Genomic DNA, 57,671 nt, shown 5'->3' on the forward strand with positions numbered 1-57,671 from the left:
GGGCGCGGGGCGGCCGGCCCCGGACGGGCGGCCTGCGCCGGTGAAGGCGCGCCGGGCCTGGCGGGCGCGGCCTTGCGCGGGGCGGGCTTGCCGCCGCCGTTGCCCTGCTGGAGGGCGTCAGTCAGTTTGCGTACTACGGGCGCCTCGATCGTCGAGGACGCCGAACGGACGAATTCACCGAGTTCTTGGAGCTTGGCCATGACGACCTTGCTCTCCACCCCGAACTCCTTGGCGAGTTCGTATACCCGGACCTTAGCCACTTCGCTCCTTTTAGGTCCGGGTTGCGTCCGGACCGTCGCTACTTCATGGGCGTACTCATCGCGTGCTCATCGAGTGCTCATCGCAATCTCGACCTACTTCCAACTCGCGGGGTACCAGGGCCGCACGGGGATCCGTGCGACACGTCTTACGGTGTTGCCTGCTCAGCAACTGTCTGCCGCTCGACGTACAGGCGCAATGCCTTTGTGTCGAGCTGACCCGGGGCACGCAGCGCCCGCGGGAATGCCCGGCGGCGGACCGCCAGGTCCAGACAGACCAGGGCGGGGTGTACATACGCACCCCGGCCGGGCAGCGTACCGCGAGGATCGGGGACACATTCGCCCTCGGCCGCCACAGCACGCAGCAGATCGGTCTTGGCCGCTCGCTCCCGGCACCCCACACACGTGCGTTCAGGGCATGCTCGGGCATGCGTCCGGCCAGACACTGTTAAGTCTACCTCCCTGCACCGACCTCACCCCTTTGGGGCAAGTATCGAACAGTTGCCGCGCATAAAACTGTCGTGAAACCGTCGTGATCTAAGCCACGTGCGGCTTGGATCTATTCCCGGGTCACTCCCCGGACCGTCCCTCACGCCGCTCGTCACGGCGATCGTCACGCCGGTACTCGCGCCGGTCGTCGGGTCGGTCACCGCCCTCTTCACCGGTCTGCTCGGTGTCCGGGCGGATGTCGATGCGCCAGCCGGTCAGCCGGGCGGCGAGGCGGGCGTTCTGGCCCTCCTTGCCGATCGCCAGCGACAGCTGGTAGTCGGGCACGGTCACCCGCGCGGACCGGGCCGCGAGGTCGACGACCTCGACCTTGGAGACCCGGGCCGGGGAGAGCGCGTTGCCCACCATGTCCGCGGGGTCGTCCGACCAGTCGACGATGTCGATCTTCTCGCCGTTCAGCTCGGCCATCACATTGCGCACCCGGCCGCCCATCGGGCCGATGCAGGCGCCCTTGGCGTTCAGGCCCGACCGGGTGGACCGGACGGCGATCTTCGTGCGGTGGCCGGCCTCGCGGGCGATGGCGGCGATCTCGACGGACCCGTCGGCGATCTCCGGCACCTCGAGGGCGAAGAGCTTCTTCACGAGGTTCGGGTGCGTGCGGGAGAGGGTCACGGACGGACCGCGGACACCCTTCGCCACCCGAACGACGTACGACCGCAGCCGCATGCCGTGCTGGTACGACTCGCCGGGGACCTGCTCCTGCACCGGCAGGATGGCCTCCAGCTTGCCGATGTCGACGAGTACGTTCTTCGGGTCGCGGCCCTGCTGGACGACACCGGTGACGATGTCGCCCTCACGGCCCGCGTACTCGCCGAGCGTCGCGTCGTCCTCCGCGTCCCGCAGGCGCTGCAGGATGACCTGCTTGGCGGTGGTGGCGGCGATCCGGCCGAAGTCCGACGGTGTGTCGTCGAACTCGCGTGCCTCCTGCCCCTCCTCCAGGTCGTCCGGGTCCTCCTTCGCCCACACGGTCACATGGCCGGTCTCCCGGTCGAGCTTCACGCGCGCGTGACGGCGGCTTCCCTCGGTGCGGTGGTAGGCGATGAGGAGGGCCGACTCGATCGCTTCGACCAGCAGGTCGAAGGAGATCTCCTTCTCCCGCACCAGGCCCCGCAGGGCACTCATGTCGATGTCCACGGCTACGCCTCCTCCTCTTCCATGTCCTTCTCGTCCTTCTTGTCCTTGCGGTTGAACTCGACCTGGACGCGCGCCTTGGCGATGTCCTCGAAGGCGAGCCTCCTGGCGGTGGGCTTGCGCCCCTTCACGCCGGGCACCTCCACGTCCACGCCCTCTTCGTCGACCGTGATGATCCGGGCGACCAGTTCCTCGCCGTCGACCGGCTGGAACTTCACGAGTCGCCCGGTGGCACGTACGTAGTGGCGGTGTTCCCTCAGCTCGCGCTCGGCGCCGGGGGTTCCCACCTCGAGGGTGTACTCGCCCTGGCCCATGGCGTCGGTCTCGTCGAGCTTCGCCGAGAGCGCGCGGCTCACATCGGCGATGGCGTCGAGGTCGGCTCCTTCGTCGGAGTCGACGACGACACGCAGCACACGCTTACGGCCCACCGAGTCCACTTCGATCTCTTCGAGGTCGAGTCCCTGCGAGCTGACGAGCGGTTCCAGGAGCTCTCGCAGCCTCTCGCTCTGGGTGGTGCTCATCCGGGTGACTCCTCGGCCGCGTGTGCTGTTGTGGGTATCTCGCGTGTCAGGTCAAAGGGTATCCGGTCCCAGGGGGTGTTGCCGTCCACCGTGTCCCGCCCGGCGGCGGGACGGCGCCGCTGGTGGGTGCCGGGACGGTACCCGGGTACCGTGATCAAGGGTCTGCCGCCCATTTCGTTCGTACGAGCCCTGACGAGGACGTCTGCCGTGCCGTTCACCCTGCCGTCGCGCACCCCCTCGGGACCGCGCCGAAGGAGCTTGCTCGCCGGGGCCGCCGGAGCGGGCGCCGTGCTGCTCGCCGGCTGCTCCGGATCCGACTCCGACTCCGGGACCACCGGCGCGAGTGCGTCCGCCGCCGCGCGGGCACGCGCGCGTGCGGCCCGCGACAGCGAACAGCTCGCGCGGCGGTACGAGGCCGTGCTCGCCGCGCATCCCGCGCTGAGCGCCCGGCTGTCGCCGCTGCTCGCTGAGGTCGAACGGCACGCCGAGGCGTTCGGGGGCGGCAAGCGGGCCTCCGGGTCGGCGTCCGCATCCGCGTCGGCATCGGCGGCGCCCGCCGGGGATCCCTCCGCGGGCGCGTCCGCCTCCCCGGGGGTACCCGCCACGGAGAAGGAAGCCCGCGGCGAACTCGCCGCGGCCGAGCGCGCGTTGGCGGACCGGCGGCTGAAAGCCCTGGCGGACGTGCCGGGAGAGCTGGCCCGGCTGCTCGCCTCGGTGGCGGCGGCCGGTGCGGGACACGCGTTCCTGCTGACGGAGGACAAGAAGTGAGCGGTTCCGGAGCACAGGCCAAGGCCACCGCGAAGACCTCGGCGGAGCTGACGGCCGCGCAGGCCGCACTCGCCGCCGAACACGCCGCCGTGTACGGCTACGGGGTCGTGGGCGCCCGCATCGACGAGGGACGGCGGACCGAGGCACGGGCCGCCTACGACGCGCACCGCGCCCGCCGTGACGAACTGGCCCGCACGGTGCGCGACCTGGGCGGCAAGCCTGGACCTGCGGCGGCAGCCTACGCGCTGCCCTTCGCGGTCGCGGACGCGGAGTCGGCCCTGCGGCTCGCCGCCGAACTGGAGGACCGGGTGGCCGGGGTGTACTCGGACCTCGTCCGGGCCGCCGAGGGCGACCGGCGGCAAGCCGCGGCCCGGTCCCTGCGCGACGCAGCGGTGCGGGCGGTGCGCTGGCGCGGCGAGAGCGTACCCTTCCCTGGTCTCGCCGAGCGGTCGGCCACCGCCACCACGTCGGCGACACCGACCTCGTAACGCGTCGAGGGACAGCCGTAGAAGGACACCCGTACAGGGAAGGGAACTACTCGCGCATGGCTTTCGAACCGCCGCGGCGTCTGGTCAAGGCGCTCGGCGAGGCGGCACCGGGTGGTGACGACTGGCTGGCGAAGCTGCCCGAGGCGGCCGAGCGGGCGGTCGCGCTACGCGGGTCGACCGTGGAGCGTGTGCAGGTTCCCGGCGGGCGCGGCAGTCTGGTGATCCTGGTCCGGCTGGCGGACGGCACCCCCGCCGTGCTGAAGCTGGCGCCGGCCCGGGCCCGCCCGGAGAGCGAACGCGCCGCGCTGGCGCACTGGGACGGCCTGGGCGCGGTACGCCTCCTGGAGCCGGGCGGCACCGACGGCGTACTGCTGCTTGAGCGGCTGCAGCCCGATGTGTCGGTGCGGTCGCTGCCGGAGGCCAAGTCGATGCTGGAGGCGGCCGGGACGCTGCGCCGGCTGTGGGTCGAGCCGCCCGCGGACCATGTCTTCGAGACGGTGGCCGAGCGGACGGGACGGCAGGCCGAGGCGATGCGGGCGGGCGCCGACGCGGAGGCGGTACCGCTGGTCGACGCGGCTCTCGCGGTCCGTGCGGAACTGCTGGCGTCGCCGCCGCGGGCACGTCTGCTGCACGGCACCTTCCGCCAGAGCAAGGTGCTGGCCGGTGAACGCAGTCCCTGGCTCGCCGTCGGTCCCGATCCCGTGGTCGGCGAGTGCGCCTTCGATCTGGCGCGGCTGGTCCGTGACCGGGTCGAGGACCTGATCGCCTCGCCGTCGGGCGCCGCCACCACCCGCCGGCGCATCAAGCGGCTCGCGGAGTCCTTGGACGTGGACCAGGAACGGCTGCGCGGCTGGACCCTGTTCCGGGCCGTGGAGTCGGGCGTACGGGCCCGGCGGGTGGGCCGGGCGCAGGACGCCGAGCTGCTGCTGGAGTTCGCGGCGTGGTTGTAGCGGTCGCGGGGGCCGTCCGCTCGGGAACGGCCCCCGCGACCCGGGTTACTTCGCCGTGAGGCGGGCGATCGCCTCGTCCACGGTCAGTTCCTCGCGCTCGCCGGTGCGGCGGTCCTTCAGCTCCAGGACGCCCTCGGCGGAACGCCGGCCGGCCACCAGGATCTTCGGTACGCCGATGAGTTCGGCGTCGGTGAACTTCACGCCGGGCGAGACGCCCGCGCGGTCGTCCACCAGCACCCGTACGCCCGCCGCGCCCAGCTTCTCCGAGACGTCGAGCGCCAGCTCGGTCTGCAGGGCCTTGCCCGCCGCGACGACATGGACGTCGGCCGGGGCGATCTCCGCGGGCCAGACGAGGCCCTGCTCGTCGGCGTGCTGCTCGGCGAGCGCGGCCACCGCGCGCGAGACGCCGATGCCGTACGAGCCCATGGTGACGCGGACCGGCTTGCCCTGCTTGCCGAGCACGTCGAGCTGGAGGGCGTCGGCGTACTTGCGGCCGAGCTGGAAGATGTGGCCGATCTCGATGGCGCGGTCCAGCTTGAGGCCGGTGCCGCAGACGGGGCAGGGGTCGCCCTCGCGCACGACCACCACGTCCACGTACTCGTCGACCTCGAAGTCACGGCCCGCGACGACGTTCTTCGCGTGCACGCCGTCCTGGTTGGCGCCGGTGATCCAGGCGGTGCCGGGGGCGACGCGCGGGTCGGCGAGGTAACGGACCTTCTCCAGGCCCTGCGGGCCCACGTAGCCGCGTACGAGGTCGTCGCGGCCCGTGAAGTCCTCGGCCGTGACCAGTTCGACGGGGGCGGGGGCGAAGTGCGCCTCGACCTTGTCCAGGTCGACCTCGCGGTCGCCGGGCACGCCGACGGCCACGATCTCGCCGGCCACCTTGACCAGCAGGTTCTTCAGCGTGGCGGAGGCCGGGACGTCCAGGTACGCGGCGAGCGTCTCGATGGTCGGGGTCTCGGGGGTGGGGATCTCCTCCAGGGCGGGGACCCCGGCCGCGTCGACGGGCTGCAGCGCGTAGGTGACGGCCTCGGTGTTGGCGGCGTAGTCGCAGTTCGGACAGTCGGCGAAGGTGTCCTCGCCTGCCGCGGCCGGGGCGAGGAACTCCTCGGACTTGGAACCGCCCATGGCGCCAGCGGTGGCCGCGCAGATGCGGTAGTCCAGACCGAGACGCGCGAAGATCTTCTGGTACGCCTCGCGGTGCAGGGCGTAGGACTCGGCGAGGCCCTCGTCCTCCGTGTCGAAGGAGTACGAGTCCTTCATCAGGAACTCGCGGCCGCGCAGGATGCCGGCGCGGGGGCGGGCCTCGTCGCGGTACTTGTTCTGGATCTGGTAGAGGATCACGGGCAGGTCCTTGTAGGACGTGCACTGGTCCTTGACCAGGAGGGTGAAGATCTCCTCGTGGGTGGGACCGAGGAGGTAGTCGCCGCCCTTGCGGTCGTTGAGGCGGAACAGCTCGGGGCCGTACTCCTCCCAGCGGCCGGTCGCCTCGTAGGGCTCCTTGGGCAGCAGGGCGGGGAGGGTGACCTCCTGGGCGCCGATGGCGTCCATCTCCTCGCGGACGACCCGCTCGACGTTGGCCAGGACCTTCTTGCCGAGCGGCAGCCAGGACCACAGGCCGGCGGCGGTCCGGCGGACGTAACCGGCGCGCACCAGGAGCTTATGGCTGAGCACCTCGGCGTCCGCCGGGTCGTCACGCAGTGTCTTGACCATCAAACGGGACATGCGCTGGACCTGGGCCATGGTTCTCGACTCCTGCTGCGTATAGGTGATGGCTAGGAGGTTAGCCGGGTGTCCGCCGTCGCCGAAATCCGTTATCGGCGCAGGGGCGGGCAGGGGGCACCCTCAGCGGCGGCGCAGGGGCAGCGGGGCGCCCATCACCACGTACGGCTTCGGGGCGCTGGGGAACAGGACCCGGACGACCAGGTCCTCGTAGCCGAGCGAGCGGTACAGGCCGCGGGCCGGGCTCTCCTTGTCGATGGCGGAGAGGATCGAGCGCGGTTCGGCGGCGCTGTCCGTGATGGTGGTGATCAGGGCGCGGCCGACCCCGCGGTTCTGGAAGTCCGGGTGGACGTGCAGTTCGGTGATCACGAAGGAGTCGTCCAGCCAGCCGTCCTGTCCCCGGCCGCGCAGATAGGGCTCGACGACGGTGGACCACCAGTGCGCGCGGTCGTTGGGCATGCCGTAGACGAAGCCGGCGAGGCGTCCGTCGGCGGTGGTCGCGCCGAGTGCGCGGGCGCCGGGAAAGGTGAGGTGCCGGAGCACGATCTGGCGTCGTACGGCGATCTCGTCCGCGCCGAGTCCGAAGGCCACGGCCTGGACGTTCAGCGCCTCGTCGATGCGGGTGGCCAGGTCCAGGGGGCCGATGACGATGTCGTCGGGTGTGAGGGGGCCCTGACCGGGCTGACCGGGGAAGCGCAGCATGTGCGGAGACTACCTGGGGGTCTCCACCGCGTGGGCCGCGCGGGCCGGTGGTGTTGTCGGGTGCGGGCCGGATGTGGCTGGTCGTGCGGCTCGCCGCGCCCCGTCCGGGTCAGAACAGGACGCTCATGAACGCGCCTATTTCCTGGAAACCGGTTCTGCGGTAGGTGGCTCGGGCCGCGGTGTTGTAGTCGTTGACGTAGAGGCTGACCAGGGGGGCCACGTCCGCGAGGGCGTAGCGCAGGACCGCCGCCATGCCGGGGGCCGCGTAGCCCTGGCCGCGGTACTCGGGGGCGACCCAGACGCCCTGGATCTGGCAGGCCTGGGTGGTCGCGGCGCCGATCTCCGCCTTGAAGACGACCCTGCCGTCCTGGTCGACGCGGGCGAACGAGCGCCCGGAGCCGACGAGTTCGGCGACCCTCGCCTGGTAGAGCAGGCCTCCGTCGCCCGCGAGGGGGGAGACGCCGACCTCCTCCGTGAACATCGCCACGCAGGCCGGCATGATCGTCTCCATCTCGTCCTTGCGGATGCGACGGACGTACGGATCCGGGGCGATGTCGGCGGGGAGCCGGTCGGCGACCATCAGGGGCTGGTGCGGCCTGACCTCGCGGGCGGGGCCCCAGTTCGGTTCGAGGAGGCGCCAGAGCTGGGCCGTGGCCTCGGAGGGGCCGACGATGGAGGAGCAGCGGCGGCCGGCTCTGCGGGCGCGGTCCGCGAAGGCGCGTACGGCGCGGGGGGTGGCGCAGATCGGGACGAGGTTGGCGCCCGCGTAGCAGAGGGACGTGAGCATGCCGTCCTCGTACCAGCCCCACATCTCGCCGCCGAGGCGCCAGGGGTCGAGGCCGGCGACCTGTACGCGGGAGGTCACGAAGGCGTTCGCCACCGGCTCGCGGTCGAGGACGGCGAGCGCGGCGTCCAGGTCGCTCGGTTCGAGGACCCTGGTGGTCGTCTGCGTCAACACGTGCGGGGCCTTCACCATCAGGTCTGCTGATCTCCGCACTGTACCTGGCGAATATGTGGCGTGCCGACCGATGGGGTGGGTGGGGTTCCCTCGCCCCCGCAATCGCGCTGACGCGCTCGTCCTCGAACGCCGGACGGGCTGGGAGATCCAGCCCGTCCGGCGTTCGAGGACCGGGGGTTCGGGGGCGGAGCCCCCGAGAAAAAGGCTTGTCAGCCTGCGATTGCTACTGAGGGTTCGCCGGAGGGGACGCCATCCGCTTCCATCTGTTCCGCGATCTTCATCGCTTCCTCGATCAGCGTCTCCACGATCTTCGACTCCGGGACCGTCTTGATGACCTCGCCCTTGACGAAGATCTGGCCCTTGCCGTTGCCGGAGGCGACGCCGAGGTCGGCCTCGCGGGCCTCACCGGGCCCGTTCACGACGCAGCCCATGACGGCGACACGGAGCGGGACCTCCATGCCCTCCAGGCCCGCCGTGACCTCCTCCGCCAGCTTGTAGACGTCGACCTGCGCGCGCCCGCAGGACGGGCAGGAGACGATCTCCAGGCGGCGCTGCTTGAGGTTCAGCGACTCCAGGATCTGCATCCCGACCTTGATCTCCTCGACCGGCGGGGCCGACAGGGAGACGCGGATGGTGTCGCCGATGCCCTCACTCAGGAGTGCGCCGAAGGCGACCGCGGACTTGATCGTGCCCTGGAAGGCGGGACCCGCCTCGGTCACGCCGAGGTGCAGCGGGTAGTCGCAGGCCGCGGCGAGCTGCCGGTAGGCGTTGACCATGACGACCGGGTCGTTGTGCTTGACCGAGATCTTGATGTCCCGGAAGTCGTGCTCCTCGAAGAGGGACGCCTCCCAGAGCGCGGACTCGACGAGCGCCTCGGGGGTGGCCTTGCCGTACTTCTGGATCAGCCGCTTGTCGAGGGAGCCGGCGTTGACGCCGATGCGGATCGGGGTGCCGTGGTCCTTCGCGGCCCGCGCGATCTCCTTGACCTGGTCGTCGAACTGCTTGATGTTGCCGGGGTTGACCCGGACCGCCGCGCAGCCCGCCTCGATCGCGGCGAACACGTACTTCGGCTGGAAGTGGATGTCGGCGATGACCGGGATCTGCGACTTCTTGGCGATGGTGGCGAGCGCGTCGGCGTCGTCCTGTGTGGGGCACGCCACCCGCACGATCTGGCAGCCGGACGCGGTCAGCTCGGCGATCTGCTGGAGCGTGGCGCCGATGTCCGACGTACGCGTGGTCGTCATCGACTGGACCGAGACGGGTGCGTCTCCACCCACCGCCACGGTTCCGACCTGGATCTTCCGGCTCTTGCGGCGCTCGGCGAGCCTCGTCGGAACGTCCGGCATGCCGAGTGAAATCGCGGTCATCTGCTGTGCAACCCCAAGGTAAGGATTCGGTCGGTCCCGAAAGCTGACGGGCTCCAGTCACCGAGATTACGGCACCTCCGAAGGCGGAAGCACATTCCCCGAGCAGGACCACCCCAAGGAGGACGGCCGGACACCCATGGTGTCCGGCCGCCGCGAACTCCGTGTGGCTACGAGATTCTGACCGGGTTAACCACGTCCGCGATGAGGACCAGGATCGTGAAGCAGATGAAGATCCCGGCCACCACGTACGCGACGGGCATCAGCTTCGCCACGTCGAACGGGCCGGGGTCGGGGCGGCGCAGCACCTTCGCGCCGTTGCGCCGCAGCGACTCCCACAGGGCGCCCGCGATGTGCCCGCCGTCGAGCGGCAGCAGCGGGAGCATGTTGAACAGGAACAGGGAGAGGTTGAAGCCCGCGACGAGGAACAGCATCATCGCGATCTGGTTCTCCGGCGGGATGTCCAGTGTGAAGACCTCGCCGCCGACGCGCGCCGCGCCGACCACGCCCATCGGGGAGTCCGCCTCGCGCGGGCCGTCGCCGAAGGCCGCGTCCCACAGGGCGGGCACCTTGGACGGCAGGTTGATCAGCGACTCGACGCCGTTCTGCATCATGTCGCCCATGCGGTCCACTGACTGCCCGAACGACTGCTGGACGATGCCGGAGGCGGGTGTGAAGCCGAGGAAGCCGGCGTACACGTACTTGCCCTCGACGTAGCCGCCCTGGCCGTCGGACTTGCTGACCTGGTTGCGGATGAGGTGGGCGGAGAGGTCGAGCTGCTTGCCGTCGCGCTCGACGGTCAGGGTGACGTCCTTGCCGGGGTTGGCGCGGATGTCGGCCTGGAGGGTGGACCAGTCGGCGACCTTCTCGCCGTTGAACGCGAGGATCTTGTCACCGCCCTTGAGGCCGGCGGCCTTGGCGGGCGCGGCCGTGTCGCTCTTCTGGCACTCGGAGCGGGACTCGCTCTGCTCGATGACGCAGTCGGAGACCTTGCCGACCGTGGTGGTCTGGGTCTGGACGCCGAAGGTCATCATCACGCCGAGGAAGATCGCGACGGCGAGGATCAGGTTCATGAAGGGGCCGGCGAACATCACGATCACGCGCTTCCACGGCTTGCGCGTGTAGAAGAGCCGGCTTTCGTCGCCCGGTTGCAGTTCCTCGAAGGACTGCGCCCTGGCGTCCTCGATCATGCCGCGCCACGGGGAGGTCGAGCGGGCCTCGATACGGCCGTCGGGGCCGGGCGGGAACATCCCGATCATGCGGATGTAGCCGCCGAGCGGAATCGCCTTGACCCCGTACTCCGTGTCGCCCTTCTTGCGCGAGAAGATCGTCGGGCCGAAGCCGACCATGTACTGCGGCACGCGGATGCCGAACAGCTTGGCCGTGGAGAGATGCCCCAGCTCGTGCCAGGCGATCGAGAAGAGCAGGCCGACCGCGAAGACGACTATGCCGAGGATCATCATCAGGGTCGTCATGCACGAGCCTCCGCCGTTGTCTTGGCTGTCGTCTGAGCTGTCTTCTGAGCCGGTGTCCGGGCTGCCGCCCGGGCGGTGAGTTCGCGGGCCCTGGCGCGTGCCCAGGTCTCCGCTTCGAGGACGTCCGCCACGGTGAGCGAGGTTCCCGTACGGGGGGTGCCGTGCTCGGCGACGACCTCCGTGACGGTCTCCATGATCCCGTTGAACGGCAGCGCGCCGTTCAGGAACGCGTCCACGCATTCTTCGTTGGCCGCATTGAACACCGCGGGGGCCGTGCCCGCGAGCTCCCCGACGTGCCGGGCGAGCCCCACCGACGGAAACGCGTCGTTGTCGAGGGGGAAGAACTCCCAGCTCGACGCCTTCGACCAGTCGAAGGCGGGCGCGGCGTCGGGGACGCGCTGGGGCCAGCCCAGACCGATGGCGATCGGCCCGCGCATGTCGGGGGGCGTCGCCTGGGCCACCGTCGAACCGTCCGTGAACTCAACCATCGAGTGGACATACGACTGCGGATGCACGACCACCTCAATGCGGTCGAAGGGAATGTCGTAGAGGAGGTGCGCCTCGATGACTTCGAGGCCCTTGTTGACGAGGGTCGCGGAGTTGACGGTGATGACCGGGCCCATGGCCCAGGTGGGGTGCGCGAGGGCGTCCTCGGGGGCGACATCGGCCAGCTCGGCTTTCGTACGTCCTCTGAAGGGGCCGCCCGAGGCGGTGACGACGAGCTTGCGTACGTCGGCCCTGGTGCCCGAGGCGAGCGCCTGGAACAGGGCGGCGTGCTCGGAGTCGACGGGGATGATCTGGCCCGGCGCGGCCAGCGCCCTCACCAGGGGGCCGCCGACGATGAGCGACTCCTTGTTGGCGAGCGCGAGGGTGCGGCCCGCCTCCAGGGCGGCGAGGGTGGGGGCGAGGCCGATGGAGCCGGTGATGCCGTTCAGTACGGTGTGGCCGGCGGAGGCGGCGAGGTGGGTGGCCGCGTCCGCTCCGGCCAGGACCTCGGGAAGGGGCTCCCCCGGTCCGTACCGCGCGGAGAGTGCCTCGCGCAGGGCCGGTACGGCGTCCTCGCGGGCCACGGCGACGGCCTTGACGCGGAGCCGGTGCGCCTGCTCCGCCAGCAGCTCCACCCTCCCGCCCGCCGCGGAGAGCCCGGTCACCCGGAACCGGTCGGGATTGCGCAGCACGAGGTCGATGGCCTGGGTGCCGATCGAGCCGGTGGAGCCGAGGATCACGACGTCCCGGCTCCCGTCCACAGGATCGAAGACGAGATGAGGATCGGCGAGGGGGGCTGGACTGTCGCTCATCCCCCCATTGTTGCCGCAACGCCACGGCGGAGGGGACGGGGGCGCCCCCTGCGATGCCCTGTCAGGGGCGCGCGGGGCCCTCCGCGGGCGCCGGGCGCCTCCTGAGGGGCGCGGGGAACTGCGCGACAAGCCCCCACCGGCCCGTAGTCGCCTCCTGACCCGCAAGCCCTCTACCTCTTGCGCTTGCGACGGCTCCGCGACTTGGCGGCGGCCCGGCGGGGCCGCGGTTTCGCGTCGGCCGCCCCCTTCGCCCCAGGCGCGGGCACGGCGTCGGCGGGCTCGAAGTCCCCTTCGACGACCCCCTCCGCCGTATCCAGCGTGGGCGCGCTGAAGTGCAGCCCGTCGGTGCGCCGGCCGACCTCCAGACCCTCCTGACCCGCGGCCTTGCCGGACGCGTCCAGATTGAAGACGTAGCCGACGGACTCCTCCTTGATGGCGTCGTTCATCGCGACGAACATGTCGTAGCCCTCGCGCTCGTACTCGATGATCGGCTCCCGGCCGAGGGTCCAGCGCAGTCCGATGCCGTCCCGGAGGTAGTCCATCTCGTACAGGTGCTCGCGCCATTTGCGGTCCAGGACCGACAGCACCACGAGGCGTTCCAGGTTGCGCAGGGCGTCCGCGCCCAGCTCGGCCTCGCGCTCCTCGTAGCGGGCGTGGACGTCCTCGATGACGGCGTCGGCGATCGAGTCCGCGGTGAGGTCGGAGCGGTCGCCCGCGGCCTCCTCCAGCTCGGCGACGGTGACCCCGACCGGGTAGAGCTGTTCGAAGGCGACCCAGAGCCGGTCGAGGTCCCATTCCTCGGGGAAGCCCTCGGCGGTCTCCACGGAGACGTACGCGCGGACGGTGTCGTCCATGAAGTGGAGGATCTGTTCGCGCAGGTCCTCCCCGGCCAGCACGCGGCGGCGTTCCGCGTAGATGAGGGTGCGCTGGCGGTTGAGCACCTCGTCGAACTTGAGCACGTCCTTGCGGGACTCGAAGTGCTGCTGCTCCAGCTGGGACTGGGCGGAGGCGATGGCGCGCGTGACCATCTTGTTCTCGATGGGGACGTCGTCGGGGACGTTCGCCATGGACATCACGCGCTCGACGACCTGGGCGCGGAACAGCCGCATCAGGTCGTCCCCGAGGGAGAGGTAGAAGCGGGAGGCGCCGGGGTCGCCCTGGCGGCCGGAGCGGCCGCGCAGCTGGTTGTCGATGCGGCGCGACTCGTGGCGCTCGGTGCCCAGCACGTACAGCCCGCCGAGGTTCTTCACCTCGTCGTGCTCGGCGGCGACCGACTCCTTGATCCGCTCCAGGGTCCGGCGGTGTTCGTCCCGGTACTCGTCCGGGTTCTCCTCGGGGCTGAGGCCGCGCCGGTCCAGTTCCGCGAGCGCCATGGCCTCCGGGTTGCCGCCGAGCATGATGTCGGTGCCCCGGCCGGCCATGTTGGTGGCCACGGTGACCGCGCCCCTGCGGCCCGCCTGCGCGACGATCTGGGCCTCGCGTTGATGGTTCTTGGCGTTGAGCACCTCGTGCCGTATGCCGCGCTTCTTCAGCTGCGCGGCGAGCAGCTCGGACTTCTCGACGGAGGTGGTGCCGACGAGGACCGGCTGGCCCTTCTCGTGCTTGTCGGCGATGTCGTCGAGGATCGCCGTGTACTTGGCGTCGACGGTCCGGTAGATCTGGTCGGGGTCGTCGGCGCGGGCCATCGGCCGGTTGGTGGGGATCGGCACCACGTGGAGTTTGTAGATCTGGTGGAACTCGGCGGCCTCGGTCATGGCGGTGCCGGTCATCCCGCCGAGCTTGTCGTACAAGCGGAAGAAGTTCTGCAGGGTGATCGTGGCGAGGGTCTGGTTCTCGTCCTTGACCGTCACCCCCTCCTTCGCCTCGATGGCCTGGTGCAGTCCCTCGTTGTAGCGGCGTCCGGCGAGGATGCGGCCGGTGTGCTCGTCGACGATGAGGACCTCGCCGTTCACGACGACGTAGTCCTTGTCGCGCTTGAAGTGCTCCTTCGCCTTGAGGGCGTTGTTCAGATGGCCGATGAGGGGCGTGTGGTCGGACTCGTAGAGGCTGTCGATGCCGAGCTGGTCCTGGAGGAACTCCACTCCGCGGTCGAGGATCGCCACGGTGCGTTTCTTCGGGTCGTACTCGTAGTCGTGGGTGGCGCGCAGCCCCGCGAGGCGGTCCTTGTCGGCCGGGGTGGTGAAGTTCTCGTCCTGGACGGCGACTCCGCGCATCCGGGTGACCATCCTGGCGAACGCCTCGTACCAGTGCGTGGGCTGGTCGGCCGGGCCGGAGATGATCAGCGGGGTCCTGGCCTCGTCGATGAGGATCGAGTCGGCCTCGTCGACGATGGCGAAGTGGTGGCCGCGCTGGACGAGTTCGTCCCTCGACCAGGCCATGTTGTCGCGCAGGTAGTCGAAGCCGAACTCGGTGTTGGTGCCGTAGGTGATGTCGCAGGCGTACTGCTCGCGCCGCTCGGCGGGGGTCGACTGGGTCCTGATGACGCCGACGCTCAGCCCGAGGAAGCGGTAGGCGCGGCCCATCCAGTCGGCGTCGCGCTGGGCGAGGTAGTCGTTGACGGTGACGAGGTGGACGCCCTTACCGGTCAGGGCGTTCAGATAGACGGGCAGGGTGGCGACCAGGGTCTTGCCCTCGCCGGTCTGCATCTCGGCGATGTTGCCGAGGTGGAGGGCGGCGCCGCCCATGACCTGGACGTCGAAGTGGCGCATGCCGAGGGTGCGGCGGGCGGCCTCGCGCATGGCGGCGAAGGCCTCCGGCAGGAGGTCGTCGAGGCTTTCCCCGGCCTCGTACCGTTCCTTGAACTCGGGGGTGAGGGAGCGCAGTTCCTCGTCGGTGAGCTGCTCGAAGTCCGCTTCGAGGGAGCCGACCTGTTCGGCTGTGCGCTGGAGTTTGCGGAGGATCCTGCCTTCGCCGGCGCGCATTATTCTGCCGGTGATGTTGTCCAGACCCAGTACCGGCACTGGAATTACCCCCTGACACGGATGTATCTGATGCACGTGACGCATGCACTGATCCGGAAGAGTGCTGCTGGTTCTTCGGGTGCCGGCCGGTGGGGGCTGGTCGCGCGGTCCCCGCGCCCCTGAAAAGCGAAAAGATTGCGCCGTTCCCCGCGCCCCTCAAGGGCCGCTGCCCCCGCTCGCCGGTCCGCTCATTGTTGACGCCGAAATTCTGTGCGGCAAGCAGCAGAACGACGACGGGGACAGCAGTGCGTTCCTGGGGAAAAGGTCAGCTGATGGGGCGGTGGACATTCTCCTTCCGGGACGCTCCGGGGGTCGCGTCGGCGATCCAGGGGCCGTCGCCGGACGGGTCGACGATCCCGTCCTCCAGCCAGGTGTAGGCGCCGCCGAGGACGCCCTTGACGACCTTGTGGTCGACGTCGTCGGTGTTGGACCACAGACGGCCGAAGAGTTCCTCCACCCGGATGCGGGACTGGCCGCAGAAGGCGTCGGCCAGTTGGTAGGCCTCGCGGCCGTGGGCCTCGGTGGTGCGCAGGAGTTCGGCGCGGACGCAGACGGCGCTCATCGCGAACAGTTCGGCGCCGATGTCGACGATCCGGGCGAGGAAGCCCTGCTTGGTCTCCATCCGGCCCTGCCAGCGGGACATGGCGTAGAAGGTGGACCGGGCGAGCTTGCGGGCCGAGCGCTCCACGTACCGGAGGTGGCCGGAGAGGTCGACGTGTCCGGCCGGGTGGAAGTCGCTGTATGCGCGCGGGAGTTGCCCCGGGCCCGCGACCAGTTTGGGGAACCACTTGGCGTAGAAGACCCCGGCGTTCGCGCCCGCCTTCGCCTTGTCGGCCAGGGACTTGTCGGGGTCGATGAGGTCGCCGGCGACGGAGAGGTGGGCGTCGACGGCCTCGCGGGCGATCAGCAGGTGCATGATCTCCGTCGAGCCCTCGAAGATGCGGTTGATGCGCAGATCGCGCAGCACCTGCTCGGCGGGGACGGCCCGTTCGCCGCGGGCGGCGAGCGAGTCGGCGGTCTCGAAGCCGCGGCCGCCGCGGATCTGGACCAGTTCGTCGGCCATCAGCCAGGCCATCTCGGAGCCGAACAGCTTGGCGAGGGCGGCCTCGATGCGGATGTCGTTGCGGTCCTCGTCGGCCATCTGGGACGACAGGTCGAGGACGGCCTCCAGGGCGAACGTGGTCGCCGCGATGAAGGAGATCTTCGCGCCCACGGCCTCGTGGTGGGCGACCGGCTTGCCCCACTGCTCGCGCACGGACGACCACTCACGGGCGATCTTCAGACACCACTTGCCGGCACCGACGCACATCGCGGGCAGCGAGAGGCGTCCGGTGTTGAGGGTGGTCAGGGCGATCTTGAGCCCGGCGCCCTCCGCGCCGATGCGGTTCGCGGCGGGCACCCGCACCTGGTGGAAGCGCGTGACGCCGTTCTCCAGGCCGCGCAGGCCCATGAACGCGTTGCGGTTCTCGACGGTGACGCCCTCGGAGGCCGCCTCCACGACGAACGCGGTGATGCCGCCCTTGTGCCCCTCGGACTTCGGCACGCGCGCCATCACGACGAGCAGGTCGGCGACCACGCCGTTGGTCGTCCAGAGCTTCACCCCGTCGAGGACGTAGTCGTCCCCATCAGGCACCGCGCTGGTCGCGAGCCGGGCCGGGTCGGAGCCCACGTCCGGCTCGGTGAGCAGGAAGGCGGAGATGTCGGTACGGGCCAGGCGCGGCAGGAAGGCGTCCTTCTGCTCCTGGGTGCCGAAGATCTTCAGCGGCTGCGGTACGCCGATCGACTGGTGCGCGGAGAGCAGCGCACCCAGCGCCGGGTTCGCGGAGCCGACCAGGGCGAGCGCCTTGTTGTAGTAGACCTGCGTCAGGCCGAGGCCGCCGTACTTCGTGTCGATCTTCATCCCGAGGGCGCCGAGCTCCTTGAGCCCGTTGATCACCTCGTCCGGGATGCGTGCCTCCCGCTCGATGCGCGCGGAGTCGACCCTGGTCTCGCAGAAGTCGCGCAGCTTGGCGAGGAACTGCTCACCGCGCTGGGCGTCCTCGTCCGGGGGCAACGGGTGGGGGTGGATCAGGTCGAGCCGGAAGCGGCCGAGGAACAGCTCCTTGGCGAAGCTGGGTTTGCGCCAGTCCTGCTCCCGCGCGGCCTCGGCGACCTGACGGGCCTCACGTTCGGAGACAGCGGGCTGGTGGGGTGTTGCGGACAAGAGGCTCACCTCGCCGCGAATAGGGATCTTGGTCCGGTTACGTTACTCACCGGTGCTACTCGATCGTATGTACCTGATAACGACCCCGCTCACCAGTCCTCGCGCACCATTCGGCGCACACGGCAGGTGGGGAGGGCAGGCCCGCAGGGCCGCCCGACAGGGGCGCGGGGAACGGCGCGCCCAGCCCTCACACACCTGCACCCGCCGACGCGCCCCGTCCCCCACCCCGGTGCGCCCCCCACACCCCGACGGAGTCGAAGCGCTTCGACAACCTATGGACACCCCGCCCGCCATCAGGCTACTGTCAACCCACCCTCACCCACCCGCGTCTGCGGCACACACTGTCGAAGCGCTTCACACGGTGCCTTCTCACAACGCTTGGAGAGCTGGATGGTCACCCTCGCCGAGGTCGCCCAGCACGCCGGAGTCTCGGCGAGCACGGTGAGCTACGTCCTCAGCGGCAAGCGGTCCATCTCCGCGGTCACCCGCCGGCGGGTCGAGGAGAGCATCCAGGTGCTCGGCTACCACCCCAACGCGGGAGCCCGGGCGCTGGCAAGCAGCCGGTCCAACATCATCGCTCTGATGATCCCGCTCCGCACGGACATGTACGTACCCGTGATGATGGAGATCGCCATCGCGGTGACGACCTCGGCGCGTTCCCACGGGTACGACGTGCTGCTGCTCACCGGCGAGGAGGGCCCCGACGCCGTACGCCGGATCACCGGGAGCGGTCTCGCCGACGCGATGATCCTCATGGACGTCGAGCTGGACGACGAACGGCTGCCGCTGCTGCGCGGCACCGAGCAGCCGTCCGTCCTCATCGGTCTGCCCGCCGACACCAACGGCCTGACCTGCGTGGACCTCGACTTCGGCGCGACGGGCGCGCTGTGCGCCGAGCATCTCGCGATGCTCGGACACCGTGACATCGCTGTCATCGGTGAGGCGCCCGCGGTGTACGAGCGGCACACGGGGTTCGCCGAGCGCACGCTCGACGGGCTGAGGTCCCGCTCGCGCGAGCTGGGTCTGCGGGTGCTGCACCGGCCGTGCGAGGGCGGCTTCGACGCGATGTCCCTGACCCTGGCCCGGGTCTTCGACGAGCGCCCCGGCACCACGGGGTTCGTCGTGCAGAACGAGTCCGCGGTCGAGCCGCTGCTCGCGCTGCTGCGCCGGCAGGGCCGGGCCGTGCCCGAGGACGTCTCGGTGATCGCGATCTGCCCGGACCAGGTCGCCGTCCAGGCCTCGGTGCGGCTGACCTCGGTCGCCATCCCCGCGCAGGAGATGGGCCGTAACGCGGTGGAGCAACTGATCGCCAAGCTGGAGGGGCACGGCAAGGACGACGTCGTGCTCATCGCGCCCGAGTTGACGGTCCGGGCGAGTACGGGCCCGGCCCCGACCGCTTCCTGACCCCGCCCCACCCCCACCCGACCTGGTCCTCCGGAGCCGCGCAACCGGGTCTTGCCACCCCTCCTCCCTTCAGGAGCACCCCGTATGAAGCAGCATGCCGAGAACCAGCCGGAGCGGTCCGGGCACCCGGGACAGTCCGGCTCGGGGTCCGCGAGTCTCGCCCAGTCCTCCCCCACCGTCGGCACGTTCCGTGAACGCGACGGCGCGCTGGAGTGGAGCGGGCGGCAGGAGACCGTACGCGTCGAGCCGTGGGGCCCCGACGCCGTACGCGTCCGGGCAAGGCTCGGCGGCCCGATCCTGGAGGGGCTGCCCGCCGCCGTCCTCGACGAGCCGCCCGCCACCGGGGCCACCGTCAAGATCGAGGGCGGCCGGGGTCTGCTGACCGTCGGCGCGCTGACGGTCGAGGTCGACGCCGAGGGGCTGATCCGTTTCGTCCGCACCGAGGACGGCACCGAACTCCTCGCCGAGGAGCGCGCCCACTTCTGGTGGCCGGGCCCGCGCCTCTACACACCCGTGGGCAACGGCTACCACCGCCTGGAGCAGCGCTTCGCCGCGTACGAGGGCGAGAAGCTGTACGGGCTGGGGCAGCACCAGCACGGGCTGTTCGACCAGAAGGGCGCCGTCCTCGACCTGGTGCAGCGCAACGCCGAGGTGACCATCCCGGTGCTCACGTCCAGCCGCGGCTACACCCTCCTGTGGAACAGCCCGGCGATCGGCCGCGTCGAGCTGGCGGGCAACGGCACGCGCTGGGTGTCCGACTCGGCCCGGCAGATCGACTACTGGATCACGGCGGGCGATCCGGCGGACGCGCAGCGCCGGTACAGCGCGGTGACCGGCCGCACCCCGATGCTGCCCGCGTGGGCGGCGGGCTTCTGGCAGTGCAAGCTGCGCTACCGCACCCAGGACGAACTCCTCGGCGTGGCACGGGAGTACAAGCGGCGCGGGCTGCCCATCGACGTCATCGTCTGCGACTTCTTCCACTGGACGCACCTGGGCGACTGGAAGTTCGACCCGGCGGAGTGGCCGGACCCGGCGGGGATGCAGCGGGAGCTGGCGGAGCTGGGCATCAAGCTCGTCGTGTCCGTCTGGCCGTCCGTCTCACCGCTCTCCGAGAACCACCGGCTCATGGAGCAGCGCGGCTGGTTCGTCGGCACCCAGTACGGGCCGATGGCGCACGCCGACTGGCCGGACAAGGAGGTCGCCTCCACGGTCCAGGTCGCCTTCTACGACGCGACGAACCCCGAGGCGCGGGAGTTCCTGTGGTCGAAGATCAAGGACAACTACCTGGAGCCGTACGGGATCACGTCCTTCTGGCTGGACGCCTGCGAGCCCGAGCTGAAGCCGGGCTTCCAGGAGAACCTGCGCTACTGGGCGGGCCCCGGCCTCGAAGTGGGCAACATGTATCCGCGGGAGAACTCCCGCGCCTTCCACGAGGGCATGCTGGCGGCCGGCGAGAGCGAGGTCGTCACACTCAACCGCTCGGCGTGGGCGGGCAGTCAGCGCTACGGGGCGGCCCTGTGGTCCGGTGACATCGGCACGGACTTCGCGACGCTGCGCCGCCAGATCGCGGCGGGCCTCAACACCTCCCTGTCCGGCATCCCCTGGTGGAACACCGACATCGGCGGCTTCCACGGCGGCGACCCGGACGACCCTGCGTACCGCGAGGTGATGATCCGCTGGTTCCAGTTCGGCGCGCTGTCCCCGCTGATGCGCCTGCACGGCTTCCGCGACCCGGGCACCCCGCTCGGCCCGGAGATGACCGGCGGCCCGAACGAGGTGTGGTCGTACGGCGAACAGGCCCGCCCCATCCTGGAGAAGTACCTCCACCTGCGCGAGCGCCTGAAGCCGTACGTGCTGGAGGTCATGCGGGAGGCCCACGAGGAGGGGCTGCCGGTGATGCGGCCGCTGTTCCTGGAGTTCCCCGAGGACCAGGCGGCCTGGTCGGTGGACGACGCGTACCTCTTCGGCCGGGACCTGCTGGTCGCGCCGGTGCTCACGGCGGGCGCGACGGTCCGTACGGCGTATCTCCCGGCGGGCGCGCGCTGGACGGACGCGTGGACCGGTGAGGAGTACCCGGGCGGCGCGGCCGTGACCGTCGACGCCCCGCTGGACCGCATCCCGCTGTTCCTGCGCGACGGCGCGCGGCTGCCCGTGACGGAGTAGCCGCGCGCCGTCCCTGACGGTCAGCTGCTGCTGACCGTCAGGTTGTTGGTGACGAAGTCCAGGCCGCCGGACGAGGACGTGACCTCGAAGCCGAACTGGACGTCACCGATGGTCTCGTTGCCCATCCAGCCCTTGGTGTCCTTGATCCACTTGAGGATCGGCAGGATGCTGACGGTGCCCGAGTTCGAGTCCGAGGTGCGCAGGAACGAGAAGACCTCGTTGGCCCCGTTGCTGCCCTTGTAGACGGACCAGGTGTGGCCGCCGAGGGTGACGTTGCCCTGCGAGGCGCCGAGCGGGCCGACGGCTCCGTTGTAGTTGACCCAGAGCATGATCTCGTAGTCGTAGTCGGTGTCCCAGATGTCGTACGAGGTGTTGTACGCGCCGGCCGCCGGGACGGTGACGTTGTAGCTGCTGGAGAGCGAGCCCAGCGAGGTGATCGTCTTGTTGATCACCTTCTTGGAGTTGGGGTACGACTTGATGCCGCCGGTGTTCGGGTGGTTGGCCCAGACTCCCCAGTTGGTGCCGGAGTTGGCCCAGATGCACTGGCTGCCGGCGCCGGAGCCCCAGATGTTGTTGTAGAGCGTGTAGCCGTTCAGGGTGGTGTTGCCCCACTGGTCGCAGGAGTTCCAGACCGCGGCGGAGACGGGGGCGGAGGCGAGCCCGACGGTCACTCCGAGAGCGAGCGCGGGCGCCAGCAGCGCCTTGGTGATCCTGTTCCTGTGCGACTTCACGTTCCGTGTGCGTGTTGCCATGGTGTCCCTTCCATGGGTGGGGGGATGTGGGGGTCGGCTGCGCTGTACGTCCGCCGCGGCCCCAGGGTGAGGACGCGGTCCTCTCCGGCGCGCAGGTCGAGCTGTCGCGCTCCGGAGGGAGTTCTGAGGTCGATGCGGTGGGTGCGGGTGGGCCGCAGCACCGCCCGGACTTCCCGCGGACTCCAGTCGAGGTCGACCTCGGCGCCGAACCTGGTCCGTACGCCCCGCAGTGCGCCCGCCGGGAAGGCCGCGGGCAGTGCGGGCAGGAGGACCAGCCGGTCGGGGGTCGACTGGATCAGCGTCTCGATGACCAGCGCGGGCAGGGTGTGGGCGGCGTCCGCGTTGTAGACGTCCCCGTGGGGGTAGTGCGCGCTCATGAGGGAGGCGTGGAAGAAGTCGCCCGCCAGCACCTGGCCGAGCGCGTGCGCGACCCGCTCGGCGTCCCGCAGCCGGGCCGCGACGAGGGCGTGGTGCAGATGCCCGTGCGCGGAGTCGTTCTCGGCGCCCCGGAGTTCGAGCGCCCGGTGCGCGGCTGCCGCGAGCGCGGGGGTGTCGTAGGGGTTGATCTCGTCGAGGGGCCAGACGCCGTACAGATGGCTGAGGTGCCGGTGGTCGTACGTGTCGTCGAGGCCGGGCCAGGCCCATTCGGCCAGCGCCCCGTCGTCGTTGACGCGGTGATGGGGCAGCCGCTCGGCCAGCGCGCGCCAGCGGTCGGCCTCGGGACCGGGATGGTACGCGGCCGCCGTCAGCAGGGCGTGCCGGGCCGCGGAGAGGTCCATGGCGGCGTTGACCGCGCCCCAGCTCGCGTCCGCGTTCGCCGGACGGTTCTCGGGCGAGTAGGAGGGGACGACGACGAGGTGCCCGTGCTCGTCGGTGCGGGTGAGGAAGTCCTCGTAGAACAGGGCGACTTCGGCGAGCGCGACGGCCAGCCGGGGGTCGCGTTCCCCGCGGGTCTCGTCGTGGTCGACGAGCGGCTTGAGCAGCCAGTCGGCGCCCGCCGTCCACAGGTGCAGGGGGTACTCGCGGCTGAAGTGGTACGTATGGCCGGACTCGCCGTCCGTGTGGGGCGGGGCGACGACGCCCCGGGCGCCGAAGACGGCTCGGGCGTTCTCCCGCCAGTGCGGCAACTGCCCGTGGACGAGGGCGGCGTGGGCGTCGACGACCTCGGGCAGGGCGCCCGCGACGGCCGAGGCGGTCTGCAGGTTGAGGTTGGCGTCCGTGGTGAAGGCACCGGACCAGGCCGTGTCCCAGTCGCCGGTCCACAGGCCGGTGAGCCTCGGCGGGAGCATGCCGCTCGCGGACAGCAGGTGGTAGCGGCCGGCCGCGAAGAGGCGTTCGAGGAGGGCCGGGCTGCCGGGCCGCTCGATCAGCTCGGAGCCGGGGAGGGCGCGTTCGGTGTCGTCGGCTTCGAGAGTGAGCGAGACGCGGGTGAAGGCCGTGCGATGGAGGCGCAGGTGCCGCTCCAGGAGGCCGCCGTACGGATCGCCGCGGTACGGGTCGCCGCTGTCCGGCAGCAGCGCGCGCAGGGCCTGTGCCCGCGCCACGGTGTCGAGTTCACCGCCGTGCCGCTCCACCCGGGTCAGCAGCAGGACCGACTCGGCGTCGGCCACGCGCAGACCGGGCGCGGTCAGCGTCGTACGGCCGCCGGTGACCACGGCCAGCGTCACCCCGGTGTACGCGCGGTCGCTGCCGGGGTAGCGGGCGCTCAGCGTGAGCACGGCTCCCTCGGAGGTGAGGACCGCTCCGTCGCTGACGCCCAGCCCGTCGGGGGCGCCGGGGAGCCGGTGGTCCAGCGTGATGTCCAGGGCGGGTCCCGGCGAGGTCACGTACTGGACGATCACGTCGTCGGCGCGGGAGACGAAGACGCGGCTGCGCCAGCCCGCGCAGTGCGCTTCGGCGACCCCGGTGGTGAAGTCGACCGTACGGCGGTAGTCACGCTCCCCGTCGGACGGCCGCCGCAGCCGCACCTGGAAGGCCGGGTGGAAGGGCTGCGCCCACTGCAGGGGGCGCCCGTCCGTGAACTCCTCGGCCGCCGTCAGGTCTCCCGCGAGCAACCGGTCCTGCAGTGCCGGCAGTTCGGCCGCCAGTTCCGGAGGGCGGGCGTGTTCGCCGCCGTTGGGCCGGACGAGGGTGTGATGGGTGACGATCACCCGGTCGTCGTTCGGATCACCGAACACAAGCGTGCCGTGGCGGCCGTTGCCGCTCAGGAAGGCGTCCTCCCAGCGCGCGGCCGGTGCCGGCTCCCAGGTGCCGGACGGCGAGGACGCGTTCTCCGTACCGGTGCTCATGGGGACAGCACCGCCACTCCGTACCGGCCCAGTTCGAGGGAGCCCGTGACCTGTCGCTCGCCGAGCAGGTCCCGGTACTCCCCCGGTACCTCCACCGTGACCGGGTCGCTCCCGTGGTTGAGGACGAAGAGCAGGTCACCCCGGCGTACGGCCTCCACCTGTGCGGGCAGCCCTTCGAGCACCGGCCGTACCCCCGCACCTGCGGCCACGCCCTCCAGCAGCGTCCGCAGCGCGTCGGGTCCGGGCAGCGTGGAGACGTACCAGGCCCGCCCCCTGCGGAGCACGGCGGGCAGTCCGTCGAGTTCGCCGCCCTTGTAGAGGGAGTGCGTGACGACGTCCTCGGCCTCGGTCTCCGGCTCGATCTCCTCCGACCACAGCGTGCCCCGGAAGCCGTCGCACTCGGCGTGCTCGCCGGGGTCGAGCGGCCACCACTCGTGCAGGGTGCGGATACCGAGGAGTGCTCGCAGGCGCTCGTCCATGCCGCCCGGCCGCACCCGGTCGTCCTCGTCCGCGATCCCGGTCAGGAAGCCGCAGACGAGGGTGCCTCCGCCTCGTACGTACGTGACGAGGTTGTCGATCGCCGTGTCGGTGAGGAGGTAGAGCTGCGGCACGACAACGAGCCGGTACGCGGACAGGTCGTGCTCGGGGTGCGCGAAGTCCGTGGTGATGTGGGCCTCCCACAGCGCGCGGTGCCAGGCCCGCACGACCTGTGCGTGGTCGACCTCGCGGGAGGGGCGGCCATCCTGCGCCCCCGCCCACCAGGCGTTCCACTCGTGAAGGATCGCGACCTGGGAGGCGGAGTGGCGCCCTGTCACCTCAGCGCCGATGCGGGCGAGTTCGGCACCGAGCCGTTTGACCTCCTGGTGGGTGCGGCCCCGCTCACCCGCGTGGCCGACCATGCCCGAGTGGAACTTCTCCGCGCCCTGCCTGGACTGCCGCCACTGGAAGTAGCAGACGGCGTCGGCGCCCCGGGCGACGGCCTGGAGGGACCAGAGCCTGTTCAGGCCGCGCGGCTTGGGGTGGTTGACGCCACGCCAGTTCACCGGGCCCGCCGCCTGTTCCATCAGCATCCACGGCCCGCGGGCCTGGGAACGCGTCATGTCCTGGACGAGCGCGCCCTCCTGCGCGCCGAAGGGGTCGCGCGGATCCGGATAGAGGTCGACGGAGACGACGTCCTCCTCCTCGGCCCAGCGCCAGGCGTCCTGCCCCGCCCACATCGGCATGAAGTTGGTGGTCACCGGGAGGTCGGGTGAGTACCGGCGGACGATGTCGCGCTCGGCGACGTAACACTCCAGGAGCATGTCGGACGTGTAGCGCTTGAAGTCGAGGACCTGGGTGGGGTTGTTCAGGTAGTGGGCGTGGCGCGGTGGCAGGATCTCCTCCCAGTCGCCGTACCCCTGACTCCAGAAGGCCGTGCCCCAGGCCGTGTTGAGCGCGTCGAGCGTGCCGTATCTGTCCCGGAGCCAGCGGCGGAAGGTGACGGCCGCCTCGTCGCCCCAGTCGTAGGTGCAGTACTCGTTGTTGATGTGCCACATCGTGAGGGCGGGGTGGCTGCCGTAGCGGGCGGCCAGGTCCTCCGTGATGGCGGCGGCACAGCGGCGGTAGGTGGCGCTGGAGTGCGAGAAGTGCTGTCGGCCGCCCCACCACTCGGTGCGGCCGTCCGCGTCGCGGGGCAGTGTGTCGGGGTGGAGCCGGCCGAGCCAGGGCGGGGGTGAGGAGGTGGGGGTGGCGAGGACGACCCCGATGCCGTTCTCGTGCAGGAGGTCCATGATCCGGTCCAGCCAGCCGAACTCCCTTACCCCCGGCCGCGGTTCGATCCTCGCCCAGGAGAAGACGCCGAGCGTGACGGAGTTGACGCCCGCCTCCCGCATGAGGCGTACGTCCTCGTGCCAGGTCTTCTCGGGCCACTGCTCGGGGTTGTAGTCCCCGCCGAAGAGAACCCGGCCGCGGGCGGCATCGGCGAGGGCGGGCCGCCGGCCTTGGCTGGTCGCGCGCATGACATACCTCGATCGAATGAGAGGGAGGCTCCGAGGGGGGCGCCCCCGAAGGGGCGCGGGAACCGCGCGTCCGGCCACGACGGACGCCCTGACGGGCCGAGGGGCCGGGGGGGGCGGAGGGGCTGGGGGCCGAGGGGCCGACCCGTCAGCCCTTGACGGCCCCCGTGAGCATCCCCTTCTTGAAGTGCTTCTGGACGAACGGCGAGAGAAACGCGACGGGCAGCAACGCCAGCACCATGACCGCCATCTGCACGGCGAGCGCGGACAACTCCCCCGCCTTGATCGCCTGGCCCAGCCCCACCGGAGGCTCCTGCTTCTGCACGAGCTGGATCATGACGTTCTGCAGCGGCATCATGTCCTGGTCGCTCAGGTAGATCGACGCGTTGAACCACGCGCTCCAGTACCCGACGGCGTAGAAGAGCGTGATCACCGCGATGACGGCCCGGGAGAGCGGCATCACGATCTGCCAGAGGATCCGCCAGTCCCCCGCCCCGTCGATCCGCGCGCTGTCGGTCAGCTCCGACGAGATGCCCATGAAGAACGCGCGCAGCACCAGGATGTTGAAGACGCTGATCGCGCTCGGCAGGATCAGCGCGAGATACGTGTCCGTGAGGCCCAGCGACTGCACCAGCAGATATGTGGGGATCAGTCCGGCGCCGAAGAACATCGTCGCGAGCAGGATCATCAGGAACCAGCGGTGCCCGAGCGACCCGATGCGCGAGAGCCCGTACGCGGAGAGGACCGACACCGTCATCGAGAACAGCGTGCCGACGAGGGTGACACCCAGGCTGACGACGGTGGCGCGGGTGACCTGACCGCCGCTCAGCAGCTCCTGGTAGGCGATGAAGGTGAGGTCCCTCGGGATCAGCACCAGACCGCCGGCCTCGCTGATGGTCTGCTTCGTGGAGAGGCTGGTGACGACGACGATCCACAGCGGGAACAGGACGCCCAGGCAGGCGAGGGTCAGGGCGATGCCCTTCCCCGCGAGCCCGGCCCTGCGCGGCTCCTCCTCCCAGACGGGCCTCGGCGGGGCCGCCCAGCGGCCGGGAGGCTTCGGTCCCGCCGCCTTCGGCCGTTGCTCGGTCACGGCGCCCTCGGTCACGACACTCACTTCTTGTACACCCCCTGCTCGCCCATGAGATGGGCGACCTTGTTCGCGGCGAGGACGAGCCCGAGACTGACCACGCCCTTGATCAGGCCGGCCGCCGCCGCGTAACTGAAGTCCTGGTTGCGGACGCCGTTCCACCACACATAGGTGTCGAGGACCTCCGCCGCGCCCGGTCCCACCGCGTCCCGCTGCAGCAGGATCTGCTCGAAGCCGACCGTGAGCGCGTCACCGACGCGCAGCACCAGGAGCAGGGCGATCACCGGGCGCAGGGCGGGCAGCGTGACGTGCCACATGCGGCGCCACCGTCCGGCACCGTCCATCGCGGAGGCCTCGTACAGGTCCGGGCTGACGGAGGCCAGCGCGGCGAGGAAGACGATGACGCCCCAGCCCGCGTCCTTCCACACGCCTTCCGCCGTCACCAGGAACTTGAAGATCCCGGGGTCCGTCATGAGGTCGAAGCCCTCGTAGCCGTGCTGCCGCAGGGTCTGCGCGATGATGCCGGCGCCGCCGAAGATCTGCTGGAAGACGGTGATGACCAGCACCCAGGAGAAGAAGTGCGGCAGATACAGGATCGCCTGCGACACCGCCCGCACCCGGGGCCTGATCACACTGTTGATGAGCAGCGCGAGCAGGATCGGGACGGGGAAGAAGAGCAGCAGTTGCAGCCCGAACAGGACGAGGGTGTTCCGCATGGCGTCCCAGAACGCCGAGTCCTCGAACAGCCGGGAGAACTGCTCGAAGCCGACCCAGGGGCTGTGGAAGATGGCGACGAAGCCGTTGTCGCTGACGTAGGGGTCGTACTCCTGGAAGGCGACGACGTTGCCGAGGATCGGTATGTAGTTGAAGACCAGGACCAGCAGGACGGCCGGCAGGGTCATCAGGACCAGCGTGCGGTCCCGCCTGAGGCGGACCCTGAAGGTGCCGCCGTTCGAGGCCTTCGTCGAGGCCTTCGTCGAAGTCGTCTTCGAGGTCTTCCTCAGGGCCTTACGCAGGGTCTTCCGCTCGGCCCTGGAGACCCCGGCGTCGGACGGCGCGGCGGTGTCCGACGCGCCGCCGCGCTCAGTGGTGTCACGTGGAGGAGTGGTGCTGTGTGCCACCGGGTCACCCCTGCGCGGATCCGCTGTCGTCCAGCAGCTTCCCGTACCAGTCCCGCAGCTTGTCGCCGCCCTGGCTCTTCCAGTCCGACACGGCCTGCTGCATGTCGCTGATCTTCTTGCGGCCGCGGACGATGTCGTCCTCCAGCTGCTCGAAGTCGTTGGCGAGGTTCGTGTAGCGGGCCGGTTCGATGATCTGGAGGCCGTAGAAGGGGGACTTCCTGGTCAGGGCGCCCATCCGCTGCTGCCATTCGACCTGCGCCTTCGCGATGTCCGGAAGGTCGGGGTGCGCGATCGTCGAGGCGGGGCTCGCCAGCATCACGAAGGCGTTCAGGACTTCCTGGTTGCCCTTGTCGTTCTTGGTGGGCGTGCCGTCCTTGACCGTGTAGTGCGTGCCCTCGACCCCGTAGTTCGTGAGCATGTACTCCTCAGTGCCGTACGGGGCGGCGGTGACGTTCGCGGCGGCCAGCACGTCCTGGATCACGGCCTTGGACGCCTTCTTGTTGACGAAGGCGAAGATGCTCGCGGGCGCGCCCGCCCACAGCGTGGGGTCCCCGCCGTCATGGCCGAAGATGTCCATGCCGTCGATACGGAAGTCCTTGTTCTGCGCGGCCTGTTCGGTGGTCTTGGCCCACCAGTGCGAGATGTCGTTGTTGTAGATGAGGACTTCGCCCGAGGTGAAGCGCAGACTGGAGTCACCCTGGTTCTGCGCCTTGGCGTCCGGGTGGACGACTCCCGCCGCGTACAGCTTGCGCGTCCACTCCAGCGCTTCGAGGTACTCGTCGGTCTCGACGCGGTAGACCAGCTTGCCGTCGACGAGGTTCCAGCCGAGCGGCTTCTCGCTGCCGGACAGCACACCGAAGCTGTTGAAGGCCGTCCACTTCATGTCGTCGCAGGCCCACACCTTCGCCTTCGCGCTGGTGATCTCCTTGGCCAGGGCCAGGAACTCGGCCGCCGAGGTGGGGAGTTCGTAGCCCTTCTCGTCGAAGATGTCCTTGCGGTAGTACGGCACGATGTTGACGACGTACGAGCTGGGCATCGGCAGGCCGCGCAGCTTGCCGCCGAAGATGGAGCGCTGCCAGGCGTCGGTCGGGACGGCGGCGAGGTTCGGGTAGTCCTTGACCTTGTCACCGGAGAGGTACGGGCCGAGGTCGGCCATCTTGCTGATGATGGCGCTGGGTATCTTGCCGCCCATGTTCCAGCCGGGGATCACCACGACGTCCGGCATGTCGCTGGAGGCGAGGACCGCGCCCAGCTTCTCGTCGTAGGTGTTGCCGTCCTGGTTCTGCCAGACGACGTTCGCGCCGATCTTCTCGTTCATCGCCTTGTAGTAGGGGTTGTCGCCCTTCGGCGGTGAGCCCCAGAACGGCGACATGATCTTGATGGTGCTGCCCTTGCCGAGCTTCCCGGACACCGAGGTCTTCAGGTCGGCCGTGACGAGCTTGCCGGTGAAGCCGAGCGAGGAGCCGTTCTTCGACGCGATGTCCGGCGTCACCACGTTCTGCGCCACGAAGGTGGGAAGGATCTTCTTCGCGTCCTTGCCCGAGGTCGTGCCCTCCTTCTTGCCCCCGTCGGAGCCGCCGCAGGCGGCCAGCAGCGGCATACCGCCGGCCACCGCGACGGTGGCGACCGCCGTGGAGGCGAGGAAGCTTCTCCGGTCGGGGCCGGAGGCGGAGGTGTTCGGCGTCATTGCGTCAACCCTTCGTGGCGCACAGCAGGACACCCGGCGGAGTGGCCGTCGGCTGCGGTGTCTTGAGCGGAACTGGCTGAGCTGAAGTTGCGGCGTATGAGGTGCGGTTGCGGCGGCTGAGCTGACGTTGCACGTGCTGCGGTCGCACCGGCTGAGCTGAGCTGAAGTGAACCTCGGAGGTCCGCGCACCCAGGAGCAGTACCTTCGATTAGTCGAAGCGCTTCGATGTTGCTGCGAGGTTAAGTGAACACCTGGGGGTGCACAAGGCCCGATTCAAACATTCCTCGGAGGTGCGCCGGACAGTGAGAGGTCTGTACCGGTCGCTTGCTCCCCTTGGCGTGGCGGTGGATGGCGGTGAGGATCCGGAGTTGTTGCGGATGGGTGTCTTGACACCCGACCACTCGTCGAATGAGCATCGAAGCGCTTCGAAAGCTCACCATCGACCTTCCCCGTCTTCCGCAAAGGGATCCTCGCGTGACTGCACAAACGCCGCTTTTCCGCGACTCGCAGCTGCCGTTCGCGAAGCGCATCGACGATCTTCTGTCGCGGCTCACCCTCGACGAACGGGTGGCGATGCTGCACCAGTTCGGGCCCGCGGTGGAGCGCCTCGGCGTCACCGCGTTCCGCACCGGCCAGGAGGCGCTGCACGGGGTGGCCTGGATGGGCCCCGCGACCGTGTTCCCGCAGGCGGTCGGCCTGGGCGCGACCTGGAACGAGGAGTTGGTGCGCCGGGTGGGCGAGGCGGTGTCCACCGAGGCCCGCGCGATGCGTTCGCGCGACGACCGGGTCGGCCTCAACGTCTGGGCGCCCACGGTGAATCTGCTGCGCCACCCCCTGTGGGGCCGCAACGAGGAGGGCTACTCGGAGGATCCGCGGCTGACCTCGGCGATCGCCACCGCGTACACCCGCGGTCTGCGCGGCGACCATCCCGCCTACTGGCGCACGGCCCCGGTCCTCAAGCACTGGCTCGCGCACAACAACGAGACGGACCGGGCCACCGCGTCGAGTTCGGTACGCCCCCGGGTGCTGCACGAGTACGACCTGCGGGCCTTCCGGGAGACGGTCGAGGCGGGCGCGGTGGCCGGGGTGATGCCCGCGTACAACCTGGTCAACGGCCGCCCCAACCATGTGTCGCCGTACCTGGCCGAGCAGTTGCGCGCCTGGACGGAGCAGGACCTGCTGGTCTGCTCGGACGCGGGCGCGCCCTCGAACCTGGTCGACTCGGAGCACTACTTCGACACGCACGAGGAGGCGACGGCCGCGGCGCTGCTCGCCGGCGTCGACAGCTTCACGGACCACGGCACGGACAGCTCGAAGATCGTCGAACGGGTCCGGGGAGCCCTGGACCAGGGCCTGTTGACCGAGGCCGACATCGACACGGCGGTCCGCCGCCAACTGTCGGTCCGCTTCCGCCTCGGCGAGTTCGACCCGCTCCTGGACCCCTACGCGGACGCCAAGGACTTCGACACCCCCGCGCACCGGGCGCTCGCCCGGGAGGCGGCGGAACAGGCGATCGTCCTGCTGAAGAACGACGGCCTGCTCCCCCTCACCGGGGACGGCACCCGCATCGCGGTGGTCGGCCTGCTCGCCGACGAGTGCAAGCTCGACTGGTACAGCGGCACCCTCATCCACCGGTCCACACCACTGGAGGGCCTGTACGACCGCTTCGGCGCCGACCGCGTGGACTTCGCCGAGGGCGTGGACCGCGTACGCCTGAGGACCTCCGACGGTACGTATCTGAGCGTGCCGCCCGCGGACGACGCGAGTGAGGAGGTCCGCGGGGCCGAGGGCGCGCTGGACCCGGCCCTCCTCGCGGGCCGCACCGACCTGCCCCCGCTCACCACCGACGCCGTGGGCACCGAACTGGCGCTGATCGACTGGGGCGAGGGCGTCCTCACCCTCCGCGCTCCCGACGGCCGGTACCTCTCGGTCGCCGAGGACGGCTTCGTACGGGCCTCGGCGGACCAGCCCGGCGGGTGGGTCGTCCAGGAGACGTTCCGGCTGGAACCCCGGGGTTCCCGAGAGGGCGGGCACGAGAACGGGCACGGGAAGGAGCACGGGAACGGGCACCTCCTCAGGCATGTCGGCACGGGTCGCTACGTCTCTGTGACCGCCGACGGCGTAAAGGTTGCCGACGAGAATCCGGCGGTCCTGGAACTGGAGATCACCGAGCACGGCGAGAGCGCGGTGGCGCGCGCTGCGGCCTCCGCCGATGTCGTCCTCGTGGTCGCGGGCAACGACCCGCACATCAACGGGCGCGAGACGGAAGACCGCACCACCCTCGCCCTCCCCGCCCACCAGCGACGACTTCTCGAAGCGGCCCGCGCGGCGAACCCGCGCACGGCCCTGATCCTCACGTCCTCGTACCCCTACGCGATCGACCCCGCGGACCTCCCCGCCGTCCTCTGGACGGCCCACGGCGGCCAGGCGGCGGGCACGGCGCTGGCCCGCGTCCTGGCGGGAGACGTCTCCCCCGCGGGCCACCTCCCCCAGACCTGGTACGCCTCGGACACCGATCTGCCCGGCCTCCTCGACTACGACGTGATCGGCGGCCGCCAGACGTATCTGTACTTCGAGGGCACTCCGCTCTTCCCGTTCGGCCACGGCCTGTCGTACGCGTCCTTCGTGTACGGGGACCTGGCGGCGCGGGTCGGGGAGGAGTCCGCGCAGGTCACCTTCACGGTCACCAACACCGGTGACACGGCGGCCGACGAGGTGGCCCAGCTCTACGGCCGCCCGGTGTCCCCGTCCGTGCCGCGCCCCCGCCGGGAGCTGCTGGCCCACCGCCGCGTCCACCTCCCGGCGGGCGCCACCACGGAACTCTCCTTCGAACTCCCGCTCTCCGCCTTCGAGTTCTGGGACGTCGCCCACGGCGTCCGGCGTCTTGAACCCGGCGGGTACGAACTCCTCGCGGGCGCGTCCGCCGAGGACATCCGCCTCAGCGCGACGATCGAACCGGCCGGTACGCCTCCCGCCCCGCGCCCGGTCCTCGAACGCGGCCTGCGCTCGGCCGACTTCGACGAGCAGCGGGGCGCCGAGATCGTCGACCGTACGAAACGGTCGGGCGACGCGGTCACGCCCGGCGCCGACGGGGAATCGGCCGAACTGCGCTATCGTGCCTGCGATTTCGGCCCGGGTACCCGGTCGGTCACGGTCGAGGTGTCGGGCGAGGGCACCCTCGAACTGGCGCTGGACGACGGCCGGGCGATCGCCCACCTGGACATCGCCCCCACGACGGGCCCGTACGCCTACACCTCCGTCACCACGCCGTTCGACGCGTCCGGTGTCCACGACCTGCGCGTCGAGCTGCGCGGCCCGCTGCGGCTCGCGCACGTCGGCTTCTCCGGCTGAGGGGCCGGGGAGGACCGGCGGCACAAGGAAGGGACCCGGCACCGTAAGGCAGCGGTGCCGGGCCCCTTCGTCCGGGGTGGGGCGGGATCACCCCTCCGGCTTGATGAGCCCGCGCTCGTAGGCGCGGATCAGCCGGCGGGGCACGGCGTACTCGCGTCCGTCGACGTGGAAGGGGACGAGATCGGGCGTCGCCGCCTTCCACTGGGACCTGCGGTGCCGGGTGTTGGAACGGGACATCTTGCGCTTCGGGACGGCCATGCCCGGCACACTACATGAAAACGATTGTCACTAGCCATAGGGGCTGCCGGACTGCCGGGGCCGCCGGACTGCGGCCGCTGGGACGCGCGCCACACGGCGACGGCCGGAGCCCCCGCGCAGCGGGCTCCGGCCGTCGATCCATCCGTATCGCCGCGTACGGGTCAGAGAGCGAGCCCCGTGAGGACGAGTACGCGCTCGTAGGTGTAGTCGTCCATGGCGAACCGCACACCCTCGCGCCCGACACCGGACTGCTTCACACCGCCGTACGGCATCTGGTCGGCGCGGTAGGAGGGGACGTCCCCGATGACCACGCCGCCCACCTCCAGCGCCCGGTGGGCCCGGAAGGCGGTCTGCAGGTCGTGGGTGAACACCCCTGCCTGAAGCCCGTACTTGGACTCGTTGACGGCGGCGAAGGCGGCGGCCTCGCCGTCCACCTTCTGCACGGTGAGGACGGGCCCGAAGACCTCCTCGCAGGAGATCGTCACGTCGGCGGGTACGCCGGCCAGCACGGTCGGCGCGTACGAGGCGCCGTCGCGCTTGCCGCCGGCGAGCAGTTCGGCGCCGGCCGCGACGGCCTCGTCGACCCACGACTCGACACGCTTCGCCGCGTCCTCGCTCACCAGCGGGCCGACGTCGGTCGTGTCGTCGGAGGGGTCGCCGGTCACCTGGGCCTCGACGGCGGCGACGATGCGGGGCAGCAGCCGGTCGTACACCGACGCGTCCGCGACGACGCGCTGCACGGAGATGCAGGACTGGCCGCCCTGGTAGTTGCTGAAGGTCGCGATACGGGTCGCGGCCCAGTCGAGGTCCTGGTCGCTGGCCCAGTCGGCGAGCACGACGGCCGCGCCGTTGCCGCCCAGCTCCAGGGTGAGGTGCTTGCGCGGCACGGAGTCCATGATCGCGTAGCCGACCTTGTCGGACCCGGTGAAGGAGATGACGGGCAGCCGCTCGTCCCGCACCAGTGCGGGCATCTTGTCGTTGGCGACGGGCAGCACGGACCAGGAGCCGGCCGGCAGGTCCGTCTCGGCCAGCAGCTCACCGATGACCAGACCGCTCAGCGGGGTCGCGGGGGCGGGCTTGAGGATGATGGGCGCGCCCGCCGCGATGGCCGGGGCGATCTTGTGGGCGCACAGGTTGAGCGGGAAGTTGAAGGGCGCGATGCCGAGCACGACGCCCTTCGGGAAGCGCCGGGTGAGGGCGAGCCGCCCCTGGCCGCCCGCGTCGGTGTCGAGCCGCTGGGCCTCGCCGCCGTTGAACCGGCGGGCCTCCTCGGCGGCGAACCGGAACACGGACACGGCCCGGCCGACCTCGCCGCGGGCCCACTTGACCGGCTTGCCGTTCTCGGCGGAGATGAGCCGGGCGATCTCCTCGGTCCGCTCCACGAGCCGCTTGCTCACGTGGTCGAGGGCCGCGGCGCGTACGTGGGCGGGGGTGGCGGCGAACTCGTCGCGCACGGCGTGGGCGGCGGCGACGGCCTCCTCGACCTGCGCGTCACTCGGCACACCGACCCTGCCGACGAGGCGCCCGTCCCAGGGCGACGTGACATCGAAGGTGGCCTCACCGGTGGCCTGGCGCCCGGCAAGCCAGAAGGCATGGGTGGAAGTCATGAGGTCCCCGGCCCTTCCAAGAAGTAGGTCAACTGCTCAACGCCCCCACGGTAGGCCCGCCACCCCCAGGACCCACTTATCCACGAAGGAGCACTGCCGTAAGGCAGGACTCCACTTCGTAGGACATGGTGCGGGACCGCGGGTGCGGGGGCGCGGTTGCGCTTTTAGGGGCGCGGGGAACGGCGCAATCTTTCCGTCTTCAGGGGCGCGGGGAACGGCGCAATCTTTTCGCTTTTCAGGGGCGCGGGGAACGGCGCAAACCCCAGCCCCACCCACCCGCACCAAAGAACCAAGCCCGGCCGCAGCCGACCTACTCCCCCGCGGGCGCCGTGGCGGAAGCCGTCGCCTTCAAAGCCAGCCACAACTCCATCCGCACATCCGGATCATCCAGAGACCGCCCGAGAATCTCCTCGACCCGCCGCATCCGGTACCGCAACGTATGCCGATGCACCCCCAGATCCGCCGCGGCCGCGTCCCACTGCCCGTGCCGCGACAACCACGCCCGCAGCGAGGCGACCAGATCCCCCCGCCCGGTCGCGTCGTGCTCGTGCAACGCCCGCAGCAGCCCGTCCGCGAACGCCCGCACCGCGTCGTCCGCCAGCAACGGCACCACGGACCCCGTAGCCACCTCTTCGTGCTCGACGAGCACCCGCCCCCGCCGCCGGGCGACGGACAGCGCCTGCTCGGCCTGCTTGTACGCGGCCCCGGCGGCGACCGGGCCTGCGGGCGCGGACACCCCCACGACCAGCTCGTCCTCGTCGGTCCCCTGTTCGGAACCGCTCCGCGCGATCCCGACGGTGTGCGCGTACCGGGTGCAGGCGGCGACGACCGCACCCCCGTCCGCGGCGAGCACCACGAGCCGCCGCTCCCCGTCGGGCACGACCAGTACGGCCTCACCGGACCGGGCGGCCGCGGCCTCCGCGACCTCGACGAACCCGCCCACCAGATCGCCCCCGGCCTCGGCGAGCACGGCCGAGGCCGCCTCGACACCGGCCGCGTCGACCTCGTCGGCGTCGGCACCGCCCCTGGCCCGGGCCCGCCCGGCGGACGCGGACGCGGCCTCGGCGAGCATCATCCGGTAGGGCGCGTCGAGCAGCCCGCCGTACAGGTCCCCGGCGACCCCGCGGGCGTGATCGGGCTGTCCGGCGAGCAGCATGCGCAGCACGGCGGCGCCGATCCGCTGCTCGGCGGCGTACAGCGAACGGGACCGTTCCGTGACGAGTGTCAGCAGGGCGATCGCGGAGTGCACGGCGTACCGCTCGGCCGTGCCCAGCGCGGACGCGGTCCCGACGGCGAGCGCGCCACGGGAGCGGCGCCCGGTCCCCAGCGAGTGCAGCTCGACCCGGTCCTCGCCGTCCGTGCCGTCCGCGGGCTCCCCGCCGACGACGGAGCTGGCCGGCGCGGGCCGGTCGCGCAGCCGCTCCACGTCCTCGGTGATCCGGGCGGCCCTGCGGCCCGCCCATTCGGGCGCGGTGGCCACGACGGCACCGGAGGCGTCGTACAGCGCGGCCCACCCGTCGACCTGTGAGGCGAGCGCGGACAGCAGCCCTTCGGGGCCGTCGCTCAGCGCCTGCCTGGTCAGTTCGCGCTGGGCGGCGAACCCCGCGGTCACCGCCCGGTACTGGTCGGCCGCGATGGCCGCGGAGACGGCCTTGCTGATGGCGAGGAAGGGGGTGCGCCGGGGGACCTCCAGGAGCGGCAGGCCCTCTTCCGCCGCCGCGTCGGCCAGTGCCTCGGGGATCTTCTCGTAGTGCACGCCGACGGCGAAGCCGAGCCCGGCCACCCCGGCCCCGACCAGCCGCTTCACATACCGGCGCATGGCGTCGGCGTCCTCGGCGTCCAGTTTGAGCGCCGTGATGAGGAGGAGTTCGCCGCCCTCCATGTAGGGCACGGGGTCGGTGAGCTCGCTGGCGTGCACCCAGCGCACGGGGGTGTCCAGCCGTTCCTTGCCCGCGCGCACGGTGAGTTTGAGCGCCGAGTGGTGGACGAGGGAGGCGAGCGTGGGGGGCATGGGGCCTTCAGGTCTAAAGGTCTTCAGGTCTTCACAGGTTCTTGGACGGTCACGGGTTCTTCGGCGGTCACGGATGAGGTGATCTTTTGGCCGCCGTGTATGAACGGCCTGTGCCGATTCTGCCTTACCGTCCGGTCGACCCGTGACCATATGTCCAGACACTCTGCCGGACGATGTCCGGATACCGCGCTGGGCACGCCCCCCGATGGCTCCGGCGCGGCTCAGTTAACCCGGGTTCCGCAGGTCCACCAGGAGTGGGGGCGCGTGCTCCCCGCGCACGCTGGTGAGCGAGAGCACCGCGTGGCCCGGGGGCACGGCGTGCGCCAGTTCGGACGCCGACCACCGTTCCCGTTCGACCTGGCGCACGGTGACGGCCCGGGCGGTGGGCGCGTTGCCGGTGATCACCCGGCGCAGCATGTGGACGGCCTTTCCGGCCGGTGTCTCCGCGATGATCTGGCGGTCGGTGACGTCCCGCGCCTCGATCCACTCCTTGCCCCAGACCTCGGCGAAGTCCTGCCCGTCCCACGGGGTGAGCCCGGACAGCGCCACCCGGCACCCGATGGCGCCGAGCAGCGGCGAACGCAGCGGGCGGGGCGCGTCGTCGAGCGTGCGCAGGGTCATCACGACCCCGGCGTTGGCGGACCGCAGCCGCTGGATCCCCCGTACGGCCTCGGGGGTGACGACCCCGGTGGCGTCGTCGAGCACGAGGCAGGCGAACAGCGACCGGTCCTCGCGGACCGCGACACTGGCCGCGAACTGGGCGAGCACGAGCCGGGAGAGGATCCGTGAGGCGTCCGCGTGCCCGCGCTGGGGCAGGTCGATCCGTACGCGTACGGGGTGGTCGAGCGCGCGCAGGGAGAAGGGCCGTGTCTGTCCGGAGGTGTCGAAGAAACCGGCGAAGGCGGGCCGGTCGAGCAGCGCCACCCGGTCGGCGAGCACCCCGCCCAGATCGCCGGGCTGCCCCAGCTGCCGCTCGCGTGCGTCGAGTTCCCTCAGCAGCGACTCCTGGCCGCCCTCGGTGAGCGCCTTGCGGAGCGCGCCGAGCGGGCCGGGAGCGCCGTCGAGGAGCTGCCGCAGTTCGGGCACGGAGGGGAAGCGTCCGTAAACGGCCCGGTACGGCCCGAGCAGTTGGGCGAGCACAGTGGTGGACCGTCGGCTGTCCCCGCTGGGATGCGGGTCGGCGAGATCACCGACGAGGGCCTCGGCGAGCACGGCCGCGGCCTCGTCCGGGTCGGTGGTGCCGCCGTACAGGTCGATGTCGTACACGGACTCGGGGTTGCCCACCCGCACCACGACGTCGTACGCGTCCACGGGTCCGAGGCCCGCGCCCGCGGCCCCGACGACGACCACGGCCGCCCGCCCGGCGAGCGCGTGCAGGCACAGCGACTCGACGAGCGGCCAGACGACACCGCCGGTCTTGCCGGACCCGGCTGGCCCGACGGCGAGCAGTGAGGTCCCCAGCAGCTCGGGCCCGAGCGCCATCCCGGTGCCGCGATAGGCGTACGGGTTACGGGGGTCGTCGGCGGTCGTGCCGAGGCGCACCTGTCCCGTGACGAGATCGTGCTGCGCGAGCCGGCCCGGCAGGTCCCGGTCGCCGGAGGGGTGCAGACAGGCGGCGGCGCCCTCCCGCAGTACGGCGCCGGTGAAGGTGGCGAGGCTGTGACGTCCGCTGCGCACGCCCTCCCAGGCGCGGGTGATCCGGGCGTGGTCGACATCGCGCATCAGCCCGGCCCGCGCGTCGGCCCCGAGCCGCTCGGCGGCGTCGACGGCTCCGGCTGCGCGGAGGACGTTCCACTGGGCGGGGTCTTCTTCGGGTGTGGGTGTTGTCGGGCCTGGCGGGGGCGAGGTGATGCGACGCAGCACAGGAACGATGTAACGGCGCCACACCTCGGACCATCGGCCGAGGCGCCCGGCTCCCATCATGATCCCGAAAAGGACCAGTCCGTAGTAGATCCTCGACGCGATGTCCCCCTTTACCGCGTCACCATGGTTCTCGGGGATCTTCCACTCTTCCGGAGTGACGGCGTAGTAGGGCCACAACCAGTACTGGCCCAGGTAGCGGTTCGAGACAAGCGACCAGATGAGCCAACCCACAAGAAAGGCGATGAACGCCCCGCTGAGCAGCTGCCGGGCCGGAATCTGCTCCGGTTCCACCTCCGGCCGTGGCCGGTGCCCGAACCGCCACACGCCCGGTGCGGCTTCCGGCCGGGGCGTACGCAGCCAGCTCAGGAAGGCGGATCCGTCCGGCCGCGGTGGCCCGCCGGGCGCCTGCGTGGGCCGCGGCGGCACCCGGGGCGGCCCGGCCGGCCGCGGCACACGATCGGCGTGTGTGCCCCGTGCGTCGTGCGTGCCGTCGCTGTCCATCGCCTCTGCCACCCCTGACCAGCCGCTCCGTACGTGGTTGCGAGTCAATCTAACGCCCTCCCAAAGGGAGTTCACCGCTTACCGGGCCGCTTACCCGGCCGGGAGCGCGGCGATACGGACGCCCGGCCTCCTCCTGCCCTCCCCGACCGCCATCCCCGCCTCTCCGTCCTCCCCTCTGTCCAAGACGGACAAGCGGCTTCTCCGACACCGCCCAGATGGAGCATGCCCACCCCCCGGTCCCGGCCCTAGCCTGCGAAGAAGGAAGCCGGACATTCGAGAGAATCCGTTCGCAGTCAGCCGTTCGCACGACCCCAGGGAGCCCCTCATGAGCGCAGTTCCGCAGGAGCGCCGCATCGTCACCGCCATTCCCGGCCCGAAGTCGCAGGAGCTGCAGGCCCGCCGTACCGCGGCGGTCGCGGCCGGTGTGGGGTCCGTGCTGCCCGTCTTCACGGCGCGCGCCGGTGGCGGCATCCTTGAGGACGTCGACGGGAACCGGCTCATCGACTTCGGTTCCGGTATCGCCGTGACGTCCGTCGGCGCCTCCGCCGAGGCCGTCGTACGCCGGGCCGCCGCCCAGCTCCAGGACTTCACCCACACCTGTTTCATGGTCACCCCGTACGAGGGTTACGTGGCCGTCGCCGAGGCTCTCGCCGAGCTGACGCCCGGGGACCACGCCAAGAAGAGCGCCCTGTTCAACAGCGGCGCCGAGGCCGTCGAGAACGCCGTCAAGATCGCGCGTGCCTACACCAAGCGGCAGGCGGTCGTCGTCTTCGACCACGGCTACCACGGGCGCACCAACCTCACGATGGCGCTGACCGCGAAGAACATGCCGTACAAGCACGGCTTCGGCCCGTTCGCGCCCGAGGTGTACCGCGTGCCGGTGGCGTACGGCTACCGCTGGCCGACCGGTCCGGAGAACGCGGGTGCCGAGGCCGCCGCGCAGGCCATCGACGAGATCACCAAGCAGGTCGGTCCGGACAACGTGGCCGCGATCATCATCGAGCCGGTGCTCGGCGAGGGCGGTTTCATCGAGCCCGCCAAGGGCTTCCTGCCGGCCCTCAGCAAGTTCGCGACCGACAACGGCATCGTCTTCGTCGCCGACGAGATCCAGTCCGGGTTCTGCCGTACCGGCCAGTGGTTCGCGTGCGAGGACGAGGGCATCGTCCCGGACCTGATCACCACCGCCAAGGGCATCGCGGGCGGTCTGCCGCTGGCCGCCGTGACGGGCCGCGCCGAGATCATGGACGCCGCGCACGCGGGCGGCCTGGGCGGCACCTACGGCGGCAACCCGGTGGCCTGCGCCGGCGCGCTCGGCTCCATCGAGACGATGAAGGAGCTGGACCTCAACGCGAAGGCGAAGAACATCGAGGCCGTCATGAAGGCCCGGCTGGGCGCGATGGCCGAGAAGTTCGACATCATCGGCGACGTCCGCGGCCGGGGCGCGATGATCGCGATCGAGCTGGTCAAGGACCGTACGACGAAGGAGCCGAACGCGGAGGCGACCGCCGCGCTCGCCAAGGCCTGCCACCAGGAGGGGCTGCTGGTCCTGACCTGTGGCACCTACGGGAACGTACTGCGCTTCCTGCCGCCGCTGGTCATCGGCGAGGACCTGCTGAACGAGGGCCTGGACATCATCGAGCAGGCTTTCGCCCGTATCTGATCTGCACCTGACCCGCATCCGATCCGCATCTGACCCGCATCTGACCCGCATCTGAGCGGGAACCGTCTCATCGGATCCGCCGCCGGGGCTCCGGACCTGTCGCAGGAGCGGGGCGTGTGAAGAAGGTGTGCGAGGTGCATGGCGGGAAAGGAATCCGTCTGTCGGACGCCCTTTCGCTGTCGTAGGTTCTACGCAGATGAGAGATGCACCCCGCCCACAGGGGACTGTGGGCGACATCAGGACGGGGCCTCCCCAGCTTCGCCCTGGTCGTGCCTTCGCGCACACAACCGGAGCCTTGTGCTCCGGGTCTCCTCACCGATCGGACAGTCGCTCGCCCCAAACCCCCCGGGGCGCGCGACAACCCGGTCAGGAACCACCGAAGGGCTTGCACCTACCCCCCCTGGTGCAAGCCCTTCGGCGCGTCCGGCGCCGGCTGTGTGGCCCGTTCCGCAGCGGACGTCGGCTGCGGGTGCGTCGTGGCGGGCCGCGCAGTTCTCCGCGCCCCTGACGGGGCACTGATCAGACGCGGCGCCCCTGATCGGCCCGGCCGGGTATTCCTGGCACGCTGTGGGCATGACCAGCGCCCCGGACCGGCATCCCTCGCCACACGCGCCCGACAGCGACAGCGGTAGTGGCAGCGACAGCCACGGCGAAGACGAGAGCCCATCGGTCGCGAGAACCCGCGCCCGGGCGGTGGCCCCGCTCGCCGGCCTCCCCCTCCTCCTCTTCGCCCTCCTCACCTGGCAGGTCTCCGTCGACGGCCCGGTGCGCCGCGCCGACGAGCGGCTCGCCCGGACGGTCGAGGGCAGCCGCCTTCCGACGGGTGCCGCCGAGTTCCTCGCGGATCTCGGCAACATCGCGGTCGCCGTCCCGGTCCTGGCCGCGGTCGCCGCGTACGTAGCGTGGCGGGCGCTGCGGGCGGACCTCCCCCGCTGGTGGCTGCCCCCGCTCGCGGCCCTGCTCACCATGGCCGCCGTACCGCTCCTGGTCGTCCCGCTGAAGGAGGCCGTGGGCCGCACCGGCCCGCCCGGTATGGCGGGCGACGGCTACTACCCCTCGGGCCACACCGCCACGGCCGCCGTCGCCTACGGAGCCGCCGTCCTCCTCCTGCTCCCCTGGCTCCGCAACCGCTACCTGCGCCGCGAACTCACCATCGCCTGCCTGGTCCTGGTGGCAGCCGTGAGCTTCGGCCTGGTCCGCCGCGGCTACCACTGGCCCCTGGACGTGGCGGGGAGCTGGTGTCTGAGCGCCGTGCTGCTGCTGGGACTGGCGACGTTCCTGAACAGCGGCGGCACGGCCGCTCAGCCGAAGTAACCGTCGAAGTTCTTCGAGAACTCCCAGCCTCCGAAGCGGTCCCAGTTGATCGACCATGTCATCAGGCCGCGCAGGGCCGGCCAGGTGCCGTGCGGCGTGTAGGAGCCGCAGTTGGCCTTCTTCGTCAGGCAGTCCAGGGACTTGTTGACCTCGCTCGGCGGTACGTGGCCGTTGCCCGCGTTCGTCGTGGCCGGCATGCCGATGGCTATCTGGTCCGGGCGCAGCGGCGGGAAGACGTTGGCCGCGTCGCCCGCCACCGGGAAGCCGGTGAGGAGCATGTCGGTCATGGCGATGTGGAAGTCGGCCCCGCCCATGGAGTGGTACTGGTTGTCGAGGCCCATGATCGGGCCGGAGTTGTAGTCCTGGACGTGCAGGAGCGTCAGGTCGTCGCGCAGGGCGTGGATGACCGGGAGGTACGCGCCGGCGCGCGGGTCCTGGCCGCCCCACTTGCCCGTTCCGTAGTACTGGTAGCCGAGCTGGACGAAGAACGTCTCCGGGGCCATCGTCAGGACGAAGTCGTCGCCGTACTTGGTCTTGAGGGTCTTCAGCGCCGAGATGAGGTTCACGATCACCGGGGTCTTCGGGTTCCTGAAGTCGGTGTCGTCGGCGTTGAGGGAGAGCGAGTGGCCCTCGAAGTCGATGTCGAGGCCGTCGAGCCCGTAGGTGTCGATGATCTTCGAGACCGAGGAGACGAACGTGTCGCGCGCGGCCGTCGTCGTCAGCTGCACCTGGCCGTTCTGGCCGCCGATCGAGATCAGGACCTTTTTGCCGGCGGCCTGCTTGGCCTTGATCGCCGCCTTGAACTCGGCGTCGGACTCGACCCCCGGGCACTCGGTCGCCGGGCAGCGGTCGAAGCGGATGTCGCCCGAGGTGACCGAGGTCGGTTCGCCGAAGGCCAGGTCGATGACGTCCCAGCTGTCCGGGACGTCGGCCATGCGCGTGTAGCCGGAACCGTTGGCGAAGCTCGCGTGGAGGTAGCCGACCAGGGCGTGGGCGGGCAGGTCCGCGGGGTCGCCGCCGCCCGGGCCCGCCGCGGTGGTCGCCGTGACGACCGGGGACTTCGCGGACTCCCCGGCGGCGTTCACGGCGGTGACCTGGAAGGAGTACGCGGTCGACGGGCTGAGCCCGCCGACGGTGGCCGATGTCCCGGTCGCCGTCTGGGTCTTCGTCCCGTTGCGGTAGACCGTGTAGCCCGTCGCACCCGGCACCGCGGGCCAGGACAGGCCGACGGCGGTGGAAGTCACCGTGCCGACCGTGACCGCGGTGGGTGCGGCCGGTGGCTGAACCGCGTCTCCGCCGGGTCCGACCAGGGAGATGTCGTCGGCGTTATAGGCACCGGTGCCGTACCAGCCGTGCGTGTAGATCGTGACCCGGGTGGTGGAGGGGCCGGTGCGGAAGGTCGTGGCGAGCCGCTGCCAGTCCGGTGCGGACTGGGTCCAGGCGGAGACGTCGGTGGTGCCGGTGCCGCTCGCGCCGAGGTAGACGTAGGAGCCGCGGACGTGTCCGGCGAGCGTGTACTGGGAGTCGGGCCGGACGGTCACGGTCTGCGCGCACCGCGCGTTGTCGGTGCCGGCCGGGGTCGCCTGCAGCGCCGAGGCTCCGCTGCGGACGGGTGAGCCGACGGCGGAGCCCGCCGTGCAGGTCCAGCCGTCGAGGCCCGCTTCGAACCCGCCGTTGCGGGCCAGGTCCGCGTCGGCCGCACGGGCGGCCGACGAGAGTGCGGTGACACCCGACGCGGCCAGGACGGCGGCCGCACAGAGCGCGAGGGCGGATCTGTGAACGGGTCTGACGCGATCCACAAGTACCTCCTGGCGTGGGGAAATCGGGAGGATGGAGCGCGCCCAACTTGGTCCAGACCAATTGGGTTGTCAAGACCTCCGGCGGCTATCCGTCATCCACGCCTCGGTCACGGCGGTCGGTCGCCAGGCCGGCCGCCGCCTCGTGCATGGCCAGTTCCAGCAGCGCCGGGTCGGTGAGCGTGCCGGAGCCGTCCGGGGGGATCAGCCAGCGGACCCCGCCGGTCGAGCGCCCGGGATACGGGACGACGATCCACGTACCGCGGCCCGCCGTACGCACCCCCGTGCCCAGCCAGCGCGCGGCCGTCCCCGGCGGGACGAAGAAACCCATGCGCGCGTCACCGAAGTCGACGAGCACCGGCCCGGGTTGGTCGAGCACGCGGGACAGCACGTCGAGTGTCGGATAGCCGAGCCGGCCCGGCAGGATGAGCACGTCCCAGAGCCTGCCCGCCGGCAGCAGCGCGATCCCGGCCGGGTTGCGCTCCCACTCCCAGCGGCAGGCGTCGGGATCCGGCGCCCCCGATGCCAGCCACTCGACCGGCGTCCTGGCCTCCGTCATGGCGGAACCTCCCTCTCTCGTGTCGACGCTGGTCGCGTCACAGGGGAGAGGGAGGTTCGGGCCGGGCATTACGCGGCTTGGGTACGTCAGTTGGTGGTGAATCGGATCACGTGGCCGAGCTGGGCGTACGCCCGTGGATCGTGCGCGCGCCCGCGCGCCCTCAGCCGCGCGCTCAGCTGTCGAAGCCGAGACCCACCCGGTCCATCGTCCGCAGCCAGAGATTGCGCCGGCCGCCGTGCGCGTCCGCCCGGGCGAGGGACCACTTGGTGAGCGCGATGCCCGTCCACGCGAACGGCTCCGGCGGGAAGGGCAGCGGCTTCTTGCGGACCATCTCCAGCTCCGTACGCTCCGTGCGCTCCCCCGCCAGCAGGTCGAGCATCACGTCCGCGCCGAACCGGGTCGCGCCGACACCGAGGCCCGTATAGCCCGCCGCGTAGGCGACCCGGCCCCCGTGCGCGGTGCCGAAGAAGGCCGAGAAACGGGAGCACGTGTCGATCGCGCCGCCCCACGCGTGGGTGAACCGGACGCCTTCGAGCTGCGGGAAGCAGGTGAAGAAGTGCCCGGCGAGCTTCGCGTACGTGTCCGGCCGGTCGTCGTACTCGGCGCGCACCCGGCCGCCGTACGGGTAGACCGCGTCGTAGCCGCCCCACAGGATGCGGTTGTCGGCGGACAGCCGGAAGTAGTGGAACTGGTTCGCCGAGTCCCCGAGCCCCTGCCGGTTCTTCCAGCCGATCGAGGCGAGCTGTTCCGCGGTCAGCGGCTCGGTCATCAGCGCGTAGTCGTAGACCGGGACGGTGTACGACCGCACGCGCTTGACCAGGTTCGGGAAGATGTTCGTACCGAGGGCGACCCGGCGGGCGCGCACACTCCCGTACGGCGTGCCTACGGCCATTCCCGCGCCGTACGCCTTCAGGGTGAGCGCGGGCGTGTTCTCGTACACGCGCACCCCCAGTTCCACGCAGGCGCGCTTGAGGCCCCAGGCCAGTTTGGCGGGGTGCAGCATGGCGACACCCCGGCGGTCGTGCAGGCCGCCGAGGAAGGTCGGTGAGTTCACCTGCTCCCGTACGGCGTCGGTGTCCAGGTACTCGACGCCGTCGGCGAGGCCGCGCTCCTTCAGTTCCTCGTGCCAGTCGCGCAGTTCGGCCGCCTGGTACGGCTCGGTGGCGACGTCGATCTCGCCGGAGCGCTCGAAGTCGCAGTCGAGGGAGTAGCGGGCGACGGCCTCCTCGATGCCGTCGAGGTTGCGGGCGCCCAGTTCCTCCAGCTTGTGGATCTCGTCGGGCCAGCGGGTCAGGCCGTTGGACAGGCCGTGGGTGAGGGAGGCGGCGCAGAATCCGCCGTTGCGGCCCGAGGCGGCCCAGCCCACCTCGCGGCCCTCCAGCAGCACCACCTCGCGCCCGGGGTCGCGCTCCTTGGCGAGAAGCGCGGTCCACAGTCCGCTGTAGCCCCCGCCGACGACGAGCAGGTCGCAGGTCTCGGCGGCGGTGAGCGCGGGCTCGGGGCGGGGTTTGGCGGGGTCGTCCAGCCAGTACGCGAGCGGCTGGGCGTCGGAAAGCGACTTGGCCCAGTTGTTGCCGCCCCGGTTGTTCTCGGTCCGATTATTGTGGCGACTCATGGCGCTCGGGGCCATGATTTCAACTCCCAACAAATTTGCTGCGGTTATGCCTTCTGGCGGTTTCGGCGGTTGCTGATGACCATTCCGGCCAGCACGAACAGTACGGCGATGAGGAACATGGCCGTACCGATGACGTTGATCTGAACGGGTGTGCCGCGCTGTGCGGAACCCCAGACGAACATCGGGAACGTGACGGTCGAACCGGCGTTGAAATTGGTGATGATGAAGTCGTCGAAGGAGAGCGCGAAGGCGAGCAGCGCTCCCGCGGCGATTCCGGGCGCGGCGATGGGCAGCGTGACGCGCAGGAAGGTCTGCAGGGGACCCGCGTAGAGGTCCTGCGCGGCCTGTTCCAGGCGTGGGTCCATCGACATCACGCGTGCCTTGACGGCGGTGACCACGAAGCTCAGGCAGAACATGATGTGGGCGATCAGGATCGTCCAGAAGCCGAGCTGGGCGCCCAGGTTGAGGAAGAGTGTGAGCAGCGAGGCGGCCATGACGACCTCGGGCATCGCCATCGGCAGGAAGATCAGCGAGTTCACGGCGCCGCGTGCGCGGAAGCGGTAGCGGACCAGCGCGAAGGCGATCATCGTGCCGAGGACGGTGGCGCCGAGTGTCGCCCAGGCGGCGATCTGCAGGCTCAGTGAGAGCGAGCCGCAGAGGTCGGCGACCCCGCAGGGATCGGTCCAGGCGTCCGTGGAGAACCGCTGCCATTCGTAGTTGAAGCGCCCCTTCGGATTGTTGAAGGAGAACACCGTGACGACGATGTTCGGCAGCAGCAGATATCCGAGCGTCAGCAGACCCGCGATGACGACGAGACGGCGTTTGAACCAGCGCAAGAGGCCCATCTAAACCAGATCCTCCGTCCCGGACTTACGGATGTAGAGCGTGACGACGGCCAGGATTCCCGCCATGAGAATGAAGGAGAGAGCCGCGGCCGTCGGATAGTCGAGAATGCGCAGGAACTGCGTCTGGATGACGTTTCCGACCATACGGGTGTCGGTGGAGCCGAGCAGGTCGGCGTTCACGTAGTCGCCGCTCGCCGGGATGAACGTGAGCAGCGTCCCGGAGACCACACCGGGCATCGACAGGGGGAAGGTCACCTTGCGGAAGGTCGTGAAGGGGCGCGCGTACAGGTCGCCGGCCGCCTCGTGCAGCCGCCCGTCGATGCGTTCGAGGGAGGTGTAGAGCGGCAGGATCATGAACGGCAGGAAGTTGTACGTGAGACCGCAGACCACCGCGAGCGGGGTGGCGAGGACGCGGTCCCCGGCCGTGACGCCGAGCCAGCTCGTGACGTCCAGGACGTGCAGCGTGTTGAGGGCGCCGACGACCGGGCCGCTGTCCGCGAGGATCGTCTTCCAGGCGAGCGTACGGATCAGGAAGCTCGTGAAGAACGGCGCGATGACCAGGATCAGGATCAGGTTGCGCCAGCGGCCCGCGCGGAACGCGATCAGATACGCGAGCGGGTAGCCGAGCAGCAGACACAGGATCGTGGCGGTACCGGCGTACGCGATGGAGCGCAGGAACTGCGGCCAGTAGTCGGCCACCGCGTCCCAGTAGGTCGCGAAGTGCCAGGTGACCTTGTAGCCGTCCTCCAGGGAGCCCGTCTGCACGGACGTGGAGGCCTGGTAGACCATCGGCAGGGCGAAGAAGACGACCAGCCAGAGGATGCCGGGGAGCAGCAGCCAGTACGGGGTGAGGCGGCCCCTCTTGCGAGGGGGGCGCTCCTTCGGGGCGGGTGCGGGCGCCAGGGGTGGCGCGTCGGTGACGGTCGCCATCAGGCCGCCGCCCCCTCTTCCTCGACGGTCTCGATACCGGCATCGATGTCCTGGGCCGCGTCGAGGCCGAAGGTGTGCGCGGGGTTCCAGTGCAGGACGACCTCGGCGCCGGGTACGAGCCGGGGGTCGCGGTCGATGTTCTGGGCGTAGACCTCGAACTCCGGACAGACCGGGCTGTCGATGACGTACTGCGTGGAGACGCCGATGAAACTGGAGTCGGCGATCGTGCCGGTGATGCGGTTGCGGCCCGCCGGGATCTCGCCCGCCTCGTCGGCGTGCGTGAGGGAGATCTTCTCGGGGCGGACCCCCACCAGGACCTTGCCGCCGGTCGTCGTGGGCGCCGAACATCGGGCCTCGGGCAGGACGAGCTTGCCGCCGCCCGCCCTGAGGACGATCTCGTCGCCGCTCCGGGCGTCGACCTCGGCCTCGATGAGGTTGGAGGTGCCGAGGAAGTTGGCGACGAACGTGGTCTGCGGGTTCTCGTAGAGGTCGGCGGGCGCGCCGAGCTGTTCGACACGTCCGCCGTTCATCACGGCGACCGTGTCGGCCATGGTCATGGCCTCCTCCTGGTCGTGCGTGACGTGGATGAACGTGATGCCGACCTCGGTCTGGATGCGCTTGAGCTCCAGTTGCATCTGGCGGCGCAGTTTGAGGTCGAGGGCGCCGAGGGGCTCGTCGAGGAGGAGCACCTTGGGGGTGTTGATCAGCGCGCGGGCGACGGCGACGCGCTGCTGCTGGCCGCCGGAGAGCTGGTGCGGCTTCTTGCGGGCCTGCTCGCCGAGCTGGACCAGGTCGAGCATCTCGCCGACCTGCTTCTTCACCGACTTGATGCCGCGCCGGCGCAGACCGAAGGCGACGTTCTCGAAGATGTCGAGGTGCGGGAAGAGGGCGTACGACTGGAAGACGGTGTTCACCGGGCGCCGGTACGGGGGCAGGTTCGTCACGTCCTGGTCGCCGAGGAAGACCGTTCCGGAGGAAGGTTCCTCCAGGCCGGCGATCATGCGCAGCGTGGTGGTCTTGCCGCAGCCCGACGCTCCCAGGAGGGCGAAGAACGACCCCTGGGGGACGGTCAGGTCGAGCGGCCGGACGGCGGTGAAGGAGCCGTAGGTCTTGCTGATGCCGCAGAGGCGGACGTCGCCGCCGGCCTCCGCACTGTTCTTGGCAGTGTTCTTGGCACTGTTGTTGGTGGTCACGGTGATCACGCCCCCGTCAGCTTTGCGAACTTCTCTTCGTACGCCGTCTCTTCCTTGGTGCTCAGGGAGCGGAAGGAGTGTGACTTGGCGGCCATGGCGGCGTCGGGAATGATCAGCGGGTTGTTCGCCGCCGACTTGTCGATCTTCGCCAGCTCGGCCTTCACCCCGTCGACGGGACACACGTAGTTGATGTACGCGGCCAGCTGCGCGGCGGGGCCGGGCTCGTAGTAGTAGTCGATCAGCCGCTCGGCGTTCGACTTGTGCCGTGCCTTGTTGGGGACGAGCAGGTTGTCCGTGGACGTCAGATAGCCGCTGTCCGGGATGAGGAAGTCGACGTCCGGGCTGTCCGCCTTGAGCTGGACGACGTCACCGGCCCAGGCGAGACAGGCCGCGAGGTCGCCCTTGGTGAGGTCGGACGTGTAGTCGTTGCCGGTGAAGCGGCGGATCTGGCCCTTGTCGACGGCCTTCTGCAGCCGGGCGACCGCCGTGTCGAAGTCGTCGTCCGTGAACTTCTCCGGGTCCTTGCCGAGATCGAGCAGCGTCATCCCGATGCTGTCGCGCATCTCCGACAGGAGGCCGATACGCCCCTTGAGCTTGGGGTTGTCGAGCATGTCGGAGAGGGACGTCACCTCCACGCCGTCCAGCGCCTTCTTGTTGTAGGCGATGACGGTGGAGATACCGGTCCAGGGATACGAGTACGCGCGCCCCGGGTCCCAGTCCGGCGTACGGAACTGCTGGGAGAGGTTGGCGTAGGCGTGCGGCAGGTTGGACGCGTCCAGCTTCTGCACCCAGCCGAAGCGGATCAGCCGGGCGGCCAGCCAGTCGGTGACGCAGATGAGGTCGCGCCCGGTGTCCTGGCCCGCCGCGAGCTGCGGCTTGAGCTTCCCGAAGAACTCGACGTTGTCGTTGATGTCCTCGGTGTACTTGACCTTGATGCCGGTGCGTTCGGCGAACGTGTCGAGCGTCGGGTGCCGCTTCTCGCTGTCGTCGACGTCCATGTACTCGGTCCAGTTGGAGAAGTTGATCTGCTTCTCCTTGGCCGAGTGGTCCTCGGACGAGACGCCGGCGGTGTTCTTCGCCGCCGGGATCCCGCAGGCGCTCAGGGTCCCCAGTCCGCCGAGGGCGAGCGCGCCGCCCGTCGAGGCGCGCAGCAGCGAACGGCGGCTGAGCGAGGCCCTGCCGTTGCGGAGACTGCGCCGCACGGCGGCCAGTCGGGCCGGGGACAGTTGATCGGGCTCGTACTGCTCCATGCTCGTGGTGCCCTTTCGGGAGGTTTCGGCCTGGTCCGGGCCAATGGCGACTAACGGTCCCCGAAGATCGTGCGGTGCCAGTCCTTCCTGGCCACCGCGGTGTTGTCGAACATGACGTGCTTGATCTGTGTGTACTCCTCGAACGAGTACGCGGACATGTCCTTGCCGAAGCCGGACGCCTTGTAACCGCCGTGGGGCATCTCGCTGATGATCGGGATGTGGTCGTTGACCCACACACAGCCCGCCTTGATCTCGCGCGTCGCCCGGTTCGCCCGGTACACATCACGGCTCCACGCGGAGGCGGCGAGACCGTACGGGGTGTCGTTGGCGAGCCGGATGCCTTCGTCGTCGCTGTCGAAGGGGACGACCACCAGGACCGGGCCGAAGATCTCGGACTGCACGATCTCGCTGTCCTGTGCGGCATCGGCGACGAGGGTCGGCCGGTAGTACGCGCCGTGCTCAAGCCCCTTCGGGATCTCACCGCCGGTGACCACGCGCGCGTAGGAGCGCGCCCGGTCCACGAAAGCGGCGACACGGTCGCGCTGGGCGACGGAGATCAGCGGCCCGAGGTCGGTGTCCGGCGCGAACGGATCGCCGAGCCGGACGCTCTCCATCAGCTCCGCGGTCCTCGAAACGAACTCTTCGTAGAGGGGCCTTTGCACGTACGCGCGCGTGGCGGCCGTGCAGTCCTGGCCCGTGTTGATGAGGGAGCCCGCCACCGCGCCGTGCACGGCGGCCTCCAGGTCCGCGTCGTCGAAGACCACGAAGGGGGCCTTGCCGCCGAGTTCCAGGTGGAGGCGCTTGACCGTGGAGGTGGCGATCTCGGCGACGCGCTTGCCGACGGCGGTGGACCCGGTGAAGGAGGTCATGACGACGTCGGGATGCCCGACAAGATGCTCACCGGCCTCCCTCCCCGCCCCTGTGACGATGTTGATGACACCGTCCGGGATGCCCGCCGCGGTCGCCGCCTCCGCGAACAGCAGGGAGGTGAAGGGGGTCAGCTCGGCGGGCTTGAGGACGATCGTGTTGCCGGCGGCGATCGCCGGGAGGACCTTCCAGGCGGCCATCTGAAGGGGATAGTTCCAGGGAGCGATGGAGCCGACGACCCCGATCGCCTCACGCCGTACGTACGAGGTGTGGTCGCCGGAGTACTCACCGGCGGACTGCCCCTGAAGGTGCCGGGCGACGCCCGCGAAGAAGGCGGTGTTGTCGATCGTGCCCGGGACGTCGAACTCCCGGGTCAGCTTGATCGGCTTGCCGCACTGCAGGGACTCCGCCTGGGCGAACTCCTCGGCGCGGTCGGCGAGCACGGCGGCGAAGCGGTGCAGGGCGTCGGAGCGCTCGCCCGGCGTGGCACCGGACCAGCCGGAAAACGCCTCCCTCGCAGCCCCGACCGCCGTATCCACGTCGTCCGTGCCCGCCAGCTCGTACGTGTGGATGTCGTCGCCGGTGGCGGGGTCGACGACCGTGTGGCTCCGGCCGGACGTGCCCTTGGCCAGCCGGCCCGCGATGTACTGCGCGCCGTCCGCGAAGCGGTCCTGCGCCTGGAAGGGATGGCCCGGATTGTGCATTTCGCTCTCCTCCGCCGCACTCCCCGAACCCGAGGGGTCGGCGTAGCTCCAGCTCGATTTGAGTGCCGATCCTGACAGAGCAACGGTGCTCCAACAAGTGATTCCGTTGTTGCCATTTGGTTACGCGACGGAATCTGTCGACCAGGTGTCGAGTCACTGAGGAAAAGGCAGGACGGATTGTCAGTGGTGCGTGCCAGACTCGCATGCATGGGGGAGATCGAATCGCGCATCGACTCGCAGGACGCGCTGGTCAGCGCGGTCCGGGCGGGGAAGAAGATCAAGTACTTGTACTTCTGGGGGCACCGGCCGCGGGCGGACGGGCGGATCGGGTCGAGCTGCCTGAGCCAGTGGTGGCCGTCGCCGTTCACGGTGGACGGGGTGGAGTACCGCACGGCCGAGCACTGGATGATGGCGCGCAAAGCGCGGCTCTTCGGTGACGCGGAGGCGGAACGGACGGCGCTGGACGCGCCCAACCCGGCGCTCGCGAAGAAGGCCGGGCGGCTGGTCCGGGACTTCGACCAGGGCGTGTGGGAGCGGGAGCGGTTCGGGATCGTGGTGGAGGGAAGCGTGGCGAAGTTCGCGTCGGACGACGAACTTCGCGGGTTCCTGATGGGGACGACGGGGCGGGTGCTGGTCGAGGCAAGCCCCGTGGACCGGATCTGGGGTATCGGCCTCGCGGCGGACGACGCCCGGGCATCCGACCCGACGCGCTGGCAGGGCCCGAACTTGCTGGGCTTCGCGCTGATGACGGCGAGGGAGCGGTTGCGCTCCGCTTGAACGCGAAGGACGAGCGCGACTGTGCGCGGCAGCTCTTGCCTGGGCGCGCGGTTCCCCGCGGCTCGGCGGGGCTCGGACCCCGCGATTCCCTGCGGCCCGGTGAGGGCTGGCCGCGCAGTTCCCCGCGCCCCTAAAGGGGCACGGCCCCCGCCGGGTCGGCAACCCCGGCCAGGGTGCCGGGGCACGGTTGAACCGACGGGGGTTGGCCGTGCAACTCCCTGCGGCCCGGTGAGGGCTAAGCGCGCCGTTCCCCGCGCCCCTGAAGGGCGCGGCCTCACTGGCCGCCCGTCCTGGCCGCGCTGCCAGGGGCGGGTCCCGGCGTGGTCGGCGGCGCCAGGGCCTGGGGGTGGCGGGCCCTCAGCGGGGGGGAGGGTTAGAGCCCGTCCCGGGGCAGCGGGCTGGTTTCAGGGGCGCGGGGAACTGCGCGGCCGGCCCCCACTCCCCCGCACCCGTCCGCCCACCGAACCCGAACCCACCCGAAGGGGCGCGGGGAACGGCGCAAAGACCTCGGCCCCCTCACCTCACCGCAGTCAATGACGTGCTGAAGCCGTCGTCCCCGCTTCCCGAGTCATCGATCTCCGAGTCCGGCAGGACCAGAAACACCACCAGGAAGGCGATGCCCAGCGCGATCCCGACCGCCCCGCAGATGATCCCCGCCAGCGCCTGCCCCGCATTCGTCGCCTGGCCCCGCCGTGCCCTCGCCCGCCCGATCCCCCCGAAGACCAGCGCGAGAATCCCGCACGCGAGCGCCACCGGCCACAGACAGAACCCGACCGCCGCGACGATCCCGAGCACGAGCGACGCGGTCCCCAGCCCGTTGCTCGGCGCCATGGGCATCCCCGGCATGCCTGGCATCCCCGGCCACCCATAGCCGGGCCCAGGCCCAGGCCCACCCTGCACGGGGTAAGCCGGATAGCCGTAACCCGGCCCCGGCCCATGCGCAGGCCCAGGGCCATACCCGGGTCCAGGCCCGTACCCGTACGGCACCTGCCCCGGCCCGCCCGGCGCGATCGGCGGCGGGGGAACCGCCGAGGCCCCCGGCGCCGCGTACGGATCCGGTGCCGCGGGGAACGACGTCACGGTCTGCCGGTCGTGCACCGAGGCCGGCCCCGACCCGCCCTCATCCATCGGCGGCGCCCAAGGATTCGGCTCGACGGGCCGCTCGACGGGCTGCTTGCCCAGTGACACCTTCGCTGCGGGAGCGGCATCCCCGGGCCCGCGGTCCCGCGGCTCGTCGGCCGCCGCACCCGATGTCTGCGCGTCCTCGGACATGCGCGGAGTCCCCTCTGTCGTACGTGGCGTCATGCTACGGCCCAAGCCTCCCCCCGCGCGGGCCGCGGCCTACGATGATCCTCGAAGAACCGCACCACCGATCAGCCGATCACCCGCGCCCGCCCGCCGCACACCGACGGGGCGCCGTTCCTGGGGAGGAACCTTGACCGACCTGCACGCCTTCATCGCCGGACTGCCCAAGGCCGAACTGCACGTCCATCACGTCGGCTCAGCCTCCCCCCGGATCGTCTCCGAGCTGGCCGCCCGCCACCCCGACTCCAAGGTGCCGTCGGACCCCGAGGCGCTGGTGGACTACTTCACGTTCACGGACTTCGCCCACTTCATCGACGTGTACCTGTCCGTCGTGGACCTGATCCGCACGCCCGAGGACGTACGCCTGCTGACGTACGAGGTCGCCCGTGACATGGCCCGGCAGCAGATCCGGTACGCCGAGCTGACGATCACACCGTTCTCGTCGACCCGCCGCGGTATCGACGAGGGCGCCTTCATGGACGCCATCGAGGACGCCCGCATCGCCGCCGAGGCCGACTTCGGCACGATCCTGCGGTGGTGCTTCGACATCCCGGGCGAGGCGGGACTCGAATCCGCCGAGGAGACGGTCCGGCTCGCCACCACCGACAAGCTCCGCCCGGAGGGCCTGGTCTCCTTCGGCCTCGGCGGGCCCGAGATCGGCGTACCCCGGCCGCAGTTCAAGCCCTACTTCGACCGTGCGATCGCGGCCGGCCTGCACTCCGTACCGCACGCGGGCGAGACGACCGGCCCCGAGACCGTCTGGGCCGCGCTGACGGACCTGCGCGCCGAGCGCATCGGCCACGGCACCAGCTCCGCGCGGGACCCGAAGCTCCTCGCGCACCTCGCCGAGCACCGGATCCCGCTGGAGGTGTGCCCCACCTCGAACATCGCCACCCGCGCGGTCCGCACCCTCGACGAGCACCCCATGAAGCGGTTCGTGGAGGCCGGTGTCGTCGTCACCGTGAACTCCGACGACCCGCCGATGTTCGGCACCGACCTCAACAACGAGTACGCGGTCGCCGCCCGCCTCCTCGACCTCGACGAGCGGGGCCTGGCCGCGCTCGCCAAGAACGCCGTCGACGTCTCCTTCCTGGACGCCCCCGGCAAGGCGGCACTGGCGGCGGAGATCGACACGTACACCGCCGGGTGGCTCGCGCCCTGAGCCGGCGCACCAGCACAATGGGCCGATGCGTACCGTGACTGCCGTGGCCCATCGCGGCGACCCCTACCGCGTCCGTGAGAACACGCTCGACTCCTTGCGTTCCGCGCTCCGCCGGGGCGCGGACGCCGTCGAGATCGACGTCCGGCTGACCCGCGACGGCGTGCCCGTGCTGCTGCACGACGACACGCTGAAGCGGCTGTGGGAACGGGACCGGCCGCTGCGCTCGCTCTCCGCCGACGAGGTGCGGGGCCTGACCTCGGGCGGGATCCCCACGCTGGAGGAGGCCCTCAAGGCGACGGACGAGGGCCGGCTCATGGTCGACCTGCCCGGTCCGGCGGACGCCCGCGCCGTCCGCCGGATCACCGGGGTCATCCAGGACTTCGGCGCCGAGGAGCGCGTGTACTACTGCGCGGGCGCCGCCGCCATGCTCGCCGTCCGCGCGGCCGACCCGGCCGCCGAGATCGCCCTCACCTGGACGAGCCTCGCCCCGCCGCGGCCCGCGCTGCTCGACGCGATACGGCCCCGCTGGCTCAACTACCGCTTCGGGCTGGTGAACGGCGACCTCGTCGACCGGGTCCACAAGGACGGTTACCTGGTCTCGGTGTGGACGCCCGACACCCGGCGGTCCATGCGGCGGCTCCTCGACGCGGGCGTCGACTCGATCACGACGAACCGCGTCGACACCCTCCGCGCCCTGAGCCCGTCCTGAAGGAGTTCGCGCTACGTGCGGGACTCTCAGGGAAACCCCTGACAACACCCTTGCCCGGCAGGGCAGTTGCTCAGGGGTCGGCCAGGGTCGCCGCCCTCCGGGAGGAGGATCCGCGGGACGGCGTACGCCCGGAGGATGAAGGTCACCGATCACTCCGGGAGTCCGCTGATGCATGTCCGCGTCCGTACCGCCTGTGCCGCCCTCGTGGTTCTCGGCCTGACCGCGGGTCCGCTGGCCGGGACCGCCCTCGCCGCCTCCTCCCCCACGGCCTCCGTGCGGGAGGCCGTGGGGGAGCACACCGGGAGACCGGAGGCCGTGGACCGGGCCACCGCCCGGGCCTTGCGCGCCGCGCTCCAGGGCCTCCCGGACGACGACGCGACGGCCGCGCTCGTACGGGTGTCGGGCACGGACGGCGTCTGGCGGGGCAGCGCCGGGGTGCACGATCTGCCGAGTGGGCGCGAGGCGCTGGCGGGCGGGCGTTTCCGGGCCGGTTCCACGACCAAGGTCGTCACGGCGGCCGTCGTGCTGCAGCTGGCAGCCGAGGGCCGGGTGGACCTGGACGGGCACGTCCAGACCTACCTCCCCGGCCTCCTCTCGGAGGCCTTCGAGCCGATCACCGTACGGCAGTTGCTCACCTTCACCAGCGGGCTCAAGCCGGGCTCGTCACTGGGGGACGTGAGCGGCGAGGGGTACGAGCGGCGCTACGAGACGCTGACGCCCGAGGAGGTGGTGGCCGCCTCGGTCGCCCAGGGTCCCGCCGTCGGCCCGGGCAAGCGGCAGAACTACAGCAACATCGACTACACCGTGCTCGGCCTCCTCATAGAGAAGGTCACCGGCGACTCGTACGAGCACCAGGCGGCGGTACGGGTGCTGCGGCCGGCCGGGATGCGGCACACGTCCTTCCCCGGCGGCCCCGACCCGCGCGTCCACGGACCGCACAACCGCGGCTACCAGCGACTGGCGGACGGCAGGCTGGTGGACGCCACCGAGTGGAACATGTCGGACCGGTGGGCGGCGGGCGACATGATCTCCACGACGGCGGACCTGGAGCGGCTGCTGCACGCCCTGTTCCGGGGCCGGCTGGTGCCCCGGCCGCTCCTGGACAAGGAGATGTTCACTCTTCCCGACGTGCCGGGCGCCACCATGAGCGCCGGCCTCCAGCGGTTCGACATGGGCAACGGCAGGATCCTCTGGCTGAAGTCGGGGGCGCGCCCCGGGTACAGCACGCTCATCGCGGCCACCCGCGATCTGTCCCGCACCCTCGTGTACTCGGTCAACGCGACGGACGCGAAGTCGGAGGACATGAACCCGGTGGCCGAGCGGATCGTACGAGCGGCGTTCGGGGGGTGAGGGCTGCCCCCCCCGGGGGGGCGAGCCGGGGCGGGTCCTAGGTGTGCGGCGGACCCGGTTCGTCCGGGTGCGCGGGCGCGGGCGCGGGGCCGCCGAGTACCGCGACGCGCTGTGCGAGGCGTTTGAGGACGGTCTCGCCCCACTGGAGGTTCCCCCGTTCCAGGGCGATACCGCCCTGGAGGGTGAGGTAGGGGCCGATGCGGTCGGCGGACGCGAGGTGTTCGTCCTCGGTGCGGCCGGCCAG

44 protein-coding genes (1 of these 44 running past the window's edge) are annotated in these 57,671 nt (G+C 70.7%); 12 read left to right on the forward strand and 32 right to left on the reverse strand.

The annotated features are described in order from the left end of the window. From IE278_RS24120 to rimP, 4 genes are all read right to left on the reverse strand, one after another. A partial coding sequence (locus tag IE278_RS24120; protein WP_189775352.1) for a translation initiation factor IF-2 N-terminal domain-containing protein occupies window positions 1–260 on the reverse strand: 260 nt, incomplete at its 3' end. A 146-nt stretch (window positions 261–406) separates the two neighbouring features. Continuing rightward, window positions 407–703 carry a YlxR family protein gene (locus tag IE278_RS24125; RefSeq protein WP_189775353.1) on the reverse strand — a complete coding sequence of 99 codons (297 nt, stop codon included), beginning with the start codon at window positions 701–703 and terminating at the stop codon, window positions 407–409. Window positions 704–827: 124 nt separating this feature from the next. Next, a complete protein-coding gene (nusA, locus tag IE278_RS24130) occupies window positions 828–1,898 on the reverse strand; it encodes a transcription termination factor NusA (RefSeq protein WP_189775354.1) in 1,071 nt (356 codons plus the stop codon). A 2-nt stretch (window positions 1,899–1,900) separates the two neighbouring features. Next, a complete protein-coding gene (rimP, locus tag IE278_RS24135; protein ID WP_189775355.1) occupies window positions 1,901–2,416 on the reverse strand; it encodes a ribosome maturation factor RimP in 516 nt (171 codons plus the stop codon). Between the two features lie 207 nt (window positions 2,417–2,623). On the opposite strand from rimP, the gene IE278_RS24140 reads away from it, so the two are divergent. From IE278_RS24140 to IE278_RS24150, 3 genes are read left to right on the forward strand one after another with little or no spacing between them, the layout of a single operon-like run. Then, window positions 2,624–3,184, forward strand: a complete 561-nt coding sequence (locus tag IE278_RS24140) for a hypothetical protein (RefSeq protein ID WP_189775356.1) — start codon at window positions 2,624–2,626, stop codon at window positions 3,182–3,184. Further along, window positions 3,181–3,672 (forward strand): ferritin-like domain-containing protein, encoded by a 492-nt coding sequence (locus IE278_RS24145; RefSeq protein WP_189775357.1) that lies wholly within the window; start codon window positions 3,181–3,183, stop codon window positions 3,670–3,672. Before IE278_RS24140 ends, IE278_RS24145 begins: the two co-directional genes overlap by 4 nt. A gap of 56 nt (window positions 3,673–3,728) precedes the next feature. Continuing rightward, window positions 3,729–4,622, forward strand: coding sequence for an aminoglycoside phosphotransferase family protein (locus IE278_RS24150; protein ID WP_189775358.1), 894 nt, complete (start codon window positions 3,729–3,731; stop codon window positions 4,620–4,622). Window positions 4,623–4,667: 45 nt separating this feature from the next. Here IE278_RS24150 and IE278_RS24155 read toward each other — a convergent pair whose 3' ends face one another. From IE278_RS24155 to IE278_RS24190, 8 genes are all read right to left on the reverse strand, one after another. Beyond that, window positions 4,668–6,365 carry a proline--tRNA ligase gene (locus IE278_RS24155; protein WP_189775359.1) on the reverse strand — a complete coding sequence of 566 codons (1,698 nt, stop codon included), beginning with the start codon at window positions 6,363–6,365 and terminating at the stop codon, window positions 4,668–4,670. Between the two features lie 102 nt (window positions 6,366–6,467). Next, a complete protein-coding gene (locus tag IE278_RS24160; RefSeq protein WP_189775360.1) occupies window positions 6,468–7,046 on the reverse strand; it encodes a GNAT family N-acetyltransferase in 579 nt (192 codons plus the stop codon). A 109-nt stretch (window positions 7,047–7,155) separates the two neighbouring features. After that, the gene (locus IE278_RS24165; protein ID WP_189775361.1) at window positions 7,156–8,004 is read right to left on the reverse strand and encodes a GNAT family N-acetyltransferase; all 849 of its coding nucleotides are present in this window, start codon (window positions 8,002–8,004) and stop codon (window positions 7,156–7,158) included. Window positions 8,005–8,213: 209 nt separating this feature from the next. After that, window positions 8,214–9,371, reverse strand: a complete 1,158-nt coding sequence (ispG, locus tag IE278_RS24170) for a flavodoxin-dependent (E)-4-hydroxy-3-methylbut-2-enyl-diphosphate synthase (RefSeq protein WP_189775362.1) — start codon at window positions 9,369–9,371, stop codon at window positions 8,214–8,216. Window positions 9,372–9,538: 167 nt separating this feature from the next. After that, window positions 9,539–10,843, reverse strand: a complete 1,305-nt coding sequence (locus IE278_RS24175) for a M50 family metallopeptidase (protein WP_189775363.1) — start codon at window positions 10,841–10,843, stop codon at window positions 9,539–9,541. Then, window positions 10,840–12,141: a 1-deoxy-D-xylulose-5-phosphate reductoisomerase gene (gene dxr, locus IE278_RS24180; RefSeq protein WP_189775364.1), complete on the reverse strand. Its 1,302-nt coding sequence runs from the start codon at window positions 12,139–12,141 to the stop codon at window positions 10,840–10,842. Before dxr ends, IE278_RS24175 begins: the two co-directional genes overlap by 4 nt. A 170-nt stretch (window positions 12,142–12,311) precedes the next feature. Next, window positions 12,312–15,062 carry a preprotein translocase subunit SecA gene (secA, locus tag IE278_RS24185; protein WP_246570576.1) on the reverse strand — a complete coding sequence of 917 codons (2,751 nt, stop codon included), beginning with the start codon at window positions 15,060–15,062 and terminating at the stop codon, window positions 12,312–12,314. A gap of 304 nt (window positions 15,063–15,366) precedes the next feature. Then, the gene (locus tag IE278_RS24190) at window positions 15,367–17,313 is read right to left on the reverse strand and encodes an acyl-CoA dehydrogenase family protein (RefSeq protein ID WP_189775366.1); all 1,947 of its coding nucleotides are present in this window, start codon (window positions 17,311–17,313) and stop codon (window positions 15,367–15,369) included. A gap of 381 nt (window positions 17,314–17,694) precedes the next feature. On the opposite strand from IE278_RS24190, the gene IE278_RS24195 reads away from it, so the two are divergent. Together IE278_RS24195 and IE278_RS24200 are read left to right on the forward strand one after the other, a co-directional pair. Beyond that, window positions 17,695–18,708: a LacI family DNA-binding transcriptional regulator gene (locus IE278_RS24195; RefSeq protein ID WP_189775468.1), complete on the forward strand. Its 1,014-nt coding sequence runs from the start codon at window positions 17,695–17,697 to the stop codon at window positions 18,706–18,708. A gap of 84 nt (window positions 18,709–18,792) precedes the next feature. After that, window positions 18,793–20,871 carry a glycoside hydrolase family 31 protein gene (locus tag IE278_RS24200; protein ID WP_189775367.1) on the forward strand — a complete coding sequence of 693 codons (2,079 nt, stop codon included), beginning with the start codon at window positions 18,793–18,795 and terminating at the stop codon, window positions 20,869–20,871. A gap of 20 nt (window positions 20,872–20,891) precedes the next feature. Here the strand turns inward: IE278_RS24200 and IE278_RS24205 are convergent, their stop codons facing one another. The 6 genes from IE278_RS24205 to IE278_RS24230 all read right to left on the reverse strand — a co-directional run bounded on the left by IE278_RS24205 (window position 20,892) and on the right by IE278_RS24230 (window position 29,800). After that, window positions 20,892–21,623, reverse strand: a complete 732-nt coding sequence (locus IE278_RS24205) for a glycoside hydrolase family 12 protein (protein WP_189775368.1) — start codon at window positions 21,621–21,623, stop codon at window positions 20,892–20,894. Beyond that, window positions 21,599–23,911: a glycosyl hydrolase family 95 catalytic domain-containing protein gene (locus tag IE278_RS24210; protein WP_189775369.1), complete on the reverse strand. Its 2,313-nt coding sequence runs from the start codon at window positions 23,909–23,911 to the stop codon at window positions 21,599–21,601. The genes IE278_RS24205 and IE278_RS24210 overlap by 25 nt, the downstream gene beginning before the upstream one ends. Next, window positions 23,908–25,908 carry a beta-galactosidase gene (locus tag IE278_RS24215; RefSeq protein WP_189775370.1) on the reverse strand — a complete coding sequence of 667 codons (2,001 nt, stop codon included), beginning with the start codon at window positions 25,906–25,908 and terminating at the stop codon, window positions 23,908–23,910. The genes IE278_RS24210 and IE278_RS24215 overlap by 4 nt, the downstream gene beginning before the upstream one ends. A gap of 145 nt (window positions 25,909–26,053) precedes the next feature. Continuing rightward, entirely contained in the window at window positions 26,054–27,010 is a 957-nt protein-coding gene (locus tag IE278_RS24220; protein WP_373312070.1) for a carbohydrate ABC transporter permease, read from the reverse strand. A 5-nt stretch (window positions 27,011–27,015) separates the two neighbouring features. Next, window positions 27,016–28,113 (reverse strand): ABC transporter permease, encoded by a 1,098-nt coding sequence (locus IE278_RS24225; protein ID WP_246570561.1) that lies wholly within the window; start codon window positions 28,111–28,113, stop codon window positions 27,016–27,018. 4 nt (window positions 28,114–28,117) lie between these two features. Beyond that, window positions 28,118–29,800, reverse strand: a complete 1,683-nt coding sequence (locus IE278_RS24230; protein ID WP_189775371.1) for an extracellular solute-binding protein — start codon at window positions 29,798–29,800, stop codon at window positions 28,118–28,120. A 474-nt stretch (window positions 29,801–30,274) separates the two neighbouring features. Here IE278_RS24230 and IE278_RS24235 point away from each other — a divergent pair, with 474 nt between their 5' ends. After that, a complete protein-coding gene (locus tag IE278_RS24235) occupies window positions 30,275–33,151 on the forward strand; it encodes a glycoside hydrolase family 3 C-terminal domain-containing protein (RefSeq protein WP_189775372.1) in 2,877 nt (958 codons plus the stop codon). 87 nt (window positions 33,152–33,238) lie between these two features. Here IE278_RS24235 and rpmF read toward each other — a convergent pair whose 3' ends face one another. From rpmF to IE278_RS24255, 4 genes are all read right to left on the reverse strand, one after another. Next, window positions 33,239–33,409, reverse strand: coding sequence for a 50S ribosomal protein L32 (gene rpmF / locus IE278_RS24240; protein WP_189775373.1), 171 nt, complete (start codon window positions 33,407–33,409; stop codon window positions 33,239–33,241). Between the two features lie 161 nt (window positions 33,410–33,570). Beyond that, the gene (locus IE278_RS24245; protein WP_189775374.1) at window positions 33,571–35,016 is read right to left on the reverse strand and encodes an aldehyde dehydrogenase family protein; all 1,446 of its coding nucleotides are present in this window, start codon (window positions 35,014–35,016) and stop codon (window positions 33,571–33,573) included. 310 nt (window positions 35,017–35,326) lie between these two features. Next, window positions 35,327–37,027 (reverse strand): PucR family transcriptional regulator, encoded by a 1,701-nt coding sequence (locus tag IE278_RS43400; protein WP_189775375.1) that lies wholly within the window; start codon window positions 37,025–37,027, stop codon window positions 35,327–35,329. Window positions 37,028–37,252: 225 nt separating this feature from the next. After that, window positions 37,253–39,391 carry an ATP-binding protein gene (locus tag IE278_RS24255; RefSeq protein ID WP_189775471.1) on the reverse strand — a complete coding sequence of 713 codons (2,139 nt, stop codon included), beginning with the start codon at window positions 39,389–39,391 and terminating at the stop codon, window positions 37,253–37,255. Between the two features lie 325 nt (window positions 39,392–39,716). On the opposite strand from IE278_RS24255, the gene gabT reads away from it, so the two are divergent. Further along, window positions 39,717–41,051: a 4-aminobutyrate--2-oxoglutarate transaminase gene (gabT, locus tag IE278_RS24260; protein ID WP_189775376.1), complete on the forward strand. Its 1,335-nt coding sequence runs from the start codon at window positions 39,717–39,719 to the stop codon at window positions 41,049–41,051. Window positions 41,052–41,624: 573 nt separating this feature from the next. Further along, entirely contained in the window at window positions 41,625–42,365 is a 741-nt protein-coding gene (locus IE278_RS24265) for a phosphatase PAP2 family protein (protein ID WP_189775377.1), read from the forward strand. Here the strand turns inward: IE278_RS24265 and IE278_RS24270 are convergent. The 8 genes from IE278_RS24270 to IE278_RS24305 form a co-directional block, all read right to left on the reverse strand. Further along, the gene (locus tag IE278_RS24270; RefSeq protein ID WP_189775378.1) at window positions 42,353–44,164 is read right to left on the reverse strand and encodes a chitinase; all 1,812 of its coding nucleotides are present in this window, start codon (window positions 44,162–44,164) and stop codon (window positions 42,353–42,355) included. The two genes, IE278_RS24265 and IE278_RS24270, sit on opposite strands and share 13 nt — an antisense overlap. An 85-nt stretch (window positions 44,165–44,249) precedes the next feature. Next, window positions 44,250–44,720, reverse strand: a complete 471-nt coding sequence (locus IE278_RS24275) for a hypothetical protein (protein ID WP_189775379.1) — start codon at window positions 44,718–44,720, stop codon at window positions 44,250–44,252. Between the two features lie 172 nt (window positions 44,721–44,892). Continuing rightward, a complete protein-coding gene (locus IE278_RS24280; protein ID WP_189775380.1) occupies window positions 44,893–46,350 on the reverse strand; it encodes an NAD(P)/FAD-dependent oxidoreductase in 1,458 nt (485 codons plus the stop codon). Window positions 46,351–46,379: 29 nt separating this feature from the next. Beyond that, window positions 46,380–47,180: an ABC transporter permease gene (locus IE278_RS24285; protein ID WP_189775381.1), complete on the reverse strand. Its 801-nt coding sequence runs from the start codon at window positions 47,178–47,180 to the stop codon at window positions 46,380–46,382. Continuing rightward, entirely contained in the window at window positions 47,181–48,110 is a 930-nt protein-coding gene (locus IE278_RS24290; protein WP_189775382.1) for an ABC transporter permease, read from the reverse strand. It abuts the gene before it with no gap. Continuing rightward, a complete protein-coding gene (locus IE278_RS24295) occupies window positions 48,110–49,312 on the reverse strand; it encodes an ABC transporter ATP-binding protein (protein ID WP_373312071.1) in 1,203 nt (400 codons plus the stop codon). Before IE278_RS24295 ends, IE278_RS24290 begins: the two co-directional genes overlap by 1 nt. Beyond that, entirely contained in the window at window positions 49,309–50,553 is a 1,245-nt protein-coding gene (locus IE278_RS24300) for a polyamine ABC transporter substrate-binding protein (RefSeq protein ID WP_189775383.1), read from the reverse strand. Before IE278_RS24300 ends, IE278_RS24295 begins: the two co-directional genes overlap by 4 nt. Before the next feature lie 50 nt (window positions 50,554–50,603). Further along, window positions 50,604–52,124: a gamma-aminobutyraldehyde dehydrogenase gene (locus IE278_RS24305; protein ID WP_189775384.1), complete on the reverse strand. Its 1,521-nt coding sequence runs from the start codon at window positions 52,122–52,124 to the stop codon at window positions 50,604–50,606. 207 nt (window positions 52,125–52,331) lie between these two features. On the opposite strand from IE278_RS24305, the gene ybiA reads away from it, so the two are divergent. Further along, window positions 52,332–52,901, forward strand: coding sequence for a riboflavin biosynthesis intermediates N-glycosidase (gene ybiA, locus IE278_RS24310; RefSeq protein ID WP_189775385.1), 570 nt, complete (start codon window positions 52,332–52,334; stop codon window positions 52,899–52,901). A 516-nt stretch (window positions 52,902–53,417) separates the two neighbouring features. Here the strand turns inward: ybiA and IE278_RS42370 are convergent. Further along, window positions 53,418–53,732 (reverse strand): DUF4190 domain-containing protein, encoded by a 315-nt coding sequence (locus IE278_RS42370; RefSeq protein ID WP_246570565.1) that lies wholly within the window; start codon window positions 53,730–53,732, stop codon window positions 53,418–53,420. Window positions 53,733–54,204: 472 nt separating this feature from the next. Between IE278_RS42370 and IE278_RS24320 the strand changes: the two genes are divergently transcribed. The 3 genes from IE278_RS24320 (at window position 54,205) to IE278_RS24330 (ending at window position 57,427) form a co-directional block, all read left to right on the forward strand. After that, window positions 54,205–55,368 (forward strand): adenosine deaminase, encoded by a 1,164-nt coding sequence (locus IE278_RS24320; RefSeq protein ID WP_189775386.1) that lies wholly within the window; start codon window positions 54,205–54,207, stop codon window positions 55,366–55,368. 25 nt (window positions 55,369–55,393) lie between these two features. Further along, window positions 55,394–56,077: a glycerophosphodiester phosphodiesterase gene (locus tag IE278_RS24325; RefSeq protein WP_189775387.1), complete on the forward strand. Its 684-nt coding sequence runs from the start codon at window positions 55,394–55,396 to the stop codon at window positions 56,075–56,077. A gap of 135 nt (window positions 56,078–56,212) precedes the next feature. Beyond that, window positions 56,213–57,427, forward strand: coding sequence for a serine hydrolase domain-containing protein (locus IE278_RS24330; protein WP_373312072.1), 1,215 nt, complete (start codon window positions 56,213–56,215; stop codon window positions 57,425–57,427). A 37-nt stretch (window positions 57,428–57,464) separates the two neighbouring features. Here the strand turns inward: IE278_RS24330 and IE278_RS24335 are convergent, their stop codons facing one another. Beyond that, a protein-coding gene (locus tag IE278_RS24335; RefSeq protein ID WP_189775388.1) for a PadR family transcriptional regulator crosses the window boundary here: on the reverse strand, window positions 57,465–57,671 show its end. It continues 420 nt past the right edge of the window; only the last 207 of its 627 coding nucleotides appear in the window; its start codon lies beyond the right edge, outside the window; its stop codon occupies window positions 57,465–57,467.

It is taken from the genome of Streptomyces tauricus (assembly GCF_014650955.1).
GTDB classification, from domain to species: domain Bacteria; phylum Actinomycetota; class Actinomycetes; order Streptomycetales; family Streptomycetaceae; genus Streptomyces; species Streptomyces tauricus.

What these genes read in the sequence shown, in the direction of transcription:
- IE278_RS24280 (WP_189775380.1), bottom strand. Translation starts at nt 46,350, where the DNA reads ATGGCCCCGAGCGCCATGAGTCGCCACAATAATCGGACCGAGAACAAC.
- rpmF (WP_189775373.1), bottom strand. Translation starts at nt 33,409, where the DNA reads ATGGCCGTCCCGAAGCGCAAGATGTCCCGTTCCAACACCCGGCACCGC.
- IE278_RS24305 (WP_189775384.1), bottom strand. Translation starts at nt 52,124, where the DNA reads ATGCACAATCCGGGCCATCCCTTCCAGGCGCAGGACCGCTTCGCGGAC.
- IE278_RS24265 (WP_189775377.1), top strand. Translation starts at nt 41,625, where the DNA reads ATGACCAGCGCCCCGGACCGGCATCCCTCGCCACACGCGCCCGACAGC.
- IE278_RS24215 (WP_189775370.1), bottom strand. Translation starts at nt 25,908, where the DNA reads ATGCGCGCGACCAGCCAAGGCCGGCGGCCCGCCCTCGCCGATGCCGCC.
- IE278_RS24230 (WP_189775371.1), bottom strand. Translation starts at nt 29,800, where the DNA reads ATGACGCCGAACACCTCCGCCTCCGGCCCCGACCGGAGAAGCTTCCTC.
- IE278_RS24205 (WP_189775368.1), bottom strand. Translation starts at nt 21,623, where the DNA reads ATGGCAACACGCACACGGAACGTGAAGTCGCACAGGAACAGGATCACC.
- IE278_RS24195 (WP_189775468.1), top strand. Translation starts at nt 17,695, where the DNA reads ATGGTCACCCTCGCCGAGGTCGCCCAGCACGCCGGAGTCTCGGCGAGC.
- IE278_RS24290 (WP_189775382.1), bottom strand. Translation starts at nt 48,110, where the DNA reads ATGGCGACCGTCACCGACGCGCCACCCCTGGCGCCCGCACCCGCCCCG.
- IE278_RS42370 (WP_246570565.1), bottom strand. Translation starts at nt 53,732, where the DNA reads ATGGCGCCGAGCAACGGGCTGGGGACCGCGTCGCTCGTGCTCGGGATC.
- IE278_RS24175 (WP_189775363.1), bottom strand. Translation starts at nt 10,843, where the DNA reads ATGACGACCCTGATGATGATCCTCGGCATAGTCGTCTTCGCGGTCGGC.
- IE278_RS24200 (WP_189775367.1), top strand. Translation starts at nt 18,793, where the DNA reads ATGAAGCAGCATGCCGAGAACCAGCCGGAGCGGTCCGGGCACCCGGGA.
- IE278_RS24150 (WP_189775358.1), top strand. Translation starts at nt 3,729, where the DNA reads ATGGCTTTCGAACCGCCGCGGCGTCTGGTCAAGGCGCTCGGCGAGGCG.
- IE278_RS24320 (WP_189775386.1), top strand. Translation starts at nt 54,205, where the DNA reads ATGCTACGGCCCAAGCCTCCCCCCGCGCGGGCCGCGGCCTACGATGAT.
- IE278_RS24160 (WP_189775360.1), bottom strand. Translation starts at nt 7,046, where the DNA reads ATGCTGCGCTTCCCCGGTCAGCCCGGTCAGGGCCCCCTCACACCCGAC.
- IE278_RS24300 (WP_189775383.1), bottom strand. Translation starts at nt 50,553, where the DNA reads ATGGAGCAGTACGAGCCCGATCAACTGTCCCCGGCCCGACTGGCCGCC.
- IE278_RS24245 (WP_189775374.1), bottom strand. Translation starts at nt 35,016, where the DNA reads ATGACTTCCACCCATGCCTTCTGGCTTGCCGGGCGCCAGGCCACCGGT.
- IE278_RS24285 (WP_189775381.1), bottom strand. Translation starts at nt 47,180, where the DNA reads ATGGGCCTCTTGCGCTGGTTCAAACGCCGTCTCGTCGTCATCGCGGGT.
- secA (WP_246570576.1), bottom strand. Translation starts at nt 15,062, where the DNA reads ATGCGCGCCGGCGAAGGCAGGATCCTCCGCAAACTCCAGCGCACAGCC.
- IE278_RS24255 (WP_189775471.1), bottom strand. Translation starts at nt 39,391, where the DNA reads ATGGACAGCGACGGCACGCACGACGCACGGGGCACACACGCCGATCGT.
- IE278_RS24275 (WP_189775379.1), bottom strand. Translation starts at nt 44,720, where the DNA reads ATGACGGAGGCCAGGACGCCGGTCGAGTGGCTGGCATCGGGGGCGCCG.
- dxr (WP_189775364.1), bottom strand. Translation starts at nt 12,141, where the DNA reads ATGAGCGACAGTCCAGCCCCCCTCGCCGATCCTCATCTCGTCTTCGAT.
- IE278_RS24155 (WP_189775359.1), bottom strand. Translation starts at nt 6,365, where the DNA reads ATGGCCCAGGTCCAGCGCATGTCCCGTTTGATGGTCAAGACACTGCGT.
- ispG (WP_189775362.1), bottom strand. Translation starts at nt 9,371, where the DNA reads ATGACCGCGATTTCACTCGGCATGCCGGACGTTCCGACGAGGCTCGCC.
- ybiA (WP_189775385.1), top strand. Translation starts at nt 52,332, where the DNA reads ATGGGGGAGATCGAATCGCGCATCGACTCGCAGGACGCGCTGGTCAGC.
- gabT (WP_189775376.1), top strand. Translation starts at nt 39,717, where the DNA reads ATGAGCGCAGTTCCGCAGGAGCGCCGCATCGTCACCGCCATTCCCGGC.
- IE278_RS24325 (WP_189775387.1), top strand. Translation starts at nt 55,394, where the DNA reads ATGCGTACCGTGACTGCCGTGGCCCATCGCGGCGACCCCTACCGCGTC.
- IE278_RS43400 (WP_189775375.1), bottom strand. Translation starts at nt 37,027, where the DNA reads ATGCCCCCCACGCTCGCCTCCCTCGTCCACCACTCGGCGCTCAAACTC.
- IE278_RS24210 (WP_189775369.1), bottom strand. Translation starts at nt 23,911, where the DNA reads ATGAGCACCGGTACGGAGAACGCGTCCTCGCCGTCCGGCACCTGGGAG.
- IE278_RS24330 (WP_373312072.1), top strand. Translation starts at nt 56,213, where the DNA reads ATGAAGGTCACCGATCACTCCGGGAGTCCGCTGATGCATGTCCGCGTC.
- rimP (WP_189775355.1), bottom strand. Translation starts at nt 2,416, where the DNA reads ATGAGCACCACCCAGAGCGAGAGGCTGCGAGAGCTCCTGGAACCGCTC.